Origin of the sequence: Amycolatopsis sp. NPDC058340, assembly GCF_042723975.1 — a bacterium.
Classification (GTDB): domain Bacteria; phylum Actinomycetota; class Actinomycetes; order Mycobacteriales; family Pseudonocardiaceae; genus Amycolatopsis.
Genome location: NZ_JBHXIB010000002.1, coordinates 18,033 through 75,343, shown reverse-complemented (window position 1 = coordinate 75,343; position 57,311 = coordinate 18,033). Strand labels below are relative to the sequence as shown.

General features: G+C 68.4%; 49 protein-coding genes and 1 tRNA gene (1 of these 50 only partly in view). 23 read left to right on the top strand and 27 right to left on the bottom strand.

Translation table 11 applies throughout. The annotated features are described in order from the left end of the window. Positions 1 to 975: the 5' end (the start) of an RICIN domain-containing protein gene (locus tag ACFWIW_RS03790; protein ID WP_378366980.1), read on the bottom strand. It extends 1,179 nt beyond the left edge of the window; the window shows 975 of its 2,154 coding nt (coding positions 1-975); its start codon is at positions 973 to 975; its stop codon lies beyond the left edge, outside the window. Between the two features lie 269 nt (positions 976 to 1,244). On the opposite strand from ACFWIW_RS03790, the gene ACFWIW_RS03785 reads away from it, so the two are divergent. Then, positions 1,245 to 1,317: transfer RNA gene (locus ACFWIW_RS03785), tRNA-Ala, on the top strand. Positions 1,318 to 1,427: 110 nt separating this feature from the next. On the opposite strand, the gene ACFWIW_RS03780 is transcribed toward ACFWIW_RS03785, so the two are convergent. Next, positions 1,428 to 2,693 (bottom strand): cation:proton antiporter, encoded by a 1,266-nt coding sequence (locus ACFWIW_RS03780; RefSeq protein WP_378366979.1) that lies wholly within the window; start codon positions 2,691 to 2,693, stop codon positions 1,428 to 1,430. A gap of 268 nt (positions 2,694 to 2,961) precedes the next feature. Between ACFWIW_RS03780 and ACFWIW_RS03775 the strand changes: the two genes are divergently transcribed. Next, on the top strand, positions 2,962 to 4,716 hold the full coding sequence (locus ACFWIW_RS03775) for an ABC transporter ATP-binding protein (RefSeq protein ID WP_378366978.1): 1,755 nt from the start codon (positions 2,962 to 2,964) through the stop codon (positions 4,714 to 4,716). A gap of 265 nt (positions 4,717 to 4,981) precedes the next feature. Here the strand turns inward: ACFWIW_RS03775 and ACFWIW_RS03770 are convergent, their stop codons facing one another. Next, positions 4,982 to 5,677, bottom strand: coding sequence for a hypothetical protein (locus ACFWIW_RS03770; RefSeq protein WP_378366977.1), 696 nt, complete (start codon positions 5,675 to 5,677; stop codon positions 4,982 to 4,984). Positions 5,678 to 5,710: 33 nt separating this feature from the next. Further along, positions 5,711 to 8,698: a glycoside hydrolase family 3 C-terminal domain-containing protein gene (locus ACFWIW_RS03765; RefSeq protein ID WP_378366976.1), complete on the bottom strand. Its 2,988-nt coding sequence runs from the start codon at positions 8,696 to 8,698 to the stop codon at positions 5,711 to 5,713. A gap of 256 nt (positions 8,699 to 8,954) precedes the next feature. Between ACFWIW_RS03765 and ACFWIW_RS03760 the strand changes: the two genes are divergently transcribed. Together ACFWIW_RS03760 and ACFWIW_RS03755 are read left to right on the top strand one after the other, a co-directional pair. Then, positions 8,955 to 11,144, top strand: a complete 2,190-nt coding sequence (locus ACFWIW_RS03760) for a glycoside hydrolase family 3 C-terminal domain-containing protein (RefSeq protein ID WP_378366975.1) — start codon at positions 8,955 to 8,957, stop codon at positions 11,142 to 11,144. A gap of 38 nt (positions 11,145 to 11,182) precedes the next feature. Further along, positions 11,183 to 12,190 carry a LacI family DNA-binding transcriptional regulator gene (locus tag ACFWIW_RS03755; RefSeq protein ID WP_378366974.1) on the top strand — a complete coding sequence of 336 codons (1,008 nt, stop codon included), beginning with the start codon at positions 11,183 to 11,185 and terminating at the stop codon, positions 12,188 to 12,190. Positions 12,191 to 12,416: 226 nt separating this feature from the next. Here ACFWIW_RS03755 and yicI read toward each other — a convergent pair whose 3' ends face one another. The 4 genes from yicI to ACFWIW_RS03735 are packed head-to-tail and all read right to left on the bottom strand — an operon-like array spanning position 12,417 to position 17,675. Continuing rightward, complete coding sequence (yicI, locus tag ACFWIW_RS03750; protein ID WP_378366973.1) at positions 12,417 to 14,711, bottom strand: alpha-xylosidase; 2,295 nt, start codon at positions 14,709 to 14,711, stop codon at positions 12,417 to 12,419. Next, positions 14,708 to 15,520: a carbohydrate ABC transporter permease gene (locus ACFWIW_RS03745; protein ID WP_378366972.1), complete on the bottom strand. Its 813-nt coding sequence runs from the start codon at positions 15,518 to 15,520 to the stop codon at positions 14,708 to 14,710. Before ACFWIW_RS03745 ends, yicI begins: the two co-directional genes overlap by 4 nt. Continuing rightward, positions 15,517 to 16,401 (bottom strand): carbohydrate ABC transporter permease, encoded by an 885-nt coding sequence (locus ACFWIW_RS03740; RefSeq protein WP_378366971.1) that lies wholly within the window; start codon positions 16,399 to 16,401, stop codon positions 15,517 to 15,519. Before ACFWIW_RS03740 ends, ACFWIW_RS03745 begins: the two co-directional genes overlap by 4 nt. Continuing rightward, complete coding sequence (locus tag ACFWIW_RS03735) at positions 16,398 to 17,675, bottom strand: ABC transporter substrate-binding protein (RefSeq protein WP_378366970.1); 1,278 nt, start codon at positions 17,673 to 17,675, stop codon at positions 16,398 to 16,400. Before ACFWIW_RS03735 ends, ACFWIW_RS03740 begins: the two co-directional genes overlap by 4 nt. A 350-nt stretch (positions 17,676 to 18,025) precedes the next feature. On the opposite strand from ACFWIW_RS03735, the gene ACFWIW_RS03730 reads away from it, so the two are divergent. After that, positions 18,026 to 19,504, top strand: a complete 1,479-nt coding sequence (locus ACFWIW_RS03730; protein ID WP_378366969.1) for a non-reducing end alpha-L-arabinofuranosidase family hydrolase — start codon at positions 18,026 to 18,028, stop codon at positions 19,502 to 19,504. Positions 19,505 to 19,576: 72 nt separating this feature from the next. Here the strand turns inward: ACFWIW_RS03730 and ACFWIW_RS03725 are convergent, their stop codons facing one another. Both ACFWIW_RS03725 and ACFWIW_RS03720 read right to left on the bottom strand, forming a co-directional pair. Next, positions 19,577 to 20,617: a sensor histidine kinase gene (locus ACFWIW_RS03725; RefSeq protein ID WP_378366968.1), complete on the bottom strand. Its 1,041-nt coding sequence runs from the start codon at positions 20,615 to 20,617 to the stop codon at positions 19,577 to 19,579. 50 nt (positions 20,618 to 20,667) lie between these two features. Further along, on the bottom strand, positions 20,668 to 21,225 hold the full coding sequence (locus ACFWIW_RS03720; RefSeq protein ID WP_378366967.1) for an alpha/beta hydrolase: 558 nt from the start codon (positions 21,223 to 21,225) through the stop codon (positions 20,668 to 20,670). A gap of 226 nt (positions 21,226 to 21,451) precedes the next feature. Between ACFWIW_RS03720 and ACFWIW_RS03715 the strand changes: the two genes are divergently transcribed. Beyond that, a complete protein-coding gene (locus ACFWIW_RS03715) occupies positions 21,452 to 21,580 on the top strand; it encodes a hypothetical protein (RefSeq protein ID WP_378366966.1) in 129 nt (42 codons plus the stop codon). A 380-nt stretch (positions 21,581 to 21,960) separates the two neighbouring features. Here ACFWIW_RS03715 and ACFWIW_RS03710 read toward each other — a convergent pair whose 3' ends face one another. Then, positions 21,961 to 22,500: a DUF2076 domain-containing protein gene (locus ACFWIW_RS03710; protein WP_378366965.1), complete on the bottom strand. Its 540-nt coding sequence runs from the start codon at positions 22,498 to 22,500 to the stop codon at positions 21,961 to 21,963. Between the two features lie 104 nt (positions 22,501 to 22,604). Beyond that, on the bottom strand, positions 22,605 to 22,982 hold the full coding sequence (locus tag ACFWIW_RS03705) for a hypothetical protein (protein ID WP_378366964.1): 378 nt from the start codon (positions 22,980 to 22,982) through the stop codon (positions 22,605 to 22,607). Between the two features lie 307 nt (positions 22,983 to 23,289). Here ACFWIW_RS03705 and ACFWIW_RS03700 point away from each other — a divergent pair, with 307 nt between their 5' ends. From ACFWIW_RS03700 to ACFWIW_RS03690, 3 genes are all read left to right on the top strand, one after another. Beyond that, positions 23,290 to 24,576 carry a DUF418 domain-containing protein gene (locus ACFWIW_RS03700; RefSeq protein ID WP_378366963.1) on the top strand — a complete coding sequence of 429 codons (1,287 nt, stop codon included), beginning with the start codon at positions 23,290 to 23,292 and terminating at the stop codon, positions 24,574 to 24,576. A 95-nt stretch (positions 24,577 to 24,671) separates the two neighbouring features. Then, positions 24,672 to 25,376: a hypothetical protein gene (locus tag ACFWIW_RS03695; protein WP_378366962.1), complete on the top strand. Its 705-nt coding sequence runs from the start codon at positions 24,672 to 24,674 to the stop codon at positions 25,374 to 25,376. Positions 25,377 to 25,450: 74 nt separating this feature from the next. Continuing rightward, on the top strand, positions 25,451 to 26,113 hold the full coding sequence (locus tag ACFWIW_RS03690) for a response regulator (protein ID WP_378366961.1): 663 nt from the start codon (positions 25,451 to 25,453) through the stop codon (positions 26,111 to 26,113). On the opposite strand, the gene ACFWIW_RS03685 is transcribed toward ACFWIW_RS03690, so the two are convergent. Then, positions 26,104 to 27,231, bottom strand: coding sequence for a sensor histidine kinase (locus ACFWIW_RS03685; protein WP_378366960.1), 1,128 nt, complete (start codon positions 27,229 to 27,231; stop codon positions 26,104 to 26,106). The two genes, ACFWIW_RS03690 and ACFWIW_RS03685, sit on opposite strands and share 10 nt — an antisense overlap. 230 nt (positions 27,232 to 27,461) lie before the next feature. On the opposite strand from ACFWIW_RS03685, the gene ACFWIW_RS03680 reads away from it, so the two are divergent. Both ACFWIW_RS03680 and ACFWIW_RS03675 read left to right on the top strand, forming a co-directional pair. Next, positions 27,462 to 28,766: an alpha/beta hydrolase-fold protein gene (locus ACFWIW_RS03680; protein WP_378366959.1), complete on the top strand. Its 1,305-nt coding sequence runs from the start codon at positions 27,462 to 27,464 to the stop codon at positions 28,764 to 28,766. A 65-nt stretch (positions 28,767 to 28,831) separates the two neighbouring features. Continuing rightward, complete coding sequence (locus tag ACFWIW_RS03675) at positions 28,832 to 31,216, top strand: rhomboid family intramembrane serine protease (RefSeq protein WP_378366958.1); 2,385 nt, start codon at positions 28,832 to 28,834, stop codon at positions 31,214 to 31,216. 88 nt (positions 31,217 to 31,304) lie between these two features. Here ACFWIW_RS03675 and ACFWIW_RS03670 read toward each other — a convergent pair whose 3' ends face one another. Next, positions 31,305 to 31,436, bottom strand: a complete 132-nt coding sequence (locus tag ACFWIW_RS03670) for a hypothetical protein (RefSeq protein WP_378366957.1) — start codon at positions 31,434 to 31,436, stop codon at positions 31,305 to 31,307. A 171-nt stretch (positions 31,437 to 31,607) separates the two neighbouring features. Between ACFWIW_RS03670 and ACFWIW_RS03665 the strand changes: the two genes are divergently transcribed. Further along, positions 31,608 to 32,174, top strand: coding sequence for a DUF402 domain-containing protein (locus ACFWIW_RS03665; protein WP_378366956.1), 567 nt, complete (start codon positions 31,608 to 31,610; stop codon positions 32,172 to 32,174). A 101-nt stretch (positions 32,175 to 32,275) separates the two neighbouring features. On the opposite strand, the gene ACFWIW_RS03660 is transcribed toward ACFWIW_RS03665, so the two are convergent. Genes ACFWIW_RS03660 through ACFWIW_RS03650 form a run of 3 tightly spaced genes read right to left on the bottom strand, consistent with a single transcriptional unit; the run spans position 32,276 to position 34,184 of the window. After that, on the bottom strand, positions 32,276 to 33,034 hold the full coding sequence (locus ACFWIW_RS03660) for a hypothetical protein (protein WP_378366955.1): 759 nt from the start codon (positions 33,032 to 33,034) through the stop codon (positions 32,276 to 32,278). Between the two features lie 35 nt (positions 33,035 to 33,069). Then, entirely contained in the window at positions 33,070 to 33,462 is a 393-nt protein-coding gene (locus tag ACFWIW_RS03655; RefSeq protein ID WP_378366954.1) for a hypothetical protein, read from the bottom strand. Between the two features lie 5 nt (positions 33,463 to 33,467). After that, the gene (locus tag ACFWIW_RS03650; protein ID WP_378366953.1) at positions 33,468 to 34,184 is read right to left on the bottom strand and encodes a hypothetical protein; all 717 of its coding nucleotides are present in this window, start codon (positions 34,182 to 34,184) and stop codon (positions 33,468 to 33,470) included. Between the two features lie 126 nt (positions 34,185 to 34,310). Here ACFWIW_RS03650 and ACFWIW_RS03645 point away from each other — a divergent pair, with 126 nt between their 5' ends. Together ACFWIW_RS03645 and ACFWIW_RS03640 are read left to right on the top strand one after the other, a co-directional pair. Further along, on the top strand, positions 34,311 to 35,531 hold the full coding sequence (locus ACFWIW_RS03645) for a protein kinase (protein ID WP_378366952.1): 1,221 nt from the start codon (positions 34,311 to 34,313) through the stop codon (positions 35,529 to 35,531). A gap of 57 nt (positions 35,532 to 35,588) precedes the next feature. Further along, on the top strand, positions 35,589 to 36,788 hold the full coding sequence (locus ACFWIW_RS03640) for a serine/threonine protein kinase (protein ID WP_378366951.1): 1,200 nt from the start codon (positions 35,589 to 35,591) through the stop codon (positions 36,786 to 36,788). 43 nt (positions 36,789 to 36,831) lie between these two features. Here the strand turns inward: ACFWIW_RS03640 and ACFWIW_RS03635 are convergent, their stop codons facing one another. From ACFWIW_RS03635 to ACFWIW_RS03610, 6 genes are read right to left on the bottom strand one after another with little or no spacing between them, the layout of a single operon-like run. Next, complete coding sequence (locus ACFWIW_RS03635; RefSeq protein ID WP_378366950.1) at positions 36,832 to 39,015, bottom strand: transglutaminaseTgpA domain-containing protein; 2,184 nt, start codon at positions 39,013 to 39,015, stop codon at positions 36,832 to 36,834. Then, positions 38,994 to 40,172: a DUF58 domain-containing protein gene (locus tag ACFWIW_RS03630; protein WP_378366949.1), complete on the bottom strand. Its 1,179-nt coding sequence runs from the start codon at positions 40,170 to 40,172 to the stop codon at positions 38,994 to 38,996. Before ACFWIW_RS03630 ends, ACFWIW_RS03635 begins: the two co-directional genes overlap by 22 nt. 14 nt (positions 40,173 to 40,186) lie before the next feature. Continuing rightward, positions 40,187 to 41,140 carry an AAA family ATPase gene (locus ACFWIW_RS03625; protein ID WP_378366948.1) on the bottom strand — a complete coding sequence of 318 codons (954 nt, stop codon included), beginning with the start codon at positions 41,138 to 41,140 and terminating at the stop codon, positions 40,187 to 40,189. Between the two features lie 22 nt (positions 41,141 to 41,162). Then, positions 41,163 to 43,262: a fibronectin type III domain-containing protein gene (locus tag ACFWIW_RS03620; protein ID WP_378366947.1), complete on the bottom strand. Its 2,100-nt coding sequence runs from the start codon at positions 43,260 to 43,262 to the stop codon at positions 41,163 to 41,165. 36 nt (positions 43,263 to 43,298) lie between these two features. Then, positions 43,299 to 44,588 (bottom strand): sensor histidine kinase, encoded by a 1,290-nt coding sequence (locus ACFWIW_RS03615; protein ID WP_378366946.1) that lies wholly within the window; start codon positions 44,586 to 44,588, stop codon positions 43,299 to 43,301. Continuing rightward, positions 44,585 to 45,256, bottom strand: a complete 672-nt coding sequence (locus ACFWIW_RS03610) for a response regulator transcription factor (RefSeq protein ID WP_378366945.1) — start codon at positions 45,254 to 45,256, stop codon at positions 44,585 to 44,587. The genes ACFWIW_RS03615 and ACFWIW_RS03610 overlap by 4 nt, the downstream gene beginning before the upstream one ends. Positions 45,257 to 45,375: 119 nt before the next feature. On the opposite strand from ACFWIW_RS03610, the gene ACFWIW_RS03605 reads away from it, so the two are divergent. Further along, a complete protein-coding gene (locus ACFWIW_RS03605; RefSeq protein ID WP_378366944.1) occupies positions 45,376 to 46,032 on the top strand; it encodes a response regulator transcription factor in 657 nt (218 codons plus the stop codon). Between the two features lie 145 nt (positions 46,033 to 46,177). On the opposite strand, the gene ACFWIW_RS03600 is transcribed toward ACFWIW_RS03605, so the two are convergent. The 3 genes from ACFWIW_RS03600 to ACFWIW_RS03590 form a co-directional block, all read right to left on the bottom strand. After that, complete coding sequence (locus ACFWIW_RS03600; RefSeq protein WP_378366943.1) at positions 46,178 to 46,945, bottom strand: BTAD domain-containing putative transcriptional regulator; 768 nt, start codon at positions 46,943 to 46,945, stop codon at positions 46,178 to 46,180. A gap of 57 nt (positions 46,946 to 47,002) precedes the next feature. After that, complete coding sequence (locus tag ACFWIW_RS03595; protein WP_378366942.1) at positions 47,003 to 47,164, bottom strand: hypothetical protein; 162 nt, start codon at positions 47,162 to 47,164, stop codon at positions 47,003 to 47,005. A 234-nt stretch (positions 47,165 to 47,398) separates the two neighbouring features. Then, positions 47,399 to 48,235, bottom strand: a complete 837-nt coding sequence (locus tag ACFWIW_RS03590; protein WP_378366941.1) for a hypothetical protein — start codon at positions 48,233 to 48,235, stop codon at positions 47,399 to 47,401. A 244-nt stretch (positions 48,236 to 48,479) separates the two neighbouring features. Between ACFWIW_RS03590 and ACFWIW_RS03585 the strand changes: the two genes are divergently transcribed. The 5 genes from ACFWIW_RS03585 to murD all read left to right on the top strand — a co-directional run bounded on the left by ACFWIW_RS03585 (position 48,480) and on the right by murD (position 53,158). Then, positions 48,480 to 49,343 (top strand): helix-turn-helix domain-containing protein, encoded by an 864-nt coding sequence (locus ACFWIW_RS03585; protein ID WP_378366940.1) that lies wholly within the window; start codon positions 48,480 to 48,482, stop codon positions 49,341 to 49,343. Continuing rightward, positions 49,340 to 49,546 carry a DUF397 domain-containing protein gene (locus ACFWIW_RS03580; RefSeq protein ID WP_378366939.1) on the top strand — a complete coding sequence of 69 codons (207 nt, stop codon included), beginning with the start codon at positions 49,340 to 49,342 and terminating at the stop codon, positions 49,544 to 49,546. Before ACFWIW_RS03585 ends, ACFWIW_RS03580 begins: the two co-directional genes overlap by 4 nt. Positions 49,547 to 49,839: 293 nt before the next feature. After that, positions 49,840 to 51,255 carry a UDP-N-acetylmuramate--L-alanine ligase gene (gene murC / locus ACFWIW_RS03575; RefSeq protein WP_378366938.1) on the top strand — a complete coding sequence of 472 codons (1,416 nt, stop codon included), beginning with the start codon at positions 49,840 to 49,842 and terminating at the stop codon, positions 51,253 to 51,255. Further along, positions 51,252 to 51,818 carry a hypothetical protein gene (locus ACFWIW_RS03570; protein ID WP_378366937.1) on the top strand — a complete coding sequence of 189 codons (567 nt, stop codon included), beginning with the start codon at positions 51,252 to 51,254 and terminating at the stop codon, positions 51,816 to 51,818. The genes murC and ACFWIW_RS03570 overlap by 4 nt, the downstream gene beginning before the upstream one ends. Next, complete coding sequence (murD, locus tag ACFWIW_RS03565; protein WP_378366936.1) at positions 51,815 to 53,158, top strand: UDP-N-acetylmuramoyl-L-alanine--D-glutamate ligase; 1,344 nt, start codon at positions 51,815 to 51,817, stop codon at positions 53,156 to 53,158. The genes ACFWIW_RS03570 and murD overlap by 4 nt, the downstream gene beginning before the upstream one ends. A gap of 180 nt (positions 53,159 to 53,338) precedes the next feature. On the opposite strand, the gene ACFWIW_RS03560 is transcribed toward murD, so the two are convergent. Next, positions 53,339 to 54,565, bottom strand: coding sequence for a DUF418 domain-containing protein (locus ACFWIW_RS03560; RefSeq protein ID WP_378366935.1), 1,227 nt, complete (start codon positions 54,563 to 54,565; stop codon positions 53,339 to 53,341). A 111-nt stretch (positions 54,566 to 54,676) separates the two neighbouring features. Here ACFWIW_RS03560 and ACFWIW_RS03555 point away from each other — a divergent pair, with 111 nt between their 5' ends. From ACFWIW_RS03555 to ACFWIW_RS03545, 3 genes are read left to right on the top strand one after another with little or no spacing between them, the layout of a single operon-like run. Further along, positions 54,677 to 55,351 carry a response regulator gene (locus ACFWIW_RS03555; protein ID WP_378366934.1) on the top strand — a complete coding sequence of 225 codons (675 nt, stop codon included), beginning with the start codon at positions 54,677 to 54,679 and terminating at the stop codon, positions 55,349 to 55,351. Continuing rightward, positions 55,348 to 56,763 (top strand): ATP-binding protein, encoded by a 1,416-nt coding sequence (locus ACFWIW_RS03550; RefSeq protein ID WP_378366933.1) that lies wholly within the window; start codon positions 55,348 to 55,350, stop codon positions 56,761 to 56,763. The genes ACFWIW_RS03555 and ACFWIW_RS03550 overlap by 4 nt, the downstream gene beginning before the upstream one ends. Continuing rightward, on the top strand, positions 56,760 to 57,236 hold the full coding sequence (locus ACFWIW_RS03545; protein WP_378366932.1) for a hypothetical protein: 477 nt from the start codon (positions 56,760 to 56,762) through the stop codon (positions 57,234 to 57,236). Before ACFWIW_RS03550 ends, ACFWIW_RS03545 begins: the two co-directional genes overlap by 4 nt. Positions 57,237 to 57,311 lie beyond the last annotated feature (75 nt).

Here is a 57,311-nt window from a genome sequence, read left to right as displayed (position 1 = left end):
CCGCACCTGACCGTCGACCTTCACGTCGGACATCCACCCGCCGCTCGACCAGCCCCCGTCGTCGAGCTGCAGGTTGCCGCGGACGTGCATGCGGCGGTACGGCGCGGCCTGCGAAACGGCCCACCGATCGGTGCCACCGGCCGGATTGACGGACAGGTTTTCCGCGCCACGCCAGAAGTTCTGCGTCGCGTTGCCCTGGAACCAGTCGGCCTCCGCGTGCACCGCGCCGTTGATCGTCACGTTGTCGGGAGACAGGCCGAGCCCCAGCACCTGCGTGTAGAACCCGACGTTCACGTCGACGTTGTACGAGCCCGGCTTGAACAGCAGCGCCTTCCGGTTCGAGCCGAACTGGCTGGTCTCCTGCTGTGAGAACACGCTGTTCACCTGGGACTGGATCGCCGACTGCGACATCCCTGGGTCGAAGACGAGCACGTTCGGCCCGAGATCGGGGTTGGCGGTGCCGGAGACCGGGGTGAGCCGGAAGGACTGGGCGCCGGTGCCGTTGCAGGCGTACTGCTGGAGCTGGGTGCTGTCCTGCGTCGAGAGACCCGGGATGTCCAGGCACTTGCCACTGTTGCGGCTCACGAAGTGATAGGCCCCACCCGATTCCTCGACCGGCAGCCACTGCTGGTTGTTGCCGCCGCCGTAGGCCCACAGGTGGATCAGCCCGCCGTCGGCCGTCGACACCTCGGCGACGTCCCATACCTGCGCCGGGGCGTTACGCGTGTTGACCCGGTAGTAGCCGCCCGAGGTGGGCTGGAACTGCCACTGCTGGGAAAAGGTCTGGTTGCAGGCGTACTGCTGGACGACCGTCCCGTTCGCCGTCCCGGCGGCACGCGCGTCCACGCATTTCCCGCCGGTGGTCGACACCGTGTACCAGGTGTCGGGGACGATGGCCGCCTGCGCCGCCGGAGCCGCCACCAACAGCGCTCCGACCAGGGAAAACAGGGCTATCAGGGCTGCTCTGGCCCTCATCAGGATCTCCTCCGCGTCATTCGGGCAGGGCGAGCTGAGGCGGAGCCCAGTGGAGACGCGGCGTAGCGGGCGGGGACCTCGGCGTCACGATGGTCGAAAACGTAACGGCGGTCACACGCGGAGTCAATACACGGCTAAAAATAAGTCGCAAAGATGCAGGTAGGCGGCTTCCGAGGGTCCACTGGCCGCATAGAGTGACCCCCGCGTGAACCGGCTTCGCGGGCGGTGTAATGTATGTACACACGAGATGCGGAGAACGAATCCGCTCCGGGGCTATGGCGCAGCTGGTAGCGCACCTCACTGGCAGTGAGGGGGTCAGGGGTTCGAGTCCCCTTAGCTCCACAGTACGAAACCCTCCCGAATCAGCGGAATTTCCGCAGGTCAGGGAGGGTTTTTTCGTTACACCCTTCCGCCGGCGACGGCACGAACTCTCGGCGCGATGGCGCGAAGGTTCAGCGACGAGCCGTCTTCACGGGCGTCAGCCATTTCACGGTCGGGCCGGCGCCGATGCCGTGCAGCACCACGCTGCCGAGGACCAGGGTGACGGTGATGAGCAGGATGGTGTCGGCGACCGGCCCCTCGGGGAGGCGGTTGAAGGCGAGGAGCCCGAAGACGACCGACGTGGTGCCGCGCGGCCCGAGCATCCCGACCTGCAGACGTTCGCGATGGGTCAGTGCCGATCCGGCGAGAGAGAGGTGGACGGGAATGACGCGGACCACGGTGATCGCCGCGAAGCAGAACAGCGCGACCTGCCACGGGAGTCCGGAGGAGAACGCCAGAACGGCGCTCACGCCCACGACGAACCACAGCGTCATGGTCAACAGCGAGGTGAAGTCTTCCAGCAGGCGGAAGTCCTCGTCCAACGCACCGGCGCGCACGAGGTCGCGTCCTGCCGGGGAACGATGGATCTGCCTGGCCTTTGCCAACCGGTGAACGTAACGAAACGTGACGCCACAGACGAAAGAGGCCACGAACCCGTTGCCGTCGATGGCGACGGTGGCGGTGTAGGTCAGTAACGGCACCAGCAGCACCGCGACGCGCCCGGACTGTTCCGTGAGCCAGCGCGCGCGGTGGGCCGCGGTCAGCAGCAACGCCAGTCCCGCGCCGAACAGCACGCCGGCGATCAGGGCTTTGAGCGCGAACGGCAACACGGTCCCCAGCGCGTCCAGCGGTGTCCGTTGCTGAGTCCGGTCGCCGGCCAGTATCAGCGCGAAGAGAAACAAGGGAGAAACGATTCCGTCGTTGTAGCCGCTTTCCACGTTGAGCACACTGCGAACACGCGAGGGCAGGCCACGGTCGCGCACGACCCGTTCGGCGGGGGCGAAGTCGATCGGCACGACGACCCCGGCGAGCAACAGGAGCACCGGCCACGGCAGGCCGGGGAGCAGCAACCAGCCGAGCAGCATCGCCGCGACGAGGCTGATCGGCATCGCGATGAGCAGCACCCTGGCCACCAGGCCGGGCGAGCTGCCCCACAACCGTCCGCCGCGAACCTCGGTCGCGTCCACGAACAGCAACACCGCGAGGACGATCTCCGCCACGTACAGCATGGCTTCGGTGTTGAGCGCGATCGCGATGGAACTCTCGTTGACGAGGCCGATCACAACGCCCGCGGCGACCATGACGACCGGCGCGCCGAGGTTCCACCGGTCCAGCCGTGACGCCAAGAACGAACGGATCGCGATGGCGACCGCGACCATGAGCAAGAGCGAGTTCATGTGACCGTGCTTCGGATCGATTCCAATGTCGGCGGAAGCCTACCCGCCTGCACTGACCACTGTGGACTCACCAGTCCCGTCCACAGTGGTTCCTCACGTGCCCGATCGCCCGCCGGTCGGCGGGTACGGTCCCGCCACCCGGCTGGACGGTCCGACCGGTTCACGGGTGTCGCGAGGCCCGCCGTGCGACGGAAGATCGACGAGCCGACTCTGCGCCCCAGGTCGCGCTTCTTGGCCACGTGACCGAAGAAAACGGAGTTGTTTCACCGTGCGCACCCCGATCGACCGCTCGACCTGGCGAATGCTCGTGGGCTACGTCAAGCCACAGCGACGCACAGTCCTCTTTGGAGGGACACTCGTCTTGCTCGGTGGCCTCGCCGCCGCGGCCCAGCCCCTGGCGGCGAAGGCGTTGGTGGACCGGCTGGGCTCGAGTGACGGGATCACCGGTCTGCTTGCGCTGCTGGTCGGGCTCGCGCTGGCCGGTGCCGTGATCTCCGTGATCGGTGACTACCTGCTCGAACGGGCAGGCGAGTCGGTGGTGCTGGTCGCCAGGAAACGACTGGCCCGGCGGCTGATCTCGTTGCGTGTGCCCGCCGTGCGACGCGCCGAGCCCGGAGACCTGCTTTCCCGGTTCACCGGCGACACGACGTTGCTGCGCGAGGTGTGCACGCACGCGTTCGTCGCACTGGTCACCGGCACGGTGACGACCATCGTGATGGTCGCGATGATGGGCTTCATGGACCTCGCCCTGCTGGGCGTCACCTTGGCGGTGCTCCTGCTCGTCGGCCTGCTCGCCGCCGCCGGGATGCCGATGATCGAGAAGGCTTCCCACGCCGCCCAGAGCGCGGTCGGCGAGACCGGTGCGCGGCTGGAGCGGGTGCTCGGTGCCTTCCGCACCGTCAAGGCCGCCGGCGCCGAAACCAGGGAGATCGCCGCGATCGAACGCGGCGCCGAGGACGCCTGGCGTGCCGGTGTCCGTTCGGCGCGGTGGGAGTCGCTGGTGCACGGCGCGAACACCCTCGCGGTACAGGCCTCCTTCCTCGCCGTGCTCGGTATCGGTGGCGCGCGGGTGGCGACCGGTGCCATGTCACTGTCCTCTTTGGTGGCCTTCCTGCTGTTCCTGTTCTATTTGCACGAACCGATCGGGCAGCTGCTGCACGCGGGCAGCAGGCTGCAGATCGGGCTGGCCGCGATTCGCCGCCTGTCCGAGATCGAGGCGATGCCCGCCGAGCGGACTGGTACCGCCGATGTCGAGCCGGACACGGTCGGCCATCGAGGAGAAGGCCTCACCTTCGAGGACGTGCGGTTCCGGTACGAGCCGGACGGGCCGGAGGTCTTGTGTGGCGTGAGCGTCGACATCCCGGCGGTGGGCATGACGGCGTTCGTCGGTCCTTCCGGTGCGGGCAAATCCACGCTCTTCGGGTTGGTCGAGCGGTTCCACGAACCGGACTCCGGCCGGATCCTGCTGGACGGCCGCGACCTGGCAGGCTGGGATCTGGCGAGCCTGCGTGCGGACATCGGCTACGTCGAACAGGATGCCCCGCTGCTCTCCGGGACATTGCGGGACAACCTCGTCTACGGGAGGCCGGACGCCACCGAGGAGGAGATCCGCGACGCGGTGGCGCAGACCCGGCTGGATACGCTCGTCGACCGCCTTCCCGACGGGCTCGACACCGCCGTCGGACACCGCGGGAACTTCCTGTCCGGCGGTGAGCGGCAACGGGTCGCGCTCGCCCGAGCGCTGATCCGGCGTCCTCGCCTTCTGCTGCTCGACGAGATCACCTCACAACTGGACGCCGCGAACGAGATGGCGATCCGTGACGTGGTCACGACGGTGGCGAAGACGACGACCGTCATCGTCGTGGCGCATCGGCTGTCGACGGTCACGCAGGCTGACCGGATCGTGGTGCTGGACAACGGGATCGTGCGGGCGACCGGCACACACGACGAACTGCTCGCGAACGATCTGCTGTACGCCGGCTTCGCCGCCACCCAGCTGCTCACCGGTGAACGCGACGCATGATTCAGCCCATGGTGCGAAAGCCCATGACCGGGAAGTCAAGGCGGCGGGGCTGGTGTCCGTGAGGGCCTCCTTCCCTACTCTCAAGGTAGGGAAGGAGGCCCTCACGGACCTCCAGAACAGGACATTCGCCGGGAACTCCAGCGCCACCGCCTTTCCCAACAGCATCATCACACGTCGCGAAAGCCACTTTCGGGACATCACATGTCTCGAAAGTGGCTTTCGCGCCGCGCCGCAACTTGCCGACCTCGACACACCCGGTCGCCGATCAGGACGCCGAAACGGAATAGCTGTTCGCCGAGAAGTTCATGCCACCGCTGGACGACGTGATCTCGAAACCGAACTGGACCTCACCGACCGTCACGTCGCCGTACCAGCCGCGATTCTTGATCCAGTTCAGCACGGCCAGCACATCGACCGAACCCGCGTTCGTGTCGGAGGTGCGCAGGAAGGAGAACACCGCGTTGGCGCCGTTGCTCCCCCGGTAGACGTCCCAGGTGTGGCCACCGACGGATACCGTGGTCTCCTTCGAACCGATCGCGCCCACCGCGCCCTGTTTGTTCATCCACAGCATGATCTCGTAGGCGTTGTTGTTCGCCCAGATGTCGTACGCCGTCGCGTACGCGCCGCCACCCGGCCTGGAGACGTTGAAACTGCTGGAAAGGCTCCGCAGTCCGCTCAACTGGCGGCCGACGTTCTTCGCCGAATGCGGATACGACTTCACCCCGCCGGTGTTCGGGTGGTCCGCCCAGACACCGAAGTCGCTGTAGGAGTTCGCCCAGATCGATTGCGGGCCGGCGCCGCCGCCCCAGACGTTGTTGCGGACGGTGTAGCCGCCGTTCGACCAGGTCCCCCACTTGTCCGAAGAGCTCCAGGTGGCGGCCTGTGCCGTCCCGCCCGTCACCAGGACGGCGACCAGCGCCATGACGACACCGCCGATCGAGAATCGTGCTTGCCTGCGCATAGCCGGGTTCCTTCCGTGTCTTCGCCAGGGCCTTTACCGAAGGGAGAACGTGCTGATTCTCGAGCCGGACGTGAAGACGAGATAGACGTCGTGCCGTCCGCTCAGTCCGGACACCGTCGCGCTGGTGGTCGAGTACGTGTACTTGTCACCGGTACTGGCGATCCGCGCGGTTCCGGCGAGCCTGCCGCGCGGGCCGCCGAGCCGGATTTCGACGGTGGACGTTCCGGGTTCGGCGCGAGCCGTCCGGGCGGTGAATGTCCTTGCCCCGGAACGGAAGTCCACGTCGCTGAAGCGCAGCCAGTCTCCCGCGCCGACACCGACCGCGTCACCGCGGGCCTTGCTTTCGTCGACCAGTTCGACACCCGAGTAGTCGTCGAAGTCGATCGCCCTGGTGTCCCTGGTCAGGTCACGCGGCGGGATCCGCTCGCCTCGTACGGGGAGCGCGGAGCGCAGCCTGACGTCGGAAGCGGACGCCCCGACCATGACTTCGTGGACGGACGATTCCAGTACCCATTTGCCCCGGGTGACATCCCAATGCCTGAGGTCGGGCACCGACAGGCGCACCGTCTTGGTCTGCCCGGGTTCGAGGTTCACTCGCTGGAAGGCACGGAGCTGCCGATTCGGCTGCCTGTCACGGGAGACGACCTGGTGGGTGTAGAGCTGCACGACTTCGTCACCGGCGCGTTCGCCGGTGTTGGTCACCTTCACCGTCGCGTCGAACGTCCCTTGTGGACCCGGTTTGCCGAGGCGCAGGTCGCTGTAGCGGAAATCGGTGTAGGACAGGCCGTGCCCGAAGGCGTAGAGCGGGTCACCGGCGAAGTACTGGTAAGTGCTGCCGCGTTTCATGATGTCGTAGTCGAGGATGTCCGGGAGGTCGGCGTCCGAGCGGTACCAGGTCTGGGTGAGGCGGCCCGCGGGGTTCACGTCGCCGTACAGCACGTCGGCCAGTGCGTTGCCGGTCTCCTGGCCGGCGTGTGAGGTCCACAGGATCGCCGGGACGTTCTCCTGCTCCCAGCCCAGGGTCGTGGGATAACTGTTCTCGACCACCACGACGGTGTTCGGGTTCGCCTCGCGCACGGCCTTGATCAACTCGCTCTGGCTCTCCGCCAGTGCCATCGTGGTGCGGTCATGGTCTTCCCTGCCGTTGATGAACGGCATGCTGCCCACCACCACGACCGCCGTTTCGGCCGAACGCGCCGCCTTCACCGCACTGTCGATCCCCGAGGTGACCCGTTCCTTGCGGAACTTGGCCGCCCCGGCCGCGTTCGGCGAGCCCAAGGTGAGCGTGCCGTCGGCGGCGACGGTGAGATAGCTGTTCGGACCGTCCCAGTCGTTCGGGGTTTCGTAACCGGCGTACCTGATCACGACCGTGCCGTCCCCCGCGTCCTCCAGCTTGAACTGCTGGTGGACGAACCAGTCCCGCGGCTGTGGTGCCTGGTTGACGAACCGGCTGGTGGCGTCCGCGAGGTTCTGCCGCTCGACGTACTTGCCGTTGGCCACGCCGCGCAAGGTCAGCACGCCGTCGCCCCAGCCGAAGACGTCGAACTGTTCCGTGGCGCCGGCGCTGGTGGGACCGGTTTTGAGCACCGTGCCCGTCTCGCCCGCGCCGCCACTGAGGTACTTGCCGGTGACCGCGTCGCGCAAGGCGATCCTGTCCACGGCCTCGGTGTCGGTGACCCGCGCCCCAGCGCCGAGCCGCGCGCGGATCCCGTCCACCGGGGTCACCTTGTACGGCAGTCCGCCGGAGTACCAGTCGGTGTACAGGGTCTTCTCCAGCGGCCCGATGACCGCGACGCTCCGCTTCGGATCCAGCGGCAGGGTGCCGCGATCGTTCTTCAGCAGCACCATGGCCTCGCCCGCCGCCTCACGGGCGAGGCGCCGGTGCGCCGGGCTGTTGACCACGTCCTTGCCGATCTTGGCGTACGGGCCGCCGTCCGGGTCGAACTCGCCGAGCCGGAAGCGGACGCTCAGGACGTGCTTGACCGCCTTGTCGATGTCGGCTTCGGCGAGCAACCCCTTGGCCAGCGCGGAGGTGACGATCCTGATGGTGTTCGCGGGGTCCTGGTTGTCGACGGTGAAACCGTCGAGACCGGCTTTGAGCGCGGCCGCGAACGCCTCCTCGCTGGTGCCGAAGTACTTCTGTGAGCCGTTCAGGTTGTGCGGGCCGGCGGCGTCACTGACGTTGTAGAGCGTCTTGCCGGTCCAGGAGCGCACCACCTCGTCGAGATCGGGATTGACCGTCGCCGGCCGTCCGTTGACGAGGTTGTACGAGCTCATCACGCCGGTCGCCGCGGCGGCCGCGATCGCCGCTTTGAACGCCTGCTCGTCGTATTCCCGCAGGACCCGTGGACGCAGGTTGGACGACGTCGTCGTGCGGTCGACCTCGTTGTTGTTGGCCAAGTAGTGCTTCAGTACCGGAGCGGTCTTGAGGTAATGGGGATGCCCGCCGACCATTCCCTTTCCGTACGCCGTCGAAATCGCCCCGGTCAGCAAGGGATCTTCGGAGTACCCTTCCTCGTTGCGTCCCCACCGCGGGTCACGCAGCAGGTTCACCACCGGCGCCCACAATTGGAGACCCCAGAAACCGGGGTCCTGCGAGTGGTAACCCCGCGCCTCGTCACCGACGACCGATCCGACCCGTTCGATCAACGCCGGATTCCAGGTGGAAGCCAGCCCGATCGCCTGCGGGAAGACCGTGGCGTTCGCGGTCACGACGGTGCCGTTCGTCCGCTCCGTCGTCCAGCCGAGGCCGTGGAGCGCTTCGGTGCCCGTTTTGAACTCGGGTATCCCCAGTCGCGGTATCGCCGGCTGGAACTGGTGCAGCAACGAGACTTTCTCGGCAAGGGTCAGCCGCCGGACCAGATCGTCCACCCTCGCCGCCAGCGGAAGGCCGGGATCACGGAACGGGTGGTCGTCCGGCTCGTCCGCGACCGCCGGGGAAGCGAGTCCCAGCAGCAGGGCGACCGTGGTGGCGAACATACCCGTCCGGCGGAAGCGGAGGGAGAAAGCTGCTCTGCGCATGGGAACTCCGTCACTTATCGAAGCGCTTCGATGAACTTCGTGGAGGTGTCCGGGGCATTCGTGTGCAGTATCCGACGCAGTCGGATCGAACGAGAAGACCGAGTGTCGAAGCGATTCGATACCGCTGTCGCAGCGATGTTAGCGGACCAAGCAGAGGGAGACAATGGCTTCTCTCGGGGCTTCCGCGCCGTGCCACCATGGGATCCGTCTGGCATTCTCGGGCACAGTGGACAGTTTCCCGCCGGAAGGAATCCCGTTGACCTCTCAGCACGAACCCACCGGCCTCACCCTCGACCAGAAGGCGTCGCTGCTGTCCGGCCGGGACTTCTGGCACACCGAGGCGATCGAAGCCGCCGGGATCCCCTCGATCCTGCTCTCCGACGGCCCGCACGGCCTGCGACGACAGGACAGCGAGGCCGACAATCTCGGCGTGCACGACAGCGTGTCCGCCACCTGTTTCCCGCCGTCGGTCGCGGTGGGTTCCAGCTGGGACACCGAGGTCGCCGCGCGGATCGGCGCGGCCATCGGCAGGGAAGCCCGCGCGGCCGGGGTCTCGGTGGTGCTCGGCCCGGGGGTGAACATCAAGCGCTCCCCGTTGTGCGGCCGCAATTTCGAGTACTACTCCGAGGACCCGTTGCTGAGCGGGGTGCTCGCCGCCGCCTACGTGCGGGCCATGCAGGCCGAGGGCGTCGGCGCGTCGGTGAAGCATTTCGCGGCCAACAACCAGGAGACCGACCGGATGCGGGTCAGCGTGGAGGTCGACGAACGGACCCTGCGCGAGATCTACTTCCCGGCGTTCGAACGTGTCGTGACCGAAGCGCACTCGGCGACGGTGATGTGTTCCTACAACCGGGTCAACGGCGTCTACGCCGCCCAGAACCACCGTCTGCTCACCGGTGTCCTGCGCGACGAATGGGGTTTCGACGGTGCCGTCGTCTCGGACTGGGGCGCGGTGAACGACCGGGTGGCCGCGCTCGCGGCCGGGCTGGACCTCGAGATGCCGGGCACCGGCGGCAGTGGCGACGCCGAGATCGTGGCGGCCGTCCGGAGCGGTGAACTGGACGAATCCGTCGTCGACAGGAGTGTCCGGCGCGTTCTCGCTCTCACCGACCAGGTGATCCCCGCGAGCGGTGACGTCGACTACGACGAGCAGCACCGGATCGCGAAGGAGGTCGCCGCCGACTGCGCCGTCCTGCTGAAGAACGACCGGGACACGCTACCCCTGGCCGCACGGTCGGCGGTGGCGGTCGTCGGCGAGTTCGCCGCGAACCCCCGTTTCCAGGGCGGTGGCAGCTCCCACGTCAATCCGACCAGGGTCGATACCGCGCTCGACGCGATCCGGGCACTCGGGGAATCCGTGACCTACGCGAGCGACCTGGCCGACAAGGCCGTCGAAATCGCACAGGAGGCCGACGTCGCGGTGGTCTTCGCGGGCCTGGGCGAACGGGACGAATCCGAGGGTTTCGACCGGGACACGATCGATCTTCCCGCGGCGCAGGTGGGGCTCATCAGGGCGATCGCGGCGGTGAGCAGGCGCACCGTCGTCGTCCTGTCCCACGGCGGCGTGGTGTCGCTGGAGGGCTGGCACGACGACGTCGACGCCATTCTCGACGGCTGGCTACTGGGGCAGGCAGGCGGCGGCGCGCTCGCCGATCTCCTCTTCGGGGTCACCAGCCCGTCGGGGCATCTCGCCGAGAGCATCCCGTTGCGTTTGCAGGACAACCCCAGCTATCTCAACTTCCCCGGCGAGTCTGGCCACGTCCGGTACGGCGAGGGGGTCATGGTCGGCTATCGGTACTACGAGACCGCCGAGGTCGCGGTCCGCTACCCCTTCGGCCACGGCCTGTCCTACACGACCTTCGAGACCACCGGGCTGAGGGTCGTGGTGACGGGAGACGACTCCGCCACGGTCGCGGTGGACGTCACCAATTCCGGAACCCGCGCCGGTAAACACGTCGTCCAGGTCTACGTCGCCACCGGCGCCGCTCCCGTGCGCAGCCCGGCACGGGAGCTCCGCGCGTTCACCAAGATCTCCCTCGAACCGGGCGAGACCCGGACGGTCGAGCTCACCCTCGATCGCCGCGCTTTCGCCTGGTACGACATCGGGCTGAGCCGTTGGGTGGTCTCACCCGGCGATTACACCGTCCAGATCGGCCGGAGCGCGAGGCATATCGTCGCCGAAGCGTCCATCACGCTGGCGGGCGACGTCATCATCCCGGTGCTGTCGATCGACTCGACGGTCGAAGAGTGGTTCGGCCACCCGATCGTGGGTCCGGAGCTCGGCAAGTTGCTCGCCGGCCAGGGCAATCGGACCGAAAGCAGCGCGGACTGGCTGCGCATGGTCGCCTCGATGCCGATGCGCCAGTTCGCCAAACTCATGGCCTATCGCGGTGTCTCGCTGCCCACTGACTCGTTGCCCCGGTTGATCGAACTGAGCAAGGGCTGAGCCCGTCGAATCGATTCGACTCGCACTATCATCGGCTGATGGTCACCATCGCAGACGTCGCCAGGGCGGCCGGGGTCTCCCCGAGCACCGTGTCCTACGTGCTGTCCGGGCGGCGTTCGATCTCGGAGGACACCCGCCGTCGTGTCCAGCACAGCATCAGCGAACTCGGTTACCACCCGAACGCGGGCGCCCGCGCGCTGGCCAGCAGCCGCACCAACGTGCTCGCGCTCGTCGTCCCGCTGCGGACGGACCTGAACGTCCCGGTGGTCATGCAGTTCGTCGCGGCGACCGTCACCGAGGCACGCACCTACGACCACGACGTGCTCCTGCTGACCAAGAACGAGGGCCCGGACGGCCTGCGCCGCGTCGCCGCGTCCGCCATCGCGGACGCGCTGATCGTGATGGACGTCGAGACCTCCGAGCCACGTCTCCCGGTGCTGAGATCCCTGCACCGGCCGGTGGTGCTGATCGGGGTTCCTTCCGATCCCGGCGACCTGACCTGCGTCGATCTCGACTTCACCGCCGCCGGCTCCGCGAGCGTCACGCATCTGGCCGACCTAGGTCATCGCGAGATCGCGTTGATCGGCCCCTCCCCCGCGGTCTACAAACGAGGCACGAGCTACGCGGGACGCTTCCTGCGCGGCTTCCGCCAGACGGCCACGAAACGCAAGGTACGCGCCGGTTCTTTCCCGTGCGCGCCTTCCTACGACGCGCTGCGCGCCTGCCTCGACGACGTTTTCGCCGAACGTCCCGGCGTCACCGGGCTGGTGGTGCACAACGAGGCCATCCTCGGCCCGTTGCTGTCCGAACTGAACCGTCGCGGCAAGCGCGTGCCCCGGGACATCTCGGTACTGGCCGTCTGCCCGGAGGACATGGCCGAGGCGCAATCGGTCCAGCTCACGTCGATCGCCATCCCCGCCGCCGAACTCGGCAGCCTCGCCGTCGAGATGGCGATGCGGCGCCTCGACGACGGCGGCCAGGCCGAGGTCCGGCTGCTGTCGCCCCGCCTGACCGAACGGGGCAGCACCGGTCCGGCGCCTTCCTAGACCTGCCGGGACGGGGAGCGTGGTCGTGAGTGTTGGGGTCGTTCCATTCGAAGGGCAAGGCGAACGCGTCGGTGTCGCCGTGGCCCGCAGGGGTCGTGAGTGGCAATGATCGTTCTAACCCTCTTTGGCACTCACGACCCACTCCACACCGGGGTAGCCCGCAAGTCGGCCGGGCCCCAGGGCTGCCATCTCATCATGCTGCCGCCTGGCCGGACGGCACGTGTGATCAGACGGACGACTCGCGAACGCGGCCGGTCCGCGGGGAGTCGTCCGTCCGGGAGACGGCGCCGCGAATCGTCAACGCGCTCCCGGTCGCCACGATCGTCTCGTCACCCGAGGGAAAGGCCACCTGCCAGCCGTCGGGCGCGGAGTCGACGTCGATGTGGACGCTGTCGCCGTCCCGGCGGGTATGGAACGTCGAACCGCCGACGGGTGTGGTGATCCTGGCACCGTCTTCGAGCCGGTACAGCCTCAGCGTGACACCGTCGGCGTAGTCGTAGTCCGGCCGGTCGTCGACGGCGCCCAGCGGCAGGACGGTGCCGGGACGGACGAGCAGCGGGACGGTGAGCATGTCGCAGACGGTGGTCACCCACCGCGGCCCCTGGATCTCCTCGCCGGTGAAGAAGTCGGTCCAGACACCGTCCGGGACGTAGTAGGTCACTTCGCCCTCGTCCGAGAACACCGGGGCCACCAGGAGCGAGTCGCCGAGCATGTACTGCCGCTCCAGGTGGGCGCACGCCGGATCGGCGGGGAATTCCAGCGCCATCGCCCGCATCATCGGTATGCCCTCGGCCGCCGCCTGTGCCGCCGCATGCCACAGGTACGGCATCAGCCGTGCCTTGAGCTTGGAGAACACCCGCAGGACGTCGACGGCCTCCTCGTCGAACAGCCAGGGCACCCGGTAGGACGAACTGCCGTGCAACCGGCTGTGCGAAGACAGCATCCCGAAGGCGATCCAGCGTTTGAACAGCGCCGGATCCGGGGTGCCTTCGAAGCCGCCGATGTCGTGACTCCAGTACCCGAAACCGGACAGGCCGAGGGAAAGGCCGCCGCGCAGGCTCTCGGCCATCGACTCGTACGTCGATTCGCAGTCGCCGCCCCAATGCACCGGGAACTGCTGAGACCCCGTCGTGGCCGAGCGCGCGAACACCACGGCTTCGCCCTCCCCGCGCCGCTTGCGGAGCACGTCGAACACGGTCTGGTTGTAGAGATAGGTGTAGTAGTTGTGCATCCGTTCGGGATCGGATCCGTCGAAGTAGACGACGTCCGTCGGCACCCGCTCGCCGAAGTCGGTCTTGAAACAGTCCACGCCTTGTTCGAGCAGAGTGTCCAATTTGGACGCGTACCACGCGCGTGCGGCGGGGTTGGTGAAGTCGACCAGCGCCATTCCCGGCTGCCAGAGATCCCACTGCCACACGTCACCGTTCGGTTTCCGCAGCAGGTACCCACCGGCGACACCCTCGGCGAACAACGGTGACCGTTGCGCCACATACGGGTTGATCCACACCGAGATGCGCAGGTCCCGCGCTTTCAGCCGCTCCAGCATGCCGACGGGATCCGGGAACGTCCTCGGGTCCCATTCGAAGTCGCACCAGTTGAATTCGCGCATCCAGAAGCAGTCGAAATGGAACACGCTCAGCGGCAGATCGCGTTCGATCATGCCGTCGACGAACCCGGAGACGGTCTCCTCGTCGTAGGAGGTGGTGAACGACGTCGACAGCCACAGCCCGAAGGACCACACGGGCGGGAGCGCCGGTCTGCCGGTCAGCGCCGTGTACTTGCGCAGGATCTCCTTCGGGCTCGGCCCGTAGATGACGAAGTACTCGAGGGACTGGCCCACGACGCTGAACTGCACCCGCGACACCGCTTCGGAGGCGACCTCGAAGGACACGTGCCCCGGATGATCGACGAACACGCCGTAGCCGGCGTTGGTCAGATAGAACGGGACGTTCTTGTAGGCCTGTTCACTGCTCGTGCCGGCGTCGGCGTTCCAGATGTCGACGACCTGCCCGTTGCGCACCAGCGGCCCGAATCGCTCGCCGAGCCCGTAGACCTGGGTCCCCACCGAGAGGTCCAGCTGGTCACGGACATGATGCTCGCCGTCGAGACTCATGAAGCCCATACCCTTGGCCCCGCTGGTGGTGAGCACCTTGCCGTCCGCGACGAAGTCGACCTTCCACCCTTCGCCTCGGTGGAGCCGCGCCGACAACGCGCCCGCGGTGAGCGTGTGCCCGTCCTCGGAGACTTTCGCCTCCTCGTCGACGGTCGACAGCCCGAAGCGGGGTTCTCGCGGCAGCCCGCCCTCGAAATGCGTGACGCTCACGCCGATCACGTCCGGCATCGGCGAGGAGAACCCGACCGTCACCACCGGCCCCTTCAACAGGTCTCCGCGATGGCGGACGGGATGGGTCGGGGCGTGCACCACGATCCGGCCGTCCCCCGCGGTGAGGTCGTACACCTCCACCGGATGCGCCGCCTGTACCCCGTCGCGCAGTAGCCAATAGCCGTTGCTGAACTTCATTTGACCGCCCCTGCCGTGATGCCACGTGTCAACGTCCGCTGGAAGATCAGGAAGAAGGCGATCGCCGGGATGACCCCGAGCAACGCCGAGGCACTGGTCATGGTCGCGTCCATCATCCGCTGGCCCTGCAGCACACCCAGTGCGACCGGGACGGTCTGGGTGTCGTTGGAGATGAGCAGGATCAGCGGCAGGAAGAACTCGTTCCACGTCCAGATGAAGAAGAACACGAACAGCACGCCGAGCGTCGGCCTGCTGATCGGCACCACGACCCGCACCAGGGTCTGCCATTTGTTCGCCCCGTCGAGATAGGCGGCCTCGAGCAGTTCGTGCGGGAATCCGACGTAGGTCGAGGACAGCAGATAGGTGCCGAACGCGGCCTGGATGATCGTGAAGATGATGATCACGCCGAGCCGCGTGTCGTAAAGGCCGGTCTCGTTGGCGAGGAAGTACAGCGGGTACGCCAGCGCTTCCTGCGGCAGCGTGTTCGCGATGAGGAAGGCGACCAGGATCCACGTGCGGCCACGGACCCGGCCGATGCCCAGCGCGTACGCGTTCAGCACCGAGATCACCACCGCGAGCACCGCGACCGAACCGCTGATCACGAGGCTGTTGAGCAGTTTCTGCCCGAACCCGACCCGGACCCAGAAATCGATCAGCCCTTGCAGATACACCCCGTCCGGAAAGGACAGCGGTCCGTCCGCCGTGTATTCGGCCGGGGATTTCAGCGCGTTCAGCGCCACGACCAGGAACGGCGCCAGCATCACGACCGCGAGCACGATCAACGACCAGAGCGTCACCTGCCGTTTCACGTACGCTCACCCCGCTTCTGGACCCGGAGGAACACCGTGGTGAGCACGAGGATCAGCACCGTGAGCACGGTCGCAATCGCCGCGCCGTAGCCGACCTGCGTCTTCTCGAAGAAGTTCTGGAACGAGTAGTACGACGGCACGTTGGTGGACCCTCCCGGGCCGCCCCTGGTCAGCACGTAGATCGGCCCGAACACCTTCAGCGCGGCGATGGTGCAGGTCAGCAGGACCACGAACACCTCGGGCCGCAGCTGGGGCACCGTCACATGCCAGAACCGGCCCCACCACGACGCACCGTCCAGCTCCGCCGCCTCGTGCAGCGAAGGATCCGCTCGCTGCATCCCGGCCATGAAAATGACCACCGGGTAGCCGACCTGGATCCACACCATCACCCCCATCACGCTCCACAGCGCGACATCCGGGTCGCCCAGCCAGTTCTGGGCGAGCGAGCCGAGCCCGACGGCGGAGAGGACTTCGTTCACCGCGCCCTCGGGCGCCAGAAGCCAGCTCCACACGATGCCTGCCACCGCGATCGGCAGCACCTGCGGCAGATAGACACAGGCGCGCAGGATGGCGGCCGCCCGCGTCCCGAACCGCTTGGCCACGAAATCGAACAGCGCGGCCGCGATCACCAGCCCGGCCACGGCAGGCACGACGGCCATCGCCACCACGAGCCCGAGGTTGTGGCGGAACGACGCCCAGAAGACGTCGTCCGCGAACAGCCGCCGGTAGTTCTCCAGCCCTGTCCACTTCGGATCACCGGCACCGGACCACTGGGTGAAGCTGATGCCGATGTTCATCGCGAACGGCACCAGGATCACCGCGATCAGCAGCAGCGCGCCGGGGATCAGGAAGAACAGGTAGTTTCCCCGTCCCCTGGTCATTTGCCGACGTTCGCCAGATTCTCTTCGTAGGGCTTGGCGAGCTCGTCGAGCACCTGCGACGGCTGCGCGCTCGAGGTGATGAGTTTCTGCGTCGCCGAGACGTGGACGTCGTAGTACCCGGGCGCGGGCCAGTCGGGATAGAACGCCAGCTTGTCCTGTGTGGACAGAGCGGTGAAGTCCTCCACCAGATCCTTCAGCCTCGGCTCCGCCGGTGGCGTGGGACCGTTCACCACCGGGACGCCGCCTGCCTCACGCAGCTTGTCCTGAATGGGCTGGGACATCGTGATCGCGATGAAGTCGAGCGCGAGGTCGCGGTTCTTCGATCCCTTGGGGATGACCCACATGTTGCCCGCGGACCCCGAAGTCATCCCCGGCCACGGGACCGAACCCCACTGGAAGTCCTTGATGCTCTGGACCAGCCTGCCGTACCACCAGCTGCCGCTGATCATGATCGGGTATTTGCCCTGCATGAACGACATGCCCATACCCTCGGCGTCGACCCCGGCGGAATCCTTGCTGATGTACCCCTTCTTCACCCAGTCGGCGAAGGTCGTCGCGCCGTAGGTCCACGCGGCGTCGTGGAAGTCCACCTTGCCGGTGTAGCGCTGATAGCGGTCCACCCAGCCGCGGTCGGCCTTGGTCAGGGCCAGCTGGTACAGGACCTGGTGCGCCGGGTACTCCGAGCCGCCGACGGCCAGCGGGGTGATCCCGGCCGTGGTGAACTTGTCCATGGCGGCGGTCAGCTGCTCGATCGTCCTTGGCGGTTCGAGCCCCTGCCGCGCGAACATGTCCTTGTTGTAGAAGATCTTCACGTACTCGGCGTAATTCGGGACGCCGTACCAGTTGCCGGATCCCATGACGCCGTTCTCGTCGTAACGGGCTGTGGTCTGGAGCGCCGGGGTGAGCTGCTTGTCCCAGCCGCGTTTGGCGACCTCTTCGCTGATGTCGGTCAGCAAGCCCTGCTTGGAAAGCAGCCCCGCGGTGGCGTTGCCCTTGTTGTACTCCAAGACATCCGGCGCGTCTCCCGAATTGAGCACCATCGGCGCGGTCTTCTGGATCTGCTCGAACCCCTTCTCCTCGAAGGCGACCTTGACGCCGGGGTGGCTCGCTTCGAACTGCTTGATCGCCTCGGCCCAAGCCACCCCCATCGCACTGTCCGGCGCCTCGTAGTGCCACAGCTTCAACGTCTTCGGGTCGCCACTGCCGGATCCGGACCCGCAGCCCGCGATCGCCAGCACGGCGACCATCGCGGCGGCCAGTACTCGCTTGGACATCAAGGTTTCCTCCAGGAAAGTCTGGCGAGGGCCACCGGCGCGAACACGACGGGGCGCCTCCCCGAATCCGCGGTGATCCGATTGTCGAAGCGCTTCGATGACACGATAGAGCCGTGCGCCCGATCAGCACAACGGCTTGACCTGGCGCGACTCCGCCCTCTACTGTCACGCCCTTTTCGGGAGTATTTCGAAAACCTCCGCACCACCTTGACGCGCGAGGCGGCATCGTTCACAGTCCATTGGCACGCTCACTCGCACCACATCCGGCTGCCATCCCCTCGATCACCGCTCGTTCAGTGCCGATCTCCCCGCATGTTAGCGCTAACAGTCACCGAGGAAAGGAAGATGCCATGTCGATCGGGTCCGTGCGCACCTCCAGGTGGCGTCGCCGGTGGAAGTCGGGGCTCGCCGCCGCGGTGGTCGTGACGTCCGTCGGCGGGCTGCTCACCGCGGCCCCCACGCCGGCGGCTGCCGCCACAGTGGACACCACAGCCTGGTACGTCCTGGTGAACCGCAACAGCGGCAAGGCGCTCGACGTCAGCGGGGCGTCCGCCGCCGAAGGCGCCGGACTCGTCCAATGGACCCGCACGAACGCCACGAACCAGCAGTTCCGCTTCCTGGACGCCGGAGGCGGAGACTACCGGCTGCGCGCACGGCATTCCGGCAAGGTCGCCGACGTCCGGGAGGCCTCGACGGCCGACGGCGCCGCCGTGGTGCAGTGGACGGACAACGGCGGCACCAACCAGCGATTCAGGCTCGCCGACTCCGGCGACGGATACGTCCGGCTGCTCAACCGCAACAGCGGCAAGGCGGTCGAAGTGCAGGGCGGCTCGACCGCCGACGGCGCGAGCGTCGTGCAGTGGGGCGACTGGAACGGCGGCAACCAGCAGCGGCAGCTCGTCAAGGTCGCCGGAGGTACCGGGGCCTGCACACTGCCGTCGACGTACCGCTGGACGTCGACCGGCCCACTGGCGAACCCGAAGCCGGGGTGGGTCTCGCTCAAGGACTTCACCACGGTCGTCCACAACGGCAAGCACCTCGTCTACGGCACCACGCACGACACCGGCACGAGCTGGGGTTCGATGAGCTTCAGCCCCTTCACGAACTGGTCCGACATGGCCACCGCGACCCAGAACACGTTGTCCATCGGTGCCGTCGCACCCACCTTGTTCCATTTCGCCCCGAAGAACATCTGGGTACTCGCCTATCAATGGGGCGGGCCGACCTTCTCCTACCGCACATCGAACGACCCCACCAACCCCAACGGCTGGTCCGCGCCGCAGACGCTGTTCACGGGCCGCCTTCCCGTGGGGGCACCTCTCGACCAGACCATCATCGCCGACGACACGAACATGTACCTGTTCTTCGCCGACGACCTCGGCAACATCTACCGCGCCGTCATGCCCATCGGAAACTTCCCCGGGAGTTTCGGCTCGAACTACACGAAGATCATGAGCGACACGCCTGCCAACCTGTTCGAAGCGGTGGAGGTCTACAAGGTCCAGGGCCAGAACCAGTACCTCATGATCGTCGAGGCACAAGGGGCGAACGGACGCTACTTCCGGTCGTTCACCGCGACCGGCTTGGGCGGTTCGTGGACCCCGCAGGCGGCGACCGAAAGCAACCCGTTCGCGGGCAAAGCCAACAGTGGCGCCGCCTGGACCAACGACGTCAGCCACGGCGATCTGGTTCGCGCCAACCCGGATCAGACCAAATCCGTCGACCCCTGCAATCTGCAGATGCTCTACCAGGGTCGTGACCCCAAATCCGATGGCACGCCCTACGGCCTCCTGCCCTACCGGCCGGGCGTGCTGACCCTGCAGCGGTGAAACTCGTCGCGAAAGCCGCTTTCGCAACGTCGAAGGTCGGGAAAGCGGCTTTCGCGACGTCAGCCGACGAGCTCACTTCGGGCCGTGTCCCCCGTGCACCGCGAGCGGGAGCCACAGCCTGAGCCGGAAGCCACCGTCGGGCATCGATCCGGCGTGCAGCCTTCCGCCCAGCAGCGCGGCCCGTTCCTGCAAGCCGACGAGTCCGTGGCGGGCGCTGGGCAGGGCGAGGGTCGGTCTGGTGGGCCGGGAGTTGGTGACCGTGACGGTCAGATCCGTGTCGTCCCGGCTGAGGTCGATGGTGACGCGCGCGCCCGGCGCGTGCTTGCGGACGTTGGTCAGCGCCTCCTGGATGGTGCGATAGATGGCCCGCTGCACCGGCGGTTCGAGATCCCCGGAAGCGTCCCCCACGAGCCGGGCGTCGATCGCGCTGTTGTCGATGAGCCGGTGGAGGTCGGTCAGCATGGGCTGAGGGGTGAGCTCGGTCGCCGGTGTCCCGGAGGCACGCAGCAGATTCACCATATGGCGCAGCTCGTCCAGCGTGTTCACCGACAGCTGCCGGATGTTCTCCGCCGCCGCCTTCGACGCGGGGTCCGTGGTGCTGACCTTCATCGCGCCTGCCTGCACCGCGATGAGGCTCACCTGATGCGAGACGACGTCATGCATCTCGCGGGCCAGCTGGTTGCGTTCCTTGGCCAGGACCGCCTGGGCGTCCAGCCGCCGTTCGTGTTCCCTGGCCTCTTTCACTTCGTTCAGCCGCAGCGCCAGCTCGCGCCTGCTGTGCAGGAACCGGCCGAGAAGGATCGGCGCTCCCGCCGTCATGGTGAAGTAGATGACACCGAGCAGCATCTCCGTGTGCCAGAACTGCGGCGCCACATCGAGCAGCGGAAAGGCGAGGGTACCGGCGGTGACCAGCCAGCAACCCGTGAGCAGCCACCAGCTCCGGTATCGGGCGGCGACGGTGTACAACGCGGCCAACGCCGCGACTATCGCGCCGGGGAACACGACCGCCGGCAAGGTCGCCACCAAGGACACGATGTCCTGGAACCGCAGGTACAGCAGGCCACACAAGAAGGCGGCACCGGACAGCACGATCAGGATGATCAAGATATTCACGAGAACACTCCAAGGTAAGGCCACCCCGGCGGCGGGTGGGCGTTCTTGCCCTACCTGGGCCCGTTCTTGAACACCGAGTCCGCGAAGGCGAGCAGGTAGGGAAGGGCGGCGCGGGCCGTATGCCAGGTGTGGTTGTAGCCGCGCTGCGCGAGGACCACGGCGCCCTGCCCGCGGGCGTGGAGGGCGTCGGCGATGCGGTTCGCGGTGGCGATGTCCGCTGGGGCGCCGGTTCCGGCGGTGAGGATGGTGGCGACGGGATCCGGGAACGGCATGGTCGGCAGGTAGGTCCGCGGTGTGTTGGCGGCGACGAGTGCCGGGCCGGAGCCGAGCAACGCGTCGTTGGTGGTGGTGTCGTACGGCATGGTGAGCAGCAGCGCGGCGAACTCGCCGGTGTGGCGCAAGCCGATGTTCAACGCGGCGAAGGCGCCACCCGACATGCCGCCCAGCGCCCGGTGGGTGCGATCGGGGACGGTCCGGTAGTACCGGTCGATCGTGGTGACGACCGTTCGCGCCAGGTAGGTTTCCAGCCGGGGGCCACCAGGGAGGTCGAGACCGTCCAGATCTCGTCCGGGCTGCCCCGCGGTCAGGTCGACGGACACGACGATCATCAGCGATCGCCCGGTGCCGGTAGGCCATGCGCAGGGTTCCCGGCGCGTCACCGGCGCCGAGCCAGTCTTCCGGAGCGGCCGGGAAGCCGTGCACGAGGTAGGTGACGGGATAGCGCCGGTTGTCGTTGGCACGGTCGTGGTAGCCGGGTGGGAGCAGGACGTACGTCCGCCCCTCCGGTACGGCGTTGGCGGGATCGGCGATCGCGAGACGTTCGAGGATCGGCGCGTGAACGCCTTCGGGGGTGGCGAAACCGGCAGGCCGGGCGCGCGAATCGGCGGATCCGTCGTCGATCATCTCGCCGAGCGCACGCAGCGGTCCACCGCCACGCTGGAGCAAAAGCGCGAGATCTCGTGACGTCCGGATGTAGCCGACGTAGCTGTTGGTGGCGGTCACCGCGACGAGCAGGACACAGCACACCATGACCGCGATGGCGCTCCGGCGTGCTCTGGTCCGGCCGCGGAACCGGAACGCGAGCATCGCGGCCACGACGGCCAGCGACGCGAAAGTCCCCCAGATCCAAGGGGATTCGAGTGCCCCGGTCGCCTGTGCGTGTTCGACGACCTCACGAGGGAGCACTGGGATGGCGGCACCCATGGCGGCTCCTTCGGTCGGTAGCCTTCATAAGGGGCCCGGCGGCGACTCACGGAAGCTCGGGGAATGAGCCGCCGCCGGTTGTACCGACGGCTGCCGCTACGCGGGGACGACGACAGCAGCCATCGGTGGTTCTTCGCGGATCACCACTGATCGTCGCCGCCGTGGTCCATCCCGCCGTCCTGGCCGCCGTGGTGCTGTTGCTCGCCCGCGGCGGCCTCGTTCCCGCCGAAGGCTCCGGTGAGCCCGCCGAGCAGCAGCCCGCCACCGGCGACACCCGCCGCGGCCGCGGCGGCCGTCTTGAGGAACCCTCCTCCGCCCGGGCGGCCCTGCTGGCCTTCCCCGGTGTCGCGGCCACGGCCGAACATGCCCGAGAGGAATCCGCCGCCGGACTGCGCCGGAGGATGGCCATACGGATCCTGCTGTGCCCCATAGGGATCCCGGTGATTCCCATAAGGGTCTTGGTAAGGCATGGAACGCTCCAGCTCGGCGATGCGTGTCTTCGCGTTACGCAGGGCGTCCTCCTGCATCAGGACGGCGCCGACCAAGAGGTACATCGCGTCCGGCTGTCCGGCGATCTGCCTGGTGATCAGGTCGGCGACCTCCGGGTCCTTGTACACCGGCTGGGCCTGGCGAAGTCGTTCGGCGAGGCCGAGAACGAGCTGCCGGTCTTCGTGTTCCATGGGATCTCCCTTCGTCTGCTTCAATCCTGTGCGAAGCCGGAGAGATCCGGCATCGGTGACCCGGCCGGAAACACCCCGCCAGGTGGCTGCCCGTGGCCGACCGGTCAGGCGGTGCCGGTCCAGTAGAGCGGATTGACGCCCTGGTAAGCGATTTTGATCGTCACCTCGGCCGGGTTAGCCGGTAGCGCCACGACGAATCCGAAGGCGCGGTCCGCGCCAGGGAGGACATCGGCGGGGAGTTTGTCCCCGATGCCCTTGGCCGCGTCGGTGACGCTCACCGACGCGGCACCGTTCGTGGTCGCGGCGAAGGTGAAGGCCGAGGCCTCCAGCGCCTTTTGGGTCGTATTGCGAACGGTGATGGTGAACTTCGCGCCACGTGTCAGTTCTTTCGGCCGTTGCGGATCAGCGGGCAATTCGTGGCCCGCGGGTTTACCGACGGAAATGACACCGCGCTTTCCGGTCCGCTCCTCGCCGAATTTCATCACCTGTGGAGCCGCGCTCTTCGATGTGCTGCTCGAACTCGTGGAGGACGACTTGCTCGCCTGGCCTCCACATCCCGTCACGACGAGGCAGGTTGCCACGGCCACGGCGACTGCTGTGCGTCGCATGAATTCTCTCCCGGTTTCCGGAACATTTCCCGTGGCGACGGTAGGTGAATCCCCGAGCCGATTTCATCGGACCGGCGGCGGCTCCCTGCCATCCGACCGGCGGGGACTTCCAGCCGACCGGCCGGCCACGCTCGACACCTGCCGGATGGTCGGCGCGCCTCGGCATTGCGACGTTTTGAGTATGTCGCAGACAGAGTCCTCCCAGGGATCGCCGCCTTCCACACAGCCCGAACTCGCCGAACCCGCCGTCTCCGTGGAGGCCGGACCGTCGACGGCGCGGCTGATCGGGGTGGACCTGGCCCGCGCGCTCGCCGTATTCGGCATGTACGCCGTGCACCTCGGACCGGCGCCGACCGCCGTGAGCGGCTTCGGCGGATGGCTGCTCGGGTTGGCGGAAGGCCGGGCGTCGGCGCTTTTCGCCACCCTCGCGGGGTTCTCGCTGATGCTGATCGCCGGCAGGCTGGAGCCGAAGACCGGTTTGGCGGCACGGCAGGCCCGGGCCCGGATCGTGATCCGCGCCGTGATCCTGTTCGTGATGGGCACCCTGTTGGCGATGACCGACGCCGGAACCGTCGTCATCCTCGCTTACTACGGGGTCTACTTCCTGCTGGCGCTGCCTCTGCTACGGCTGCGGGCCAAGACCCTCGCGATCATCGCGGCCGTGCTCGCGGTCGTCACTCCACTGGCGAAGTTCGGCCTGACGGCTCTGGTGAGCGGGCCGATCACCGAGACCGTCAACGCCTATGACCCGCTCAAGCGGCTCAGTGAGGTCGGCGTACTGGACCTTCTCCTCAGCGGGCTTTACCCGACCATCACCTGGATGACGTTCGTGGTCGCCGGGATGGCGCTGGGACGGATGGACATCGGCTCCGGCGAGGTGCGGCGGCGGCTGGCCGCGATCGGCGCCGCGCTCGTCGCCTTCGGCTACGGAGTGCCTTGGCTGCTGACCAGGTTCATCGACGGCCTTCGGGAAGCCGCGGAGCAGCCATGGGGCCGTGGCGCCGAGAAGACGGGTTCGGCGGTCGTCGAATCCCTGGGCGAAGGCGCGAAGGCCATGGCCGAAGGCGGCCCGAAGGGTATGGACGGATCGGGCTGGGGGCTGTTGCTGGCCAGGCCGCACAGCTCCTCCACCTTCGACCTGGTCGGCAGTGTGGGCATCGCGATCATCGTGGTGGTGGGGGCGACGGTGCTGTTGACCAGGCTGTCGTGGCTGCCGCGGCGGCTGCTGGCTCCGGTCATCGCCGTCGGCACCATGTCGCTGACCCTCTACGTCGGCCACTTCCTGGTGGGCGGGCAGACCGGGGCACTCGGAAAGGGCCAGGGCGCCGGGAACGACTCCGCCATGGTGCTGTTCTGGTTCATCGTCGGGGCCACCGTCTTCGCCTGGCTCTGGTCGCGCTTCTTCCGCCGCGGACCGCTGGAGTACCTGCTCCACCTCGCCACCAAGGCGGCGAAATTCGTCCGGTGAGTCACCGGGGTCGTGAGTGGTGATGACGGTTCTAACCGTCATCACCACTCACGACCCCCTCAACCGAATCCCGTCACCACTTCGGAGTGTTCTTCATGAGTTTCGCGATTGTTCTGGCCGTCCTGGCCGCTCTCGCTTTCGGGACCGGCCTGCTCGTCACGCGTCTCCAGGCCGTGGCCAAGAAACGACGGCTGGACGAAGCGCTTTCCGAGGCGCGCCGCTGGGTGGAGCGGCTCGCCGGTCAGGTGCTGCATCTGACCGGGACCAACGCCGCGGCGAAGCAGGCCTTGGCGGACGCGTCGGAGCGGTACACCGCCGCCGGTTCACAGCTGGCCCTGGCCCGGACCATCGGACAGGCGGGTTTGGCCAAGGAGACCGCGTTGGAAGGCCTGTACTACATCCGCGCGGCACGAGTCGCGATGGCTTTGGATCCGGGTCCCGCGCTCCCGGCCGACGCCGAGCGCGCGCGGGCGGGCGCGGTCACGGAGCATCGCAAGGTCGAAGTCGAGGGTGCGACGTACGAAGCATCGCCGAGGCCCGGTCACGACACGCCGCACTACTACCCCGGTGGCCAGGTCGCTGGGCGTTCGGTGCCGGAGGGCTGGTACAACCGGCCGTGGTGGAAGCCGGCGCTGATCGGTGGCGCGTGGGGCGCCGGGGCGGCCGTGCTGTTCGGTTCGCTGTTCGCGGGAATGGCGGGTGTCGCGGCGGCGCAGGCCTGGCAAGACGGTTTCGAAGCGGGCGGTCAGGGCGTGTTCGCGCCGGACGACGTCGGTTTCGACGATCTGCCGGACTTCTGAACACGATGCGCGGGATCGTGGTGATGGCGCTTATTCTCTTCCCGGTGGTCCGGCGTGGTGTGTAGGAGTGGAATGTGATCCGGGTAGTGGTGGTCGACGACGAGGCGCTGGTCCGTTCGGGATTCCAGCTGATCCTGCGGGCCGCCGGTGACATCGACGTGGTGGCCACCGCGACCGGCGCGCAGGCGGTGCGCGAGATCGGGGTGCACAAGCCGGACGTCGTTCTGCTCGACATCCGGATGCCGGACGTCGACGGCCTGACCATCCTGCGGCAGCTGCGCGCCCTGCCCAATCCGCCTGTCGTGGCGATGCTGACCACGTTCGACTCGGACGAGTACATCGCGACCGCGCTCCGCTCCGGCGCCTCGGGTTTCCTGCTCAAGGACACCGAGCCGGAGCATCTCGCGCAGCTGGTGCGGACCTTGGCGAGCGGCGGGGTGGTGCTTTCGCCGAAGGTCACCCGGTCCGTTGTGGACGGATTCCTCGATTCGGGCGCCGACGCGAAAGCCGTCGACGGTGTGGCGCGGCTGTCCGACCGGGAGCGCGACGTCCTGGTGCTGATCGCCGAAGGACTGTCCAATGCGGACATCGGCGCCAGGGTGCATCTCAGCGTCGGCACGATCAAGGACCACGTCAGCGCGATCCTCACCAAGCTCAAGGTGAACAGCCGGGTCCAGGCGGCGCTCCTCGCGCAGCGTGCGGGGCTGTTGCGGGACCAGGACCGAAATCAGCCCTGAGCCGGCGGAAGGCGGAGCTGCACCCGGTATCCCCCGCCGGGTGTCGGCCCGGCCGCCAGTGTCCCGTCCAGCAGCTCGGCCCGCTCCCGCAGGCCGATCAAACCGTGTTGAGCGCTGGGCAGGGACAGCGTCGGCCTGGTCGACGGGCCGTTGGTGATCGTGACCCCCATGCCGTTCTCGTGGTGCCACAGGTGCACGGCGGCGGTGGCCCCCGGCGCGTGTTTACGCACGTTGGTCAGCGCTTCCTGAACCGTGCGGTAGACCGCCCGCTGTGTGGCGGCGTCCACATCGGACGGAAGCTCGCCTTCGATCGTCGTCTCGATACCGCTGTTGGCGATCAGCGACGGCAGCACGGCGAGCGTCGGCTGCGGGGCGAGATCCGTCGAGGCACCCCCGGACGCCCGCAGCAGCGTCACCATATGGCGAAGCTCATCGAGAGTGTCGACGCTGAGCCGTCGAATGGAGGACGCGACGTCCTTCGTGTCCGGGCCGGCCGGGGCGACCTGCAGCACCCCGGCCTGTACCGCGATGAGACTGACCTGGTGTGACACGACGTCATGCATCTCACGGGCCAGCTGAGCCCGCTCCTTGGCCAGGATCGTCTGTTCGATCAGCAGCCGCTCGTGATCGCGTGCCTCCGCGATCTCCTTGAGCCGTAACGTCAAATCCCTTCGCGCCTGCACAAGCTGACCGAGGACGGCGGGCGCGGCGCCCATCAACAGCGCGTAAAGCGCGTCGATCAGAATCGACCGCCCCGATTCCACGTCGATCTGGCCGTGCCAGGGCACGGCGTAGCCGAGGATCACGACCGCCGCGCACAACGTGACCAGGCGCCGGTCGCGGGTCTCGACCGCGACGCTGTACAGCGCGATCAGAACCGCGACGACCGAGAACGAGAACGCCAGCATCGGCAAAGTCAGCACGAAACCGACGTAGGGATACCGCCGCCGGATCAGCAGTGCGAGGATCGCGACACCGGCCGCCGCCTTGGCACTCAGGCCGGCCTGCTCGAGACCGAGCCACGCGTCCAGTATCGCCAGGCCGATCAAGGCCACGTCCACCGCCCACGAAGGGACGCGCCGCCGGGGCGTCACCTCGGCGCCTGATCGTTCATCCACCGGGCCATTATGGGCTTTCGGCTTCACGGAGGCGAAACTTCACCGTCGCGCTCGCGGTCCATCCGTCAGGTGGCTGGTTCTCCCCCGCCGGTCGGCTGGACTCTCCGGCCCACCATCCGGTTGTGGGTCCGGTTCCCGGCTCCGTCCATGGTGGACAGGTCATGCCGCATTTACCGTGAATGAGGAGGCTTCGCCCGCCACCGGCGAACGATCGAACGGGAGTATTCACTGTGCTGGACTGGGACCTGGTGCGCGGGGCCGTACCGGCCGTCGTCACCGTGGCCGGTCTGGTCGCCGGTGCCGTGCTGCTGTTCCGGCGGGATCGCCGGTGGTGGTCGCGGACGGTACCGATCGTCGCGGCCACGTGCTCGGTGATCCTGTTCCTGCTCTGGCTGGTCGTCGACGTCCTGTGGAAGCCCTTTCCCGACCCGGTGCCACGCGGCGTCGTCGCGTGGATCGGCGTCGCGCTGTTCGGGTTCGGGCTGGCCATCGGGTGGCAACGGCGAAGCGGATGGCCGCGGCGCGGTGTCAGCGTTCTCGCCTGCCTGGCGGTGGTGCTGGCCGCCGGAGCGAACATCAACGCGCACTACGGACAGTTCCCCAGCCTGCGGGCGGCCCTAGAACTGCCGCCTGCCAACGAGATCCCCTTCACGAGCCTGCACTCGGTGTCCGGGCCGTCCCTTCCGCGGGCACCGGGGCGGGCGCTGCTCGACGGCTGGCAGCCGCCTTCCACGATGCCGAAGAACGGTGTGGTCACCCAGGTCTCCATTCCCGCGGCGGCATCACACTTTCCGGTGACCCGGAACGCGTATCTCTATCTGCCGCCCGCCTACCGGGCCTCGCCTCGCCCCCTGCTGCCGGTGCTCGTCCTGCTCCACGGTCAGCCCGGCGGGCCGCGTGACTGGATCGACGGCGGTCAGGTCGCGACGATGATGGACCGGTTCGCCGCGGCACACAAGGGACTCGCTCCGGTCGTCGTGATGCCGGACGCCACCGGCAGCGGCTTCGCGAACCCGCTCTGCGTCGATTCGCGTCTCGGCCGCAGCGAGACCTACTTGACCGGGGATGTCCCCGGCTGGATCAAGAAAACCCTCCAAGTCGACCCGGACAGCACGAAATGGGCGGTAGCGGGCTATTCCTATGGTGGAACGTGCGCACTCCAACTGGCCTTGCGCAGGCCGATGGTGTTTCCCACCTTCGTGGACATCTCCGGCCAGGACGAACCGACCCTCGGCTCGCGGGCCAGAACCATCGACGAGGCCTTCGGCGGGGACGAGCAGGCGTTCCGCCGGTTCAACCCGGTCGACCTGCTCACCACCCACCGCTACCCCGGATCCGCGGGCGTCTTCACTGTCGGCAGGTCCGACTCGGTGTTCCTGCCGCAGCAGAAGCGTGTCTTCGAAGCCGCTCAGCGCAACGGGATCAAGGTCACCTGGCGTGAAACGCCGGGTACGCACAACTGGCAAGCATGGTCCGCCGGGCTGCGCGATTCACTCGCCTGGCTGGCAGGCCGGATGGGACTGGTCAAGCAGTGAAGGCATGGTTCGGCAAAGTCGCCCGTATTCCACTGGGCGTTCCTTTCACCTCCACGATGGTGGTGTTGCCTTGGCTGATCGGGCCGGCCACCGGGAGCCTGTGGTCCGGCCCGTCCGGCGCCATGCTGGACAAGGTCGGGTTCGGCTTCGACCAATGGCTGCGAGGTCAGTGGTGGACGCCGTTCACCTCGACGTTCTGGTCCGGCGGACTCGCCCAGTACGTCGGGAACACCATTCTCGTCGCGGTCTTGTGCGGCTTCGCCGAACGGCACTTGTCGACCGTGCGGACCGTGTCGATCTTTTTGCTCACGCAGCTGCTGGGAACTACGGCGACAGCGGTGATCGTCATCGGGTCGGGCGCCGACGAATGGTGGTCCGCCGATCTGCTGTCGGCGGTCGAAGTCGGCCCGTCCGCCGGCGCCATCGGGGTCGCCGTCGCCGCGACGTCGGCGCTGTCCACCGTCTGGCGGAGGCGCCTGCGCCTGATCCTCCTGCTGGCCGTGATCATGCCGGCCTTGTACGTCGGGTCCTTGATTCAGCTGTCACAGGTCTTCGCGGCTCTGATCGGGCTTACGCTCGGCATGCCGATCGAGCGCAAGCGCTTGGAGGAACCGTCACCGCCCTCCAGGGGTGAGGCCCGCCTCCTGGTGGCCTTGGCTGTTGCGGCGTCGGCGGTCGGTCCGCTGGTCGCCGCGGTGTCGCAGACCGCGAGCGGTCCCCTCTCGGTGCTCCAGTACCTCTTGGTCGGATCGCAACCGGATCTCGCCTTCGTGGATTCCACTTGCGCCGATCCCGGCGCGCTGGTGGAGTGCCGCAGGCTGCGCGCCGAGGTCCGGATGAGCGGGCTCGGCTCCGCCCTCATGTCGATCGTCCCGGTGGTTCTGCTGCTGGTTCTGGCCGAAGGCTTGCGCAGGGGCAGGAAATTCGCCTGGTGGGCCACGATGGCCTTGAACGTCGTACTCGTCGGCCTGGGCGCCGTCCTGTTGACTTCCTACACCGACGAGCCGTCGCCCCGGTCCACAGCGGACTGGGTGCAGACACTCGCCCCGCTGGTGCAGCCGGTCGCCATCCTCGTACTGCTGGTGGTGACCAGGGCGAAGTTCGACGTTTCGGCACCACGGGGCACCTACCGCAGATTCGCCGGTCTCGCCTCCAAGGCGCTGCTGATCTGTGCGGTCGTCTACGTCTGGGGCGCTTATCTGCTTCGCGACCGGTTCGAACCGACGGCGACGATCGGCGGAATCCTCGCCGACCTCCCGACCCGGTTCGCCCCGCCCGGTTACCTCGGCGCCATCGAAACGGCGGTGCTGCCCAACGGCAGGCTCGCGACGATGCTGCACCAGTGGATCGGCGTGATCTTCTGGCTCGTCGTGCTCACCGGCGGGCTGATCACGTTCAGGAAGGCCATCGTCGAACGACGCGCGGCCGACCGCGCCCGCGCCCGCGAACTGCTCGAGTCCCACGGCGGCACTTCGATGGCCCATATGATCACCTGGCCGGGCAACGACTACTGGTTCGCTCCGGACGGCCAGGCCGTCATCGCCTACCGCGTCATCTCCTCCGTCGCGCTCACCACGGGCGAGCCGGTCGGCGCACCGGCCGCGCGCGGTGCCGCCGCACAGGAGTTCTCCCGATTCTGCGTCCGCAACGGGTGGACACCGTGTTTCTACAGCATCACCGACGACCTCAGGCGAGACCTGCCGTCGTGGAATTCGGTTCAGGTCGCCGAAGAGACCGTCGTCCCGCTGAAAGGACTGGAATTCAAGGGAAAGAAGTGGCAGGACATCCGCACCGCGATGAACAAGGCGAAGAAGTCCGGGGTCACCGCCGAGTGGCTGTCCTATGCGGACGCCCCGCCGTGGATGTCCGGTCAGATCAAGGCCTTGTCCCGGGATTGGCTGGCCGACAAGGGACTGCCGGAAATGAGGTTCACCCTCGGCGGGCTTGACGAGCTCGCCGACTCCGACGTCCGTTGTCTTGTCGCGGTCGACGACGAGCGGCGTGTCCACGGCGTCACGAGCTGGCTTCCGGTCCGCGACGAAGGCCGGGTCGTGGCCTGGACACTGGACTTCATGCGCCGTGGGCCGGACGCGTTCCCCGGGGTGATGGAATTCCTGATCGCGTCCATGGTCGTCCGCTGTCGCGACGAAGGCTCCGAGTACCTGAGCCTGTCGGGCGCACCGCTCGCGCGGCTCGACCGAGGCGAGCGGACCGTGCTCCTGCAACGAATGCTCGACGTCGTCGGCAAGACGCTGGAACCCGTCTACGGATTCCGGTCGCTGCTGGCCTTCAAGGCCAAATTCCAGCCCACGTACCTCCCGCTGTACATGGCCTACCCGCGGGCGGCGGCGTTGCCGAGCGTCGGCAACGCCATCGCCAAGGCGTATCTGCCGAGGATCACGTTCAGGCAAGCGTTCCAGCTGATGGGCAAGGTGATCAGCCGCCGCTGAGGCGGCCTGCGGGCCGGCGCCACGGGCGCGGCGATGGAGCCATTGCGAAGCGCGTTCACCGTAGATCAGCTTCTCAGGGTCGGCGAGTTCAGTTCGCGGCCTTTCCGACGACGGGCTCTTCCGCTTGCCGGAAGGCGATCGCGGTGCCGAGCGCGGCCGCGGCCGGCACGAAGACATCTCCGGACGACGCCCGCACCAGTGGAATCCCGTTGTTCCGCACCAGCTTCTCCACCGCGGCCAGATCGCGGACGGCAACGGTGCACGAGACCAGGGCGGGAAGCGCCGGAGCCTGCTCGCCGGGAAACGGCGCCCATCCGGGGAAAGGTGACGACGCGCCGCCTCCGCCGGTGGAATGAAACGACTCTTCCGTCGTGTCGGGTACGAATGGTTCATGGAAAAGGTCGAAGTATGGCGAGGCGCCCATGGCGATCCGGAACCGTTGTTCGGGCCACTGCCCGGCATCCGCCAGGGCGACACCCTCGCTTACGAGTTCCGATTGCCGGACAGCTTCGTTCCCTGGCCTGGAGGTACGCTACTGGAACGCGTGTTCGTGTTGCTCGACCTCGGGGTGAGCATGTCGATGCCCGCCTGGCGTTCCACCGCCGGAATCGACCGCGTCGAATCCGGGCCGACCACCTGGTACGTAGACCTCGTGCACGTCTCGATCGCGGAGAAGTCGATCACCGTCCGGGATCTCTACGCCGATGTCCTGGTGCCCACCGACGGGCGCCATCAGCGTTTGTTCGATCTCGACGAGTTCGCCGACGCGATCGAAACCGGGCAACTCGACCTCGCCACCGCCGTCGACGGACTGCGCCGCTGGCAGCGTTTCCTCGACCGCCATCTGCACGCCACCCGCGACCCCAGCGACAAGTGGACCGACTTCCCGCCCCGGCGGCTGCGCGACCTGGCGGCGCTGCCCAGCCCGCTGGGACCGATCGTCACCGCACCGGGCTGATCGTCACGTCACCCGAGATCACCCTGCCGCCGGGGACGGCCGAGCCCGGCCGTGGGTGGAGATCCGGGTCGTAGCCCCGATCTCCACCCACGAGCCTGACGCTACTTGACCGTGACCGTGGCACTCGACCAGGACTTGCCGTCCGGGCTGGACGTGGTGACCGTGCGGGACTGGCCGGGCTTCAGGCCCTTGCTGTCCACCGAAACGTGCCCGCTGCCGGTTCGCTTGCCAGGCACCGGCTTCGCCTGCTTCTCCTTGCGGTCCTTGGCTTTCTCCGCCGAGCTCTGGTGCTTGCCGGACTTGAGCTTCTTCAGCTCACTCTTCACCTTGTCGAGCTCCCCCTTGGCCTTCTTGACCTCGTCCCCCGCCTGGTCGATGAGTTTCTTGGCCTTGTCCACCGAGCCATCGGCCTTCGCGACCGACTCGATGATCTTCTTCGAGCTGTCCTTCACGACGGGGGCGGGTTTCTCGACGACGATCACCCGGGGCGGGAGCTGGACGAGCCGCGGTTCAGGGCTGCCCTTGGCGACCGGCGCCTTGACCACGACGGTCCGTGTCTTCTGGCGCTGCACCTTCTTCACCGTCGCCGCGGGCTTGATCTTGGCCACCTTCTTGACCGGAGCCGGTTTCGCGGCCGGCGCCGCGGGGATCGCGGCGTGCGGCGCGGCCTGCTGGACGAGCGGGTTGACCGGGGCGGACGGCTGTTGCGGGGCGGCGACCGGTTTCGGTGCGGTGGCCGCGGCCGGGGCGGCGGACGCGGTCGCTTCGTCCGTGCCGTCGAAGGCACCGAAGGTCCACGCGCCGACGGCGGCGGTCGTCAGGCCCGCGACGCCGAGCACGCCTACACGCTTGATGTTCATGGGATACCTCGATTTCCTGTTGCCTGCCGTGACGTTCACAGCTGGGTTTCGTCTTCGTGACGGCGTTCGTAGAACTCCTCGGCCAGGGAGCGGCCCATCAGGCCACCGAAGATCCCGGCGGCCACCCCGACGGCGATACCGACGGGGGTGGCGATGACCAGTCCGGTGGTCACCCCGAAGACCAGTGACGCGGTCCCGCCGCCGAAGCCGGTGACCGCGCTCTTGCTGAGCGGCTTTTCTTCGTGCTCGAGGTAATAGTCGTACTCGGCTTGTTCGTCGTCTTCGGTGTCCGGAATGGACGGTCGCTGGTCCAGCCACGCTTCCCGCGGGATCACCAGATATCGGGGCCGCGGGGCGAGGGGGACGGAAAACTTCCGGAAGGCCGCCCACAGGGAAAGTGCCGGTCGTTCGGCGAGGGTCGTGGTCATGGCGCTCAATCCCGGTCACCGGTCATGATCTTGACCGGCTTGTCGTCGTCCTTCGGTTTCTTCACGCTCTCCCGGAGCTTTTTCAGCTCACCCTTGGCCTTTTTCAGGTCGTCCTTGGCCTTGTCCAGTGCCTTGTTCGCCCGCTCCACCGCTTCGTTCGCGGTGTCGACGGCTTTCGCCTTGTCCTGCAGCTGTTCGCGGATCGTGCGCGGAGCCTTCTCGGCGATCGCGGCGCGAACGACGAACTTCTTCTCCGGGGGAACGCTCGACAGTTTCGGCGCGGCCGTCTTCACCACGCGCGGTTTGACGACCGCCGCCTTCTTCACCACCGGAACCCGGTGGGTCACCTTCTTGACCGTCTGCGCGACCTTCACCGTGCGCTGCACCGGAACGGCCTGCTTGACGACCGGGGCGGCCACGGGCACCTTGGCCGGCACGACCGGGGCCGTCACCGACGCCGGAGGAGGAGTCACCTTCCGCGGCGCGGCCGGTTCGGCTCGCGGCTGGGGTTCGGGCCGGGGCACCGCCTGCTTCGGCGGGGCCGGGGCAGGCGTCGGCACCTGGACCTGCTGCGGTCTGGCCGCCTGCGCGGTGTCCTGCACCGGTTTCTCGTCGGGCCGGTCGTCCACCATCGCGTTCGCGGTGGAGGCACCGATGGCCGCGGTGGCGAGACCGGCGACGCCGTAGACGGCCGCCCGCCGGAGATTGTTCTTCTGCTTCATCCGTCCCACCTCGCTGTTCCGTGGCGTCGCTGCTGAGAAGCAGCGTGGCGCGCGACGGTTCAATCCCGGTACATCGGCGGTTCATCCGCACTCCCGTGATCGCGTTTCCCGCACTACTCTGCGGTCATGCGACCGGAGGACGGGGAAGCGCTCGGCAGCGGATCGGCCGGTGCCGTCTTCGCCGTGCCGACGGACGAAGGCGACGTCGCGGTCAAGGTGTTTCCCGGCAGGCTGTACCAGCGCACCCGCCTCCGGCTGGAACGCGAACTGGAGCGGCTTTCCGCGCTGGACGGCCAGGTCCTGGTGCCCGAAGCCATCGAGGAACTGCCCGACGGCCGGTGCGCGCTCCGCGGTGAACTCTGCGTCCGGTCACTGCTCGATCTGGTCGAGGACACCGGCCCGCTGCCGGTCGCGGACACGCTCGTCCTCGGCTCCGCGATCGCGTCGACGCTCGCGAGAGCGCATGAAGCCGGGATCTTCCACGGCAGGCTCACCCCCGCCAACGTGTTGTTCCGCGCGTCGGGTGAACCCGTGATCAACGACTTCGAACGCACCCTGCGGCCGGTGTTCGTCCGCGATCCGGACCACGGGAGCGACTTCCTCGCCCCGGAAGGCCCCCACGGTGAAGGCGCGGACCTCTACGGGCTCGGCGCCGTGCTCCACTTCGCGCTGACCGGTCTGCCGCCCGGGCCGGACCGGCCGGAACTGCACCGGGTGGACGCGCCGATCGACCTCCTCGCCCTCATCGAGAACCTCCTCACCGAAGACCCGGATTCCCGACCGGCCGGGCCGGCCGTGGCCGAAGAGATCCTCTCCGCGCTGACGCCTGAACAGTCCACTATGGACGAAGAACCGCCTGTCGTGGTGTCGGGCGGGCTCCAAGGATTCCCTCTCCTGACCATCGGGCCGGAACCGGTGTCGGCACCCGCACCCCGCAAGAGGTCCGCTTGGCCGGTGTTCACCATCGGTGCGGCGACCGTGCTCGCGGCCGTTGCCTGGTTACTCGTCCCTGGTTCGCCCGAACCGGCACCGCGGGCCGAGGCACAGCCGAGCCCGGCGAAGACGAGCACCAGTCCGAAACCCGCGCCGCGGGTGGAACTGGACGCGCCGATCGACCACGGCTCGATGGTCGAGCTGACCTGGCGGGCACCGGAGGGGTTCGACTCGGCCGTCGTCGTCGCGGACGGCACCGGTGAGGCCAAGACCACGATCGTCCGGCGGCAGCGGACGATGAAAGTCCCCGTCGCCCCTGGCCGGAAGTACTGCTTCCTGATCCAGATCACCGACGGCGGCGACGTGCGGGAGAGCGCGCCGCGTCCCATCCGGGGCGCGGTCTGCCGGAAGTGAGCCGGGCCCTGTTGTACCGTGGAGGGGTCCACGGTGGAGAGGGGATCCGGCCGTCCTATGAGCACCATCGTGCCCGGCCCCGGCGATACGGTGCTCAAGGTGTACCCGGGTTCGCTGGACCGGGAGACCCGGGCGGCACTGGACCGGGAACAGGCCGCGCTCTCCGGTATCGCGTCGATCCTCCCGGTGGAGGAGATCGGCAAGCTCGCCGACGGCCGGACGGCGTTGCGAATGCCGCGCTGTGACAGGTCCCTCGCCACCTTGACCGAACCTCTGCCGGTCCAGGACGCGCTGCTGATCGGTGAAACGGTCGCCCGGGCACTCGCGGCCGCGCACCGGTCGGGTGTGGTGCACGGTTCGGTGTCGCCGGGGAACGTCCTGATCCGGCGCACCGGCGAGCCCGTCGTCGCCGACTTCGGGGTGGCGCTCCGGCGACGGTTTCCTCGTGACCCGCTACACGGTCTCGAGTTCGCCGCACCGGAGACCGTGCGCGACCAGACCATGGACGAGCGGACCGATCGCTACGGCCTCGGCGCCGTCCTGTATCTCGCGCTGACCGGCGAGCCTCCACACAGGACGGTGGTCGGCGAACAACCAGGGACCCGGATCCACCGCGTGCTCACCGAGCCCGTCGCGCCCATCACCCGGCCGGAGGTCCCGGACGAACTCGTGGCGCTCGTCGGCGAACTGCTCGCCAAGGACCCCGATAGCCGACCCGAAGACCCGGAAGCCCGGCTGAAACACCTGCACCGGAAACTCACGGCGGCCCGAACCGGTATCCCGCTCGACCTGCCCGCGGAGCCGATCCTCGTGCTGGAGCCGTCCCGCCCGGAGCGGCCGCCGCCGGAAACCGCTGCCTCGAAGCGGAACTACGTCATCGCGGCCGCGGTCCTGGCCGGGATCTGCGGCGCCGTCGCCGTGCCCTGGCTCCTGTCCGGCGGCGGGGAGCCCCCTCCGGTGGCGCCGACAACGGCCGCTCCCTCGTCGAGCGGGGTCGCGATCGACCTGGCCCCTCCCGTCGATCACGAAACCTATGTCGAACTTTCGTGGACGTCGAACGCCGAACTGGACTTCGCGATCATCCTCGCCGAGGAGGGCCGGGCGGAGCCTCAGGTGATCTTGACGCAGCGGACCAGGCAGCGCCGGGTCGACGTCCGGCCGGGCCTGCGGTATTGCTTCCAGATCCAGGGCAGCAGCCCGCGGGGCACCTACGAGAGCGAGTTCCAGCCGCTCCGCGGTGCCGTCTGCAAGCGCTGAGCCGAGGCCGGTCCTGAGGTTGCGAAAGCCACTTTCGCAACCTTCAACGTTGCGAAAGTGGCTTTCGCAACGTGCCTCTCCCGGTGGTTTCGCGCGGCGGGAACAGGACGCGGGCGTTGACCGCCGCGCGCAGCCTCGCCGTCCAAGACCGCCGCCGGAGTCCTTTTCGGACGGTCCGCACCGCGGCCCACGCCTCGTTGGCGACCTCCGGAGCGGTTCCGGACCACAGCGCGGCGTCGACTGATCTCGCCAGCGAGTGCAGTCCCTCCACTGTGGACTGATCGCCGAGGACGCCCGCGGTGGCGGCCAGATCCCGTACGGTCATCCCGGCGGTCACCCGGAGACCGTGCGCCCGCAGCCGGTCCCTGGCCTCGGCCCAGGCACCGATCACGGCCGCCCGGCCTTCCTTGCGACGTCGCCGCCAGGCGCGGAACGCGGTCACCCCGGGAACGCCCGCGCCCCAGAGCACCAGCAGGACACCGAGCGCGACGCCGGCGATGATCGCCGGCGTCCGCCAGTCCCCCGCGCCCGAAGCGGTGTCCTCTTCGGACTCTCCGGGCGGCAGCGGCGGGTTCTCCAGTTTCTGTACCGGCGGCAGCTGGGTCCGCACCTCCGCCACCGCGGCGGCGATCCCTTTCGCGGCCCCGGATCCGCTCTGCTCGGCGGTGCCGGACGGGTCGAGCGGAACCCAGCCGACCTTGGCCACCGCGACCTCCGGCCACGCGATGATGTCGGCGTTGCGGACGACGTGCGCGCCGTCGGCTTCGGCCCGGTCCGGCGCGCGATAGCCGACGACGAGCCGGGCCGGGATTCCCTTCAGCCGGGCCAACACCACGTACGCGGCGGCGAACTGCTCGCTCGTGCCCCGTTTGTCACCGTCGATCAGGAACCGGCGCAGCTGTGGCCAGCCGTGTCCAGTCGGCAGATCGTCGCCCGTGGCGAGCCGGTAGTTTCCGGCGAGGTACCGCTCCAGCGCGACGGCGGTCTGGAACGACGGCCGCAGATCGGGCGGCAGCGCCCGGTCGGCGAGGTCGCCGATCTCCGGGGGTACCGTGCCGAGACCACCGAGACCACCCGGGAGCGCGGGATCCGTTCCGGCGCCCATCAGGTCATCCGGGCCGACCTGGGGCTCCCACCAGCCGAGGGTGTAGCGGGATCGCGGCGGCGTTTCCGTGGCGACGAGGGTTCCGCGTGTCTCGTCGACGAGCGCGTCGACACCGGTGACCGACGCGGGCGACGTCTGGCCGGGGAGCCACGGTCCGGACGGAGCCGTCATCTCGATCGTGGCCTGGCGCCTCGCGGCCGGGATGTCTTCTCCCGTACGGGGCGGGATTTCCGCGCCCAGGCGGCGGAAACCCCCACCGGGCAGCCAGTTCGAGCCGTCGAACTCGTCCAATACGGCCAGCGGCCAGCGCCGGGAGGCCGGGGTGTCCCCGGTGTAGCGGAACACCTGCGGCGACGGATTCTTGGTCCGGTAGGCGATCTCGGACAGCGGGCTCGCGACGGACTCTTCGGCGAGCGGGACGGATTCGTCGTCCTTCAAGGAGTACGCGGGTCGCGCGAGCGGATCGGCGACGGCCAGCGCGAGCGCGCCGACGACGCCGAGCACCACGGCGGGCATGACCAGCTTCAGCAGCCGGGGCAACGCGGTCCCCCCGCCGCCGACCAGCAAGAGTCCGGCGATGACCGCGTAACCGAGGCCCGTGGCCACGGCGGCGGCACCGGTCACCGCGACGTAGGCCTGGCTCAGCACCAGGACGAGCAGCCCCGGCACGAGGGCGATCAGTGGTCGTCGCAACCGGTGCAGCAGTTCGATCCCCAGTACGGCGGCGACCAGGACGGCCAGCGGAACGAACGAGATCAGTTCCGGTTCCGGCCGGGCGGGCCAGGTCGTCCGCAGGGTCAGCTGCCAGCCGTCGACGGCTCCGGCGGCGAGCACCGTGAAGGTCTCCCCCGTCGGGATCCCCGCCGCCGTCGTTCCCGGCAGCGCCGTCTCGATCACCGCGAGCAGGCCCGCCAGTACGGCGATCACCGGCCGCCACGGCACCGTTTTCGGGAACCGCCTGCCGAGTTCGGAGACGCCGTAGATCACCAGCACCACCGCGCCGATCGGCAGGAGCAGCGCGGTCACACCGAAGACCGGCGCGAAAAGCAGTCCTCCGATCGCCGCCGCGGCGAGCACGGCGACGTCCGCGATCCGCGGGGTCACGACACCAGCTCGTTCCACCGGTTCACCGCCTCGGCCGCGTCCGCCGCACTGACCCTGCGCGCACGGGGGACGCCCTCGACGCCGTGCACGCCGAGCCCGTCCATCCCGAGTCCGTGCGTGCCCACCCCGAGCACGTACACCGACGAGAAATGCGGCCGAACGGCCGCGAGCCCGCGCAGGTCCGGCCCGGCCCTGCCGGTCACGACGACCAGGCAGCCACCACGGACACCCTTGCGCGACAACGAAACCGGGATCATCGGCCGGTCGGCGGCCGGGTCCTGGCCGACCTCGCACAGCACGTCCAGCAACCTCCTCGCCGCCTGCGCGCCGCCGTAGGTCGTCAGATCCTCGCCGGTCGAGGTCAGCAGGCGGCAGCGGTGCCCGGCCATCGCCGCCGCGTTCACCAATGACGCCGCCAGCTCGGCGGCCTCCTCGAATTCGTTGTCCGACAACACCTTCGCCCGGGTGTCGAGCAGCAGCGTGAACCGCGGATGGTCGGGATCGACATAGTCCCTGACCATCAGCTGCCCCGTCCTGGCCGTGGCCTTCCAGTGCAGGTGACGGACCTCGTCCCCGACGACGTACTCGCGCACGTCCCGCAGATCCGCCGAACCGTGCAGCGAATCGTCGGTGGTCGGCCCGTCGTGGTGGTGGCGGGGATGCCCGGTCGCGAGCGCGCGCACGGGATGCAGCTTCGGGTAGACCCACAGCGTCGCGGTGTCACCGGCCGGAAGCGGCCGGCGGACCAGGCCGAGCGGATCGGCACGCTCCAGGATCAGCGGCCCGACCGTGAACCGCCCGCGCCGCCGTGTCGGCAGTTCGTAGTGGTAGGTCGCCTCACCGCCCGGTGACAGCGGGCGGACCGTGACGGCCAGTTCGGCGCCGTGTTCCCCGTGCTCCCGCGCCGTGAACCCGGCCTGCCGCCGCGTCCCCGGGTTCCCGACCAGCAGCCGGGCCATCGCCGGGCGTCCGCGTTCGACGCGGTCCGGGAACACGTCACGCCGTACCGCGACCCGCGGGCGCCGGATCGCCAGCACCACCCCGGCGAGCACCGCGCCCACCGCGGCTCCCGCGAGCACGCGCAGCAAGGGATATCCGGCCAGTTCGCCCGCGCCGTACAGCAGCACGGCGGCGACCAGCAGTCCGGTACCGCGTCCGGTGAGCCGCATCCTCATCCGCCGTCTTCGGCTCAGACCGCGTTGATCGCGGGCGCGGGCGTCGCCGCCAGCGCCTCGTCGACGACGTCGGCCGCGGACCGCTGGTTGAGCTCCGCGTCGGCGGTGAGCACCAGACGGTGGGCCAGCACCGGTTTCGCGATGAACTTGATGTCGTCCGGCGTCACGTAGTTACGGCCGTCGGTGGCCGCGATCCCTTGCGCCGCACGGACGAGGGCGATGCTCCCGCGCGGGCTCGCCCCGTACCGGACCGCCGCGTGCTCCCGGGTCGCCGCGGCCAGCCGCACCGCGTACGAGCAGATCGCGGGATCCAGGTAGGCGTCCCGCACCTGGTCGATGGCACGGCGCAGGGTCTCCAGGTCCACGACCGGGCCCAGCTCGTCCGGGCTGACCCGCGCGCAGTCGCTCATGAGCACCCGGACCTCGGAGTCGTGATCGGGGTAGCCGACGGAGATCCGCATCATGAACCGGTCGAGCTGCGCTTCGGGCAGGCGATAGGTGCCCTCCATCTCGATCGGGTTCTGCGTGGCGACCACCAGGAACGGATGCGGCACCTCGTGCGGCACCGAATCCACCGTCGCCCGCCGCTCCGACATCACCTCGAGCAACGCGGACTGGGTCTTGGGCGTACCGCGGTTGATCTCGTCCGCGAGGACGATGTTCGCGAAGATCCCGCCGGGGTGGAACTCGAACTTCTCGTTGTTCTGGTGGTAGACCATCACCCCGGTCACGTCACCGGGCAGCAGGTCCGGGGTGAACTGGATCCGGTTCCAGCTCCCGCCGATACTGCGCGCGAGACAGCGGGCCAGCGTCGTCTTCCCCAGGCCCGGGACGTCTTCGATCAGCAGATGGCCCTCGGACAGCAGAGCCGCGATCGCGAGCCGGACGACGTCCGGTTTGCCGCGCAGCACGCGCTGCACGTTCTCGGCGACCGCCTGGTAGACCCCGGTCGCGGCCGGCTGGTTCATCGTGCCCCCTGTTTCGTGCCCGTCATTTCCAGGTGATCGTCTTCGATATCTCGCTGTAGACCTTCGGTTGCAGCGTGACGGTGACCTCGTCCCCCTTGGCACCGGGATAGCGGAGGAGATCCGTGCCGGTGTTGTGCTGGCCGGTGAGCTTGATCGTGAGCTCCTTGCGAAAGCCGCCGGGCCCGGTGACGACGACGCGGAGCGTGGCGTTCCAGTTCGCGCTCTCGGTGATCGTCCTGGCCACCAGCCGCACCATCCCGTTCCGCTGCGTCACCTCGATGTCCGGCCGCCCCTTGGGCGTCGTCGGGTCGTCCCCCGCCGGGCCGTTGCCCGCGGCGCTCGTCGCCTCGACGTAGAACCGCAGTTCGGTGCCCACCAACAGGAAATCGGCCACATATTGCCGCGCCGACGCCGGGACGTTCGCCTCGCCGCAGTCCGGCGGGTCGTGCGGCTGGTCGATGCCCTCGCTGTCCGGGCACCAGTAGATCCGGTAGCCGGTGATCGGCGAGCCGTTCGCCGTCGCGGGTGTCCAGGTGACGAGCGCGCCGCCGTTGCCCTGCGGTTGCGCGGCGACGTTCCCGGGGGCGCTCGGCGGCTTCGGCACCGCCGGGGTCACCGGAGCCGAACTGGCACCGGGCCCCGTTCCCGCGCGGTTGATCGCGGCGACGGTGAAGACATAGGAGGCACCGTTGGCCAGCCCGGTGATCGAGGCCGTCCGCGCGCCGCCGCCGACCGTCCGCTCGCCGCCGGACCAGGTCACCCGGTAGCCGGTCACCGCGGCGCCGTTCGCGGCCGCGGCGTTCCACCGCACGGTCGCGGAGGCGTTGCCCGGCGTGGCCGTCACCGACCGCGGCGCGCCCGGCGGGCTCGCCGCGACGGGCGGTGGCTTCTTCGTGGTCTGCGGCGAGACGGGCCGGTCCGGTTTCCCGGACGGCGCGGGCGGCGGCTGGGGCTGTGTGACGGGTCCCCGCGTGTCCGGAGGGTTCTGGGGCGGCGGAGCCACCGGTTTCGGGTCCTGAGCGGGATCGGGAGCGCCGGTCACCGGGACCTCGTTCACCGCGCCGTCGTGCTCCACCACCAGCACGTGGGCACCGTCCACCCCGTCGACGTAGACCTTGGAGTCCTGGCCGCGCACCGGGGGCCTGCCGCCCTCGCCGGGGATCGGTTTCTTGTCCCGCTCCCGGCCGTCACGGTCGAAGGTGCGCAGTGTCTTGCTGGTGCGGTCGACCACCGCGACGGCGGTCCGCGAGGCGGCGACGCCCGCGTAATCACCCGGCGGAAGGCCGACGGTCACCGGGGCGGTCTTGGCCCGCGGCGCGGCGTCCACCAGATGCAGTCGCGACCCCTGCGGGTCGAGGATCGCCACCCTGCCCTCGACGTCGTTCGACGCCGCGACCGCGGTCTCCGGGACCTCGACGCCGAGCTTCACCGGATCGCCGAGGCCGGTGACGGCGACCGTCCGCGCGGTGTCGTCGGTGGTGTCCACGAACATCGCCGTGTCGCCGACGACGGTGAGGGAACCCTTGTGCCCCTGGGGAACCACGAACGGGCAGGACAGCCGCTCCGAACCGGGAGCCAGTTCGCACAGCAGCCCGGTGTCGACCCGGTGCAGCCAAAGCCGTCCGTCCGGGGTCGCGACCGGGGTCCCCAGCGGTCCCCCGGCCTTGACGGTGACGGCGCGGTCGCCGAAGCGGCTCACCGTCCCGGCTTCGCGGTAGACGGCGTACGGCCCGCCCCGGACTTCGAGGGTCACCGGACGTTCGGCGGCAGGCGCGGGGTGGCTGCCTTCGACCGACAACGTCGATTTGCCGAACTCGATGTTCTTCGAAGGGCCGACGACGTATCCCTGCGTCGGACCCTGCACCACCTGGCTGTCCTTGTCGGCGCCGGGGACGCTCACTTCGGCGTCCGCCCGCTTGCCCGACCCGTCGATGTGGAACGCCTTGCCGAGCGCCGAGTTGTAGATCCAGTGGCCGGTCTGGACCAGATCCAGACCGGGCAGCGGCTTCGAAGCGCCACCCACCGCGATGCCGACCACCGCGACACAGCCCGCGACGATCAACGCGATCGGAGCCCTTGCCCGCCAGCGCGCCCCGGCGGTCCCCTTACCTGCACGGATCACATCCGGCAGCGTAACGCGTTCGTTCGGTGTCATGGCCTATTCACCGGTCCCCATGGGCAGAGCGAGCTCGAAGATCGCCCCGCCCTCGTCACGGTTGTAGATACGCAGCGTGCCGCCGTGGATGTCGGCGACCCATTTGACGACGGCGAGACCGATCCCGGTCGATCCGCCGCCGCTGACGAAGCGTTCGAACAGTTCCGCCGCCCCATCCGGATCGACGCCCGGACCGCGGTCGGCGATGATCACCCTGCCGTCGAGCACGGTGACCTGGATGTCGGCCTCCTCGCCGGGAACGCGGCCGTGGTTCACCGCGTTCCCGATCAGGTTCGCGATCGCGCGCCGCAGCAACGTCGCGTCGCCCTCGACGCGGGTCGGCACCGACGTGACCGAGATCCGGGCACCGTCGGACGGCATGTCCTCGACGAGGATCTCGACCAGTTGATCGAGCATCAACGGCCCCATGGCCGGCTTCTCGACCCCGGCGGTGACCCGGGCACGGCGCGGCCAAAGATCGATGATGTCGCCCATCATCGAGGCGAGCCGGATCGTCCTCGGCAACATCTCGGCCTGCGCCGCCGGGTTCCGCGACGCCGTCTCGGCCAGCGCACGCAAACCGGCCACCGGCGTCTTCAGGTCGTGCACGACTCCGTCGAGGAGCTGGGAAACGCCGTCCAGCAACGACTTCTGCTGTTCCAGCGCCGCGGTCGCCGGCCGCATGGCGCGGCCCGCGATGAAATACCCGGCGGCGCCGAGCCCGAGCACCAGGAGCACGCAGCCGCCGATCACCAGCAGCGTCCACTCGTCGTGCTGCTCGCCGACGGCTTCGGCGTCGGCCACCACGACGACGGCGCCGACGATCTGCTCCGAGGAGTCCTTGATCGGATCGGCGGCGACATAGACGGACCGCCCGGCGGCCGTCCGCTCGTAGCCGGTCTTCGAGCGGTTCGTGCCGGTGGCCTCGGCCGCGAGCCGGTTCAGCAGCCCGTCGTCGACGGGGACGCACTCGCGCTTACCCCGGTACGGCTCGAAATGCGGGGCGGTGCCGGGCAGGACGGCGAACTGCGGGCACTGCTGGTTCACGGTGTCGGTGCCGATGTAGGCGGTGACGATCGCTCCGCCGTCCGCCGCGATCAGCCTGGCCAGCGTCGCGGAGACCTGGCGGACGTCGCTGTCGAGCCGCTGCCTGCCTTGATCGGCGTCCGCCTCGATCAGCAGCCACGCCAGCACCACCAGGCCGAGCGCGTTCATCGCGGTGAACAACAGCGTCAGCAGGCCGCGGAGCCGTCGCAGCCGCCCGGTCGAGGTCTCGGTGCCGGTGTCCGTCACGAGAGCCGGAACCCGACTCCGCGGACCGTCTCCACCGGATCGGGCTCGCCCAGTTTGCGGCGCAGCCGTTTGACGACGGCGTCGACGACGTTGGCCACGGGTTCGTTTTCGAGATCCCAGCAGTGCTCGACGAGGTCCGCCCGCGACACCGTCATCCCGGGGCGGGTCGCGAGGTATTCGAGGATCGCGAATTCGCGGTTGCTCAGGGAGAGCAGCACGCCGCCGCGCCGGACCTCACAGCGCGCGAAATCGACTTCGAGGTCGGCGTGGCGCAACACCGGCGGCCTGCTGTCCCGGCGACGGCACAGGTTCATCACACGCGCCAGCAGCTCCGCCATCACGAAGGGTTTGACCAGGTAGTCGTCCCCGCCGTGTTCGAATCCCTCGATCCGGGCGCTGCTCGAATCCAGCGCGGTCAGGAACAGCACCGGCACGGCCCAGCCCCGCCGCCTGCGCTCGTCGACGAAGCCGATGGCGTCGCCGTCGGGCAGCATCCGGTCGAAGACCGCGCAGTCGTGCGGCCCTCCGGCCGCTTCGAGCGCTTCGGCCGCGGCCGCCAGCGAACCGGCGGCGTCCACGGTGAACGAGGCGGCGCGCAACTCGGCGGACACGGCCATCCGGATGTCCTCGTCGTCCTCGACGACCAGCACCCTCGCGTTCATCGGCATCAGATCCTCGCACCAAAGAGGGAGGTCATGGGGTCACCGTGGGAGATTAGCGTCCCGGGCACCGCGGAACGGGCGATCACCCGGATACGGCCGTCCGGCGGCTCGGCTACCTTGGCCGGGTGCGGATCCTGGTCATCGAAGACGACGAAGCCCTCCGGTCGTCCGTGCACTCGTCCCTGCGTGCCGCCGGGTTCGCCGTCGACGCCGTCGGCGATCTCCGCCCCGCGGACGAAGCGCTGTTCGTCAACGCCTACGACTGTGTGGTGTTCGACCGGATGCTCCCCAGCGGGGACGCGCTGGACTACGTCGAACGGAAACGCGGCACCGGCTGGACCACCCCGGTGCTGTTCCTGACCGCGCTGGGCGATCCCGATCAGCGCGTCGCCGGTTTGCGGCGCGGCGGCGACGACTACCTCGAAAAGCCCTTCGCCATCGCGGAAATGGTGGCGCGGGTGCGCAGCCTCTGCCGCCGCGGCCGGGTCCCGCTGCCGTCGGTGCTGCGGGCCGCGGACCTCGAACTGGACACCGGCAGGCACGAGGTCCGGCGCGGCGGTGTCCTGCTGAGCCTGACCCGCACGGAGTTCGCCGTGCTGCGTTGCCTGCTGGAGAACGCGGGCCATCCGGTTTCCCGTGATCGGCTCATCAGGGCGGGCTGGGACGAGATGGCCGATCCGACGTCCAACGTTCTCGACGTCCTGCTGACGAGTCTCCGGCGGAAGCTGCTGAAGCCACCGTTGATCACCACGGTGCCGAAAGCCGGCTACCGCATCGGCTGACGTCGCCGTCCGGATGTCGTCGCTGAGCAACTCGCCACCTGTCTCCCGCTGGGCCGATACCACCGTCACGAGCGGTGAACCGTGCCGATGATGACGGACACCGGTTCACCGCCGGTTCATTCGAAGCACCTCGCCTTCGGTGCGGTCAGGCGGCCGCACGGCATCCGGTTTCGCGGCCCAGCAACGCGGTCCGGTGGGCATCGGTGAGGGCGGCTCCCGGTTCGACGCCGAGTTCCCGCACGATGATCGCGCGGGCCCGGCGGAACGCGGCGAGCGCTTCGCTGCGCTGACCCGTTTCGTTCAGCACCAGGACCAGCCGTGCCCAAACATGCTCGCGCAGGGGATCTTCGGCGATCAAACCGTGCAGGAGGGCGATCGCGTCGAGGTGCCTGCCCAGCGCGTGGCTGGCTTCGGCCAGGTCTTCGCGTATCTGCACGTGAAGGCGTTCCAGCCGGCCGACTTCGGCGAGGGCGTCCAGGGACCGAAGGCCCTCGAACGGCGTGCCGCGCCACAGATCCAGCGCGTCGGCGAGCAGCTTGGCCGCTCGCTCGTGGTCGCCGTCGCCGAGGGCGTCGCGGCCCTCCGCGGCGTTGCGGCCGACATGGTGGACGTCGGTCTCGTTGCCGTCGACGACGATCCGGTACGCACCGGGCCTGCTCTCGATCCGGGCCCTGTCCGCCGCGGGCGCCAGTGCGCGGCGCAGTCCGCAGATGTAGGACTTCAGGTTGCCCCTTGCCGAGGCCGGAGCGGTTCGGCCATGCCAGGCCGCGTCGATCAGCCGGTCCACGCCGACCCACTTGCCGCGGTCAAGCAGCAGCGCGGTCAGCACGGTGGCGGGCTTGCCCGGCTTGATCTCGAGTGCTGGGTGACCAGGTGCGTTGACCTCGATCGGGCCGAGGAGCTGGAAGAGCATCGGATGTCCCCCCGTGGCGTGCTTGTGCGGTCTGAGGACAGCTTGCCCGGCACGGTATTAGGATTTCATGACAGTCACCGGCCCGCACGGGACGACAGTGCCGATCACGTCGAGTTCGCCGTCGGCGATGGACTCGCCCGACGTCGCGGCCACCGGGTGGCGTTTCGCGCCGATCGGACCGGCGATCATCGAGCTCGGCACCACCACGATCGTCAACACTGTCGTGAGTGTCCATGGTCGTCGGAACGACACTTGTCACTCACGACCCGCGTTCGCGACGCGATCGGTGCCGCCTGGCGGTCCGGCCACCGGCGTGGGGTGGTTCCCCGACCGGCAAGTCGAGCATCTTTTTAGATCGACCGGATACCGAAGTACGATCATCCGGGTGACAGCTTCCCTGGTCACTTGCGATCCGCGTCGCCCGCACATTGTATGGGCGCGGATCAACCGGGCTTATCTCCTCGGACCCCGTCGCACCGTGCGAGAACAGGACCCATGACGAGGAGATCGCAAGCCCGCTCCTGAATGGTGAGATTTAGCGGAGGTGCTGCCGAGAAGGACCCAACCTCGCGTTTCCGTCTCTTTGCTCTTGACCTCCAGAGGGGAATACGACGCCGCATTGCTGAACTCGCTGTGCCGGATGACTTCGGTGAAGAACCAATCGGATCCGATGATGGCCAGAATCGCCGAACTGCCGGCGAGCGCCACCTTGAGCGATGGCGCATCAAGGAGCCTGAACGCATGGATTATCGAGTAACCCGTGACCCCGTATTCGTCATAGTTGATCTCTCCGGCATGCAGGGCGAGCCGAAGACGCATTTGTTCTTCGCACGGGTGAGCCGAATTATGCCTGGCCAATTCCAGCGCGAGCGCATGAGGCAGGCGTTCGACGAACAGGGCCTTCGGAGTCTCGGCACGGGCGAGGATCAAGATCCCGTCACCCCGGTCTTCACGGTGGCATGAAAGCCACGGGATTCCGACGCCTTCGAAGGCCGCTTGCATCGCCTTGTAGAGCCCGCGGCGGATGCGCACCCGGTTCGTGTTGCTGCGGTGGTGTTGCCCGAACCCTTCTATGTCGACCGCGACGATCGTGCAGTGGGCCGCGGCCAGGCCGACCGCGTCGCGAGCCGCGGGGTCGCCGACGTCGAGGCCCAGTGTCGCCGGCGGTGGTGGAGCGGCACTCGACATGATGGCTTCGGGCTCCGGGGTCGATCCGGACGACAGCGCGTAGCAGCCCACGGCGGACGGTTCAGGATGGGCATCGAACCCGTATTGACCAGGAGTTGACATCTGGTTCCTCCCCTTTGACATGCGGCATCGCTGTGGCGGCACCGCCGGGAAGCCAGGCGCCGAAAGGCTCGACGGGCCCTTGCGACCACGACATGCGGCTCGACCGACGGCTTGCCAGGTCGCTTCGAACGATAAGGTGGGGTTACACTGCCTGGCTACACTGCCCGGAGTATCGTGTGGTTACCGTAACCATGCACATGAACCAGCCCGTGCATGACGGCGACCGAACCCGAAGGGAGAAGAAGTGCCACCACCACCGTCTCCGGTGGTCGCAGCATGGGAGCTCGCTCTTCGACTCCGCGAACGCCGCGATCAGTTGAACGTCGACGTCAAGACCATCACCGACGCACTGGGCTTCTCGCGCAACTACTGGTCCGCCGTCGAAAACGAACGCAAAATCCTGTCCGAAGAGAACCTGGTCAGGCTACTGGCGCTTCTCGAGTTCGACGACAGCGAGCGACAGGAGCTCCTCGATTTGCGGCAAGTGGCCAAGGAACGGGGTTGGTGGACCAAGTATTCGAGCTTCCTCGGCAGCGAGATTCAACGCATGTTCGGCCTCGAACTGGGGGCTCAGGGTGTCCGCGAATACGAGAGCCTGATCATTCCCGGGCTGTTGCAGACCGCGGACTACGCGAGGGCGATCATGACACCCGCAGTCGTCGTTCGCCAAGTCGAGGTCGACCAACGTGTCGAGGTCCGCCTGCAGAGACAGCAGCGGCTCCTGAGTGAGAATCCACTTCAGGTCACGGCGATCATCAGCGAAGCCGCGCTCCGGCAGCAGATCGGCGGCCCGGCCACCTTGCGAGGCCAGCTTGACCACCTGGCGGACATGATCGAAGGTCATCCCGAAAGGATCAGGGTTCGTATTATTCCATTTACCGCGAGAGCATGCGGACTCTTCGGCGCATCCACGGTGCACATGATCGATTTCGAAAATCCGAGACTACCCACCGTCGCTTGGCAAGAGACGGTTACCACCTACGACATCATCGACGACCCAACGCAAGTCCGCGATATCACACTGACCTACAGTGACGCATTCGGGCAAGCTTTGGACGAGCGGCAATCACTAGAGATGATCCGCCAATACGCCAGGGACCTAGATTGAACGACGCCGAATTCTCATCGACAACGAAGGCACCGGGAGGCTGGTTCAAAAGCAGCTACTCGAACGCGACCGCCAGCTGCGTGGAAGTGCAGCTGCGAAACGATTCCATCTCCGTGCGCGACAGCAAAGATCGCACGGCGAACCCGCCGACGATCAAATTCAGCCCGGAAAGCTGGAACGCCTTTTTGAGTTCGCTCAAATAAGCTTCACGGCAGAGGAGCCCTTTGCCCGACAATGACGAAACACCGCCCACCTGGCAAGTTCGCCAAGGTAGGGCGGTTTTTTCGTGGGCCCCGGAACACCCGGCAGGCCGATCAGGCCGTCACGGAACACGCTGACACAGAACTGCGACATCGTTCGGACGCATTGACGACAGAGACGAAGCAGTCTCGACATCAGGCACCAGCGCAAAGCTCATTGAGAGGTACCGCACAGGACGGTCGCTCGAATGGGCACGGCCATGGCTGGACCGCGGATGATCGAGATGGAGATCAGAATGAGCGTAGGCACGTTGACAGCGAAGGATCTCGGGCGCGTTCATGTCGTCGGATGCGGCGGGGTCGGGATGAGCGGTCTCGCGGAGATACTGCTGCGCCGGGGTTTCACGGTGTCCGGCAGTGAACGAGGTGACCGGCCGCCGGTGGCGCGTCTGCGTGCGCTGGGTTGCCTTGTCCGCTCGGATCACGGAGAGTCCGCCGTGGACGATGCGGACACCGTCGTGTACTCCACGGCCATTCCCGACGATCACGTGGAACTCGTCGCCGCCAGGCGGCGCGGGTTGCGCGTGCTGCACCGCGCCGAGGCGCTCGCGGCCGTCATGGCCGGCTATCGGAGCGTGGCCGTCACGGGGACGCACGGCAAGACCAGCACCACCGGCATGTTGGTCACCGCGTTGCGCCACAGCGGGATCGATCCGTCCTTCGTGATCGGTGGCGACTTGGTCGGTCACGGGTCGGCCGCGCACGGGCGAAGCGATCTGTTCGTGGCCGAAGCCGACGAAAGCGATCGGTCGTTTCGCCACTACGACCCGAGATTCGCGGTCGTGACCAATATCGATTCCGATCATCTGGACACCTATGGCGACATGGCCGGTCTGCGGGCCGCGTTCCTCCGGTTCTGCGGTCAGGTCCAGCCGGGCGGTTTCGTGGTGACCAGTGCCGACGACCCGCATTGCCGCGCGCTCGCCGTGCACGCGCGGGCGCGGGGAACGACCGTGTACACCTACGGACAGCGTGAAGACGCGGACCTGCGGGTGTCGGGTCTGTCCTCGTCGGCGACCAGGACTCGCTATCGCGCGCGTCTCGACGGCACCCCGCTGGGCGAGGTCACCGTGCCGGTCCCCGGCGCGCACCTCGGGCTCGACTCGGCCGCCGCGTTGCTGACCGCCACCCGTTTGGGCGTCTCCGCGGAGAAGGCGATCGAGGGCTTGGGGATCTACCCGGGGGTGGGCAGGAGATTCGAACTCAAGGGATTCGCCGGTGGTGTGCGGGTTTACGACGATTACGCCGGCCACCACACGGCGCTGGCCGCCTCCCTGCGGACACTGCGGCACGTCGCGGGCAGCGGCAGGCTCATCGCCGTGTGCCAGCCCTGTGGCACCTACCGGACCCGGCGTTTCCGGACCGAAGCGGCCGCGGCGCTCGCCCTGGCCGACCAAGCGATCGTCATGGAGGTGTTCGACCGCACCGCGGCAGGCGAACAAGGTCACCACGGAGCTGAACTGGCACAAGCGATCCCCCTTGCGGCCGAGGCGAAGGCGTTCACGGGCGGCTGGTCCGAAACGATCGGGGAGGTCGTCCGCCGCGCGCGCCCCGGCGACCTCGTCGTGACGCTCGGGGCGGCCCCGATGTCGGCCATGGCCGGCCAAGTGCTCACCGCCCTTCGCGTTCGACGGCCGGGCGGCCACCGATGACGCGGGCCGGGCAGGCGAGTGCCCGGGACTTTCCCAACGCCTGCCGCTCGGGTCGCGCCCCTGTGGTGTGCGAAGTACGGCGTCCGGATCAGGCGATGCGCTCTGTTCGCAGAGGCTGTGCCGCGGTCAGCGTGGTGACCGAAAAGCGTTGGCGGCACGGCGGCCGCGAGGATCTCGCCGCGGTCCGCGCCGCGGTCGAGGTGCCGGTCCTGCTGCGGAACCCGGTCTTCTCCGAGCACCGGCTGTGGGCGGCCAGTGCCTGCGGCGCGGACGCGATCTCACTGGCGCAGGCGGCCCTGACCCCCGAACGGCTGGCCGAACTGCATGGGCTGGCCCTGCGGTCGAATATGACGCCGCTGCTGGAGGTGAGCGATGAACATGGCGCGCGGCTCGCTGCCGAACTGGGCGCGCGGGCGGTCTATCTCGACTTCGCCGACCCAGCGGCCCAAGCCAGGGCAGCGGCGCTGCTGCCGCCGACGACGGTCACGCTGGCCGAGGCGGGCGCCGAGGTGATCTTGCTCGGGGGAAGCGTGCTCGGTGATCTCGTGAGGAGCGAGCCGTGAAGGCGGACGAACGGACGGTCCTGGTGGCCGGTGCGGGCGTCACCGGCCGTGCGGTGGCCCGTGTCCTGAGCGCGGCCGGTGCCCAGGTCACCGTCACCGACGATGACGCCGGCCGGCTCGCCGCCCTCGCGGACATCCCCGGTGTCACGCTTGCCGTCGGGCTCACCGAACCACCGGAGGACATCGACCTGGTGGTCACCAGCACCGGCTGGCGGCTCGACAGCCCGCTTTTCGCCGCCGCCGCCGAGCGCGGGGTCGAGACGATCGGTGAGATCGAACTGGCCTGGCGCATGTCGGCCGAACTGTCCGATCCGCCGACCTGGCTGGTGGTCACCGGTACCAACGGCAAGACCACCACCGTGGGAATGCTGGAATCGATCCTGCGGGCGGCCGGCGTCGACGCGATCGCGTGCGGCAACATCGGGCTGCCGGTGGTGGAGGTGCTCGGGGCAGGCCATCGGGTTCTGGCCGTGGAACTGTCCAGTCATCAGTTGCATTGGTCGCCCTCGGTGCGCCCGGCGGTCGGTGCGCTGCTCAACCTCGCCGAGGACCACCTGGATTGGCACGGCGGCATGGCCGCATACAGCGCGGCCAAAGCACGCGCGCTGACCGGCGCCATCGCCGTCGGCGGAGTCGACGACGCCACGGTGGCAGATCTGCTGGCCGAGGCCCCCGCCGGCCGGAAGGTCGGGTTCACGCTCGGCGAACCCGCACCCGGTCAGCTCGGCATCCGCGACGGCGTGCTGGTGGACCGCGCCTTCGGCGTGGCCGAGCGACTCGTCGAGACCGCCGGAATCCACCCGGCAGGCCCGGCCGGATGGGCCGACGCGCTCGCCGCCGGCGCGGTCGCCCGCGCCTATGGCGTGCCGTCGCAGGCCGTCCGGGACGGCCTGACGCGGTTCCGGCCGGCGGCGCACCGCGGGGAGACGATCGCCGAGGTCGACGGCGTGCGATACGTCGACGACTCCAAGGCGACCAATCCGCACGCGGCGTCGATCTCCTTGCGCGCCCACGAACATGTGGTCTGGCTCGCCGGCGGTCAACTCAAAGGCGCATCGGTGGACGCGCTGATCGCCCAGACCGCCCACCGGCTCCGCGGAGCGGTGCTGATCGGCGCGGATCGAGACCTGTTCGCCGCGGCACTGGCACGACACGCGCCCGACACGCCGGTGCGGATGTCCGACGGGGACATGACCGCCGCGGTGCGAGCGGCGCGCACGATGGCGCGTCCCGGCGACGTGGTGCTGCTGGCTCCCGCGGCGGCGTCGCGGGACATGTTCGCGGACTACGCGCAGCGCGGCGAGATGTTTCAAGCCGCCGTCGGCGCGTTGACCGGCTGAGGCCGATGCCCGGTCCAGACGTCGCGAAAGCCACTTTCGCAACGTTGAAGGTTGCGAAAGTGGCTTTCGCGTCACGTCTGGCATCGCCGGAGCCCGCGACACGACCGGCCGCCCCGCCGGAAGTGTTGCGAAAGCCACTTTCGCAACGTTGAAGGTTGCGAAAGTGGCTTTCGCGTCACGTCACGTCACGTCTGCCTTGTCCACGCGGGCCGTCCAGGGTTTCGGAGCGGGGACGACGGTGGTGATCGCCTTGTGCACCAGCCATTCCAACGGGCCGCGCCGGATCCAGCGCCGCCAGAGTACCGACGCCACGAGCGTCACCAGCACGATCGCGCAGAAGTACACGAACGAGTAGGTCTGCGGACGGCCGATCGCCGATTGGTAGATGAAATGCCCCGCGTACCAGGTCATCGTCATGCCACCGGCCGCCGCCAGCGGCCACAGGAGCCGCCGCCAGATCCGCCGGTCCGTCAGCATCAGGAAACCGCCGAGCAAGGCCGACGCCACACCGATCATGAAAACGATCCCGACGACGCTGGTGGCGTACACGGAATTGGAGCCCGGCATCGCGAACACCTCTTGCCAGACCAGGTCATCCGGCGACCTCCGCTCGAGCAGCTCGTCGACGCCGAAAAGCTTCGAGGCCACCAGGGAGACGGTGACGGCGCCGAGTGCGACGCACGGCCCGGCGACCAGCATCTTGATCCGGACCGCGCGGCCGTGCAGGTCGAGCCTGCCGATGGCCAGCCCCGCCAGCACGAGCGGAATTCCGTAGACGAACTGGAAACCGCTTCCGACGGACACCAGTGTGACGAAGTATTCGCCCCAGCTGCCCGGACGCGCGAGCAACGCGAGACCGTCCGGAGTTTCGGACCGCATCCAGTCCATATGCGCCGACAGCACCCACATCGCATACGTGGTGACAAGCGGGATGGAAATGCCGGAGAGGATGAACAACGTCCTCGGCCGCAGACGTGTGAAGGGCAGCAGGAACACCAGCAGTACGGCATAGACGGCGATGACGGACGGAGCGAATTCGTCGATGCAGAGGCTGATCAACCAGAGCGTCACCGCGCGGACGATCACCCTCAGTACCGCCGTGCGCATCCTTTTCCCTTGGTAGGGCCGGGATCCGCCCGTCATCAGCGCCAACGAAACCCCGGCGAGGAGAACGAACAGGCTCATCGCCCGCGAGGAGGTCTCGACGTTCACCCAGTGCAGCAGCGCCGGACCGGTATCGCGGACCGGACCCGCACTGAACCAGCCGTTCACGCGGAAATGTTCGATGAACACACCGAGGAGCGCCAGTGCGCGCACGACGTCGATACCGAGCAGACGCCCCTTCGGTACACGGTGTCCCTGATCGTTCGTGTGCACTGTGGACACTGCGGGAGTGGTTGGGATCATGGTTGTCATGCTGCGGGCCGGACGTCCGAGGGCAGTGGAAATCGTGTCGCAGTTCTGTCGCAGAAATCCGCCGGGGTCGCCGCGCGCCGACGGCATATCCATAATGGACTGATGGTGTCGATTCTGTTGATCGAGGACGATCCGCTGGTCAGCCGCGGTCTTCAGCTGGCGCTGACCAAACACGGGCATGACGTGCGCGTCGCGGAGACCGGCGAGAAGGGGCTGGCGGAGTTCCGCGCGTCCTCGCCGGATCTGGTGGTGCTCGACGTGATGCTGCCCGGTATAGACGGATTCGAGGTGTGCCGCCGGGTCCGGGCGGACGGCCAGGTGCCGGTCATCATGCTCACCGCCCGCGGCGACGATTTCGACGTCGTCACCGGGCTGGCGGTCGGCGCGGACGACTATGTCGTCAAGCCGGCGCGTCCGGCGGTGCTCGACGCACGGATCCGTGCGGTGCTGCGGCGCGGCACCGGTGCCGACGACGACGTGCGGGTGTACGACGACCTGCGTATCGACGCCGCCGCGCTGACCGTGACCGTGCGCGGGGAGCCGCTGCGGTTGACCCCGACCGAACTGCGCCTGCTGCTGACCTTGTCGCGCACGCCCGGCCGGGTCTTCACCCGGACGCAGCTGCTGGAGGAGGTCTGGGAACACGACTATCTCGGCGACTCGCGGCTGGTCGACAACTGTGTGCAGCGGCTGCGGGCGAAGATCGAGACGGATCCAACCGACCCCGTCTACATCCAGACGGTGCGCGGGTTCGGCTACCGGTTCGGGCCGTTGTGACCGCGTGGCGGCCGTGGCCACGCGGGCTGCGGGCGCGGCTGCTCCTCGCCTTCGTGCTGACCACGGTGCTGGTGGCCGCGGCGGCGGGCGCGGCGAGCGCCGGGTCGGCGAGCAGCTCACTGGTCGACGCCACCCAGCAGCGGCTCACCAAGACCGTCACCGATCAGCTCGGCGCGCTCACGTCACAACTGGACTATCCGCCGGACCAGGACGCGCTCGACCGGCTGCGGTCGGCTTTGGGTCCGGACACCCTGGTGACCTACGCGGCCCTGCGGTCCGAAAACGGGGCCGCCTCCCGCCTGGCCACCGACGCGTTGCACACCGAGGTTCGGCTGCGGCAGCAGCTCGTCACCCAACGGCTGAGCGTCGACGGCGTCCCGTGGCTGGTGATCGGCACCCCCATCATGATCACCGCGCTGGACGGAACCCGCACCCCGTCGGGGATCGAGGTCTACTCCGCGCACGATCTCACCGGCGTGCGGCGGCAAACGGACGCACTGACCCGGGCGGCGGCGATCGCCGCCGCGGCCACGCTCCCGCTGTCGATCCTGCTCGCCCTGCTGGCCGCGGGCGGTGTCCTGCGCCCGGTCCGGCAGCTTCGCGACACCGCGCGCAGGCTGGCTCGCGGCGACCTCGGGGCGCGCACCGAACCGAAGGGCGCCGACGAACTGGCCGAACTCACCGCGACCGTCAACGACATGGCCGAGTCCGTGCAGATGTCGATGACCACGATGGAACGGATGCGCAACGACGCCAAAAGGTTCGCCGCGGACGTCTCCCACGAATTGCGCACCCCGCTCAGCACCCTCACCGCGGTGGTGGAAGTGCTCGCGACCACCGCGGACGGGATGGAGCCCGACGCCAGGGAATCCGCGCGACTGGCCATCACCGAAACCCACCGGCTCGTGAACCTCGTCGAAGATCTGATGGAGATTTCCCGGTTCGACGCCGGAACCGCCCGGCTCCGGCTGGAGGAGGTCGACGCCGCCGACGCCGTGCGCCGCTGCCTGCGTGCTCGCGCCTGGCTCGATGAGGTCGAACTCGAAGCACCGGAAGGAATCCGCCTGCTCGCCGACCGCCGCCGCTTCGACGTCATCGTCGCCAACCTCGTCGGCAACGCCCTGCGCCACGGCGCGCGACCCGTCCGGGTGCGGGTCTCCATGTCCGCCGCCACGGTCCGCGTCGAGGTGACCGACCACGGCCCGGGATTGTCCGAAGACGTGTTGCCGCACGTCTTCGATCGCTTCTACAAGGCCGATACCGGGCGTGCCCGTACCCCGGGCAGTGGGCTCGGCTTGGCGATCGCCAGGGAGAACGCCCGCGCGCACGGCGGCGACCTCGGCGCGGACGACATCCCGGGCGGCGGCGCCCGCTTCGTCCTCGAACTGCCCCGGAATCCGGAGGACAGGTGAAACTCCTACGAGCATTGGCCGTCTGCTTGCTGCTCACGGGCTGTGGCGTGAGCCCGGACGGGCCGACCCCCGGCGGTGACGCCCCGACCGGAGTCGCGCCCGGCGTGACGCTGTACTTCGTCGACGCGCAGCAGCGCTTGCGGCCCGATGAGCGCAAGAGCGGCAGACTGGGTTCGATCGCCGACGCGCTCGCACTGCTGTTCAGCGGAGCCGCTCCCGGCCAGGGCCTGCACACCGAGATCGCGTTGTCCGCGCTCCCCCGGGTCACGGTGACGACCGAACTCGAACTCATCCAGCTCACGCTTCCGTTGGCGCGCCGAGAGGTCTCACCGCTGGGGATCGACCAGATCGTCTGCACCGCGCTCGGCGTCCATGTACAGGGCGGCGGCGCGCGCACGGCCAAAGTACGGCTCGGGTTCACCATCGGGACCACCGAAGCGGACGCGTCGCGCACCTGCCCCTTGATCAAGTGAAACCCGGCGGCGGCGAGGTCGTGAACGGCGCGTTCACGGTGAACGCGCCCGTGACGACCAAACGGGGGTGGGGCC

Excerpts from the sequence above, each read along its gene's own strand:
- ACFWIW_RS03770 (WP_378366977.1), bottom strand. The coding sequence starts at position 5,677 with ATGCGCAGGCAAGCACGATTCTCGATCGGCGGTGTCGTCATGGCGCTG.
- ACFWIW_RS03590 (WP_378366941.1), bottom strand. The coding sequence starts at position 48,235 with ATGTCAACTCCTGGTCAATACGGGTTCGATGCCCATCCTGAACCGTCC.
- ACFWIW_RS03555 (WP_378366934.1), top strand. The coding sequence starts at position 54,677 with ATGGTGTCGATTCTGTTGATCGAGGACGATCCGCTGGTCAGCCGCGGT.
- ACFWIW_RS03665 (WP_378366956.1), top strand. The coding sequence starts at position 31,608 with ATGGAAAAGGTCGAAGTATGGCGAGGCGCCCATGGCGATCCGGAACCG.
- ACFWIW_RS03730 (WP_378366969.1), top strand. The coding sequence starts at position 18,026 with ATGTCGATCGGGTCCGTGCGCACCTCCAGGTGGCGTCGCCGGTGGAAG.
- yicI (WP_378366973.1), bottom strand. The coding sequence starts at position 14,711 with ATGAAGTTCAGCAACGGCTATTGGCTACTGCGCGACGGGGTACAGGCG.
- ACFWIW_RS03740 (WP_378366971.1), bottom strand. The coding sequence starts at position 16,401 with ATGACCAGGGGACGGGGAAACTACCTGTTCTTCCTGATCCCCGGCGCG.
- ACFWIW_RS03700 (WP_378366963.1), top strand. The coding sequence starts at position 23,290 with ATGTCGCAGACAGAGTCCTCCCAGGGATCGCCGCCTTCCACACAGCCC.
- ACFWIW_RS03560 (WP_378366935.1), bottom strand. The coding sequence starts at position 54,565 with ATGATCCCAACCACTCCCGCAGTGTCCACAGTGCACACGAACGATCAG.
- ACFWIW_RS03630 (WP_378366949.1), bottom strand. The coding sequence starts at position 40,172 with ATGAGGATGCGGCTCACCGGACGCGGTACCGGACTGCTGGTCGCCGCC.
- ACFWIW_RS03600 (WP_378366943.1), bottom strand. The coding sequence starts at position 46,945 with ATGCTCTTCCAGCTCCTCGGCCCGATCGAGGTCAACGCACCTGGTCAC.
- ACFWIW_RS03625 (WP_378366948.1), bottom strand. The coding sequence starts at position 41,140 with ATGAACCAGCCGGCCGCGACCGGGGTCTACCAGGCGGTCGCCGAGAAC.
- ACFWIW_RS03695 (WP_378366962.1), top strand. The coding sequence starts at position 24,672 with ATGAGTTTCGCGATTGTTCTGGCCGTCCTGGCCGCTCTCGCTTTCGGG.
- ACFWIW_RS03710 (WP_378366965.1), bottom strand. The coding sequence starts at position 22,500 with ATGGAACACGAAGACCGGCAGCTCGTTCTCGGCCTCGCCGAACGACTT.
- ACFWIW_RS03705 (WP_378366964.1), bottom strand. The coding sequence starts at position 22,982 with ATGAAATTCGGCGAGGAGCGGACCGGAAAGCGCGGTGTCATTTCCGTC.
- ACFWIW_RS03640 (WP_378366951.1), top strand. The coding sequence starts at position 35,589 with ATGAGCACCATCGTGCCCGGCCCCGGCGATACGGTGCTCAAGGTGTAC.
- ACFWIW_RS03650 (WP_378366953.1), bottom strand. The coding sequence starts at position 34,184 with ATGAAGCAGAAGAACAATCTCCGGCGGGCGGCCGTCTACGGCGTCGCC.
- murC (WP_378366938.1), top strand. The coding sequence starts at position 49,840 with ATGAGCGTAGGCACGTTGACAGCGAAGGATCTCGGGCGCGTTCATGTC.
- ACFWIW_RS03655 (WP_378366954.1), bottom strand. The coding sequence starts at position 33,462 with ATGACCACGACCCTCGCCGAACGACCGGCACTTTCCCTGTGGGCGGCC.
- ACFWIW_RS03610 (WP_378366945.1), bottom strand. The coding sequence starts at position 45,256 with ATGCCGATGAACGCGAGGGTGCTGGTCGTCGAGGACGACGAGGACATC.
- ACFWIW_RS03755 (WP_378366974.1), top strand. The coding sequence starts at position 11,183 with ATGGTCACCATCGCAGACGTCGCCAGGGCGGCCGGGGTCTCCCCGAGC.
- ACFWIW_RS03645 (WP_378366952.1), top strand. The coding sequence starts at position 34,311 with ATGCGACCGGAGGACGGGGAAGCGCTCGGCAGCGGATCGGCCGGTGCC.
- ACFWIW_RS03660 (WP_378366955.1), bottom strand. The coding sequence starts at position 33,034 with ATGAACATCAAGCGTGTAGGCGTGCTCGGCGTCGCGGGCCTGACGACC.
- ACFWIW_RS03570 (WP_378366937.1), top strand. The coding sequence starts at position 51,252 with ATGACGCGGGCCGGGCAGGCGAGTGCCCGGGACTTTCCCAACGCCTGC.
- ACFWIW_RS03780 (WP_378366979.1), bottom strand. The coding sequence starts at position 2,693 with ATGAACTCGCTCTTGCTCATGGTCGCGGTCGCCATCGCGATCCGTTCG.
- ACFWIW_RS03735 (WP_378366970.1), bottom strand. The coding sequence starts at position 17,675 with ATGTCCAAGCGAGTACTGGCCGCCGCGATGGTCGCCGTGCTGGCGATC.
- ACFWIW_RS03765 (WP_378366976.1), bottom strand. The coding sequence starts at position 8,698 with ATGCGCAGAGCAGCTTTCTCCCTCCGCTTCCGCCGGACGGGTATGTTC.
- ACFWIW_RS03720 (WP_378366967.1), bottom strand. The coding sequence starts at position 21,225 with ATGATCGTCGTGTCCGTCGACCTGACCGCGGGGCAGCCCGGACGAGAT.